We start from the raw sequence: 45,807 nt of genomic DNA, 5'->3' as shown, positions 1-45,807 counted from the left end.
GCCTTTTTCCGCCGCCCGCTGCTTCAGGCGGATCGCCGCGGACAGCCCAGCCGGGCCGCCGCCGACGATCACGACGTCATATTCCATCGACTCGCGCGGGCCGTACTGCTCAATGAGACTTGCGGGGGTCATTGATGCTCCTCTTACCGTTAGAATGCTTTTTTCGGGATCGTATTGTGGGCGATGGATTCTTGCACTGCAACCAGATCAGTAGAGATTAGCACGATCGTACTATTTCTGTGATACGGTATTGACCCTGACATCCAGTCGGGCCGCATCTGACAACCGCATTCGTAACTACAACCGAACAAGGAACGACAATGGGCCGTTCGATCAATCTGGAAGGCAAAGTCGCGCTGATCACCGGCGCTTCGAGCGGGTTGGGAAAGCGCTTCGCGCAAGTGTTGTCGCAGGCGGGCGCCAAAGTTGTGCTGGCGAGCCGACGAACCGAGCGTCTGAAGGAACTGCGCGCCGAGATCGAGGCGTCGGGCGGCGCCGCGCATGTCGTCTCGCTCGACGTGACCGACTATCAGAGCATCAAGGCGGCCGTCGCGCATGCGGAGACCGAGGCCGGCACGATCGACATTCTGGTCAACAATTCGGGCGTGTCGACCACGCAAAAGCTGTCCGAAGTCACGCCGGCCGACTTCGAATATGTGTTCGACACCAACACGCGCGGCGCCTTCTTTGTCGCGCAGGAAGTGGCCAAGCGCATGATCATGCGGGGCAACAATGCGCAGAAGCCGTCGTACCGGATCATCAACATCGCGTCCATGGCGGGTTTGCGCGTGTTGCCGCAAATCGGCCTGTATTCGATGAGCAAGGCGGCCGTCGTTCACATGACGAAAGCCATGGCGCTCGAATGGGGCAAGCACGGCATCAACGTGAATGCGATCTGCCCAGGCTATATCGACACGGAGATCAACCATCATCACTGGTCGACGGAGCAGGGGCAAAAGCTCGTGTCGATGCTGCCGCGTCACCGCGTCGGCAAGCCTGACGATCTGGATGGACTGCTGCTCCTGCTGGCGGCCGACGAATCGCAGTTCATCAACGGCTCGGTGATCGCCGCCGACGACGGCTTCGGCCTCGCCTGAGCCCCACCTGTTTAACCGGATTCAATCCCTTAAGAAGTAGGAAGAGCAGAAGAGTAATGAGCGATTTTCACGCAGTTTTTGAGATGTCCATGCCGATCCGCTGGGGCGACATGGACGCGTTCGGCCATGTCAACAACACGGTTTATTTCCGCTACATGGAGCAGGTGCGCATTTCGTGGTTCGAACAACTCGGCCTTGCCGGCAGCAACGCGGACGGGCAGGGGCCGGTGATCGTGAATGCCTCGATGGAGTTTCTCAAGCAACTGCATTATCCCGGCGATGTCATCGGGCGCATGAGCGTGGCGACGCCTGGCCGCAGCAGTTTCGATACCGGTTTCGAACTCGTGCGCGCGGACGATCCGACCACCGTTTATGCGCGCGGCGCCGCGCGCTGCGTGTGGATCGACTACGCGGCCGGCAAATCGGTGCCGGTGCCCGATGTGCTGCGCGCGACGATCGAGAGCGCGGCACTTGTGAAAACCGCCGAGCCGGCGGCGTAAGTTCGCGATTGGTTTTCGCTGCGGCCATGAAGCCGCGGCGGCTTCACTTCGCGCAATGCGGCTTTTGCTGTGCCGCAACGCAACGCAATCCAACGCCGCTGGCCGTGCCGCGCCGTCCCGCTTCCCGCAAGCAATCAATGCCCGAGGAGGCGTTGCAGCAGTTCGGTCGCGTTGCCCGTATCGTATTTACGCATGAGCCGCGCGCGATAGACATCCACGGTGCGTGGACTGATGTCCAGCACGCGCCCGATCTGCTTGCTGGTTTTTCCCGTCACCAGTTGCGCGGCGATTTCGCGCTCGCGCGGCGTCAGCTCGACGGCCACGCGCCGCGTCGCGCTCAAATCTTCGAAAGTCCAGACGCCTGCCGCGTGCGGGTCGGTGCGCTGCTGCGCGCGGCCCGTCACGTGGCACCAGAACAGTTCGCCGTTGGCGCGTTTCATGATGCGGTCGTCGGCATAACTGCCTTGCGCGGTCATGATGGGCGGAATGCGCGCGCCGATGCGCTCGAATTCGTCCGCCGACGGATACAGAATCTGGAACGACTGGTTGAGCAGCGCCTCGCGCGGGCAGCCGAAAATCGACGCGAGTTCGTCATTGCAGTCTTCGATCATGCGCTCACGCGACAGCACGAGCCCGATCGGAGCGAGATGAAAAGCGGTTTGATAATCCAGGGCGGGCATGACTGGCGGCAAGTACTTATGTATTTTTGCGTATTGTGCCGTATGGCGTGCCCAGCGTACCCTTTCAGGCACATGAAAACGCGGCGAGCCATTCGCAGCGGCGTTGGCGTGCAGCTTCGCACGAGTTGAACGCGGCGTCCGCCGGATGGCTAGAATGACATGTCGGGGCGCGCCCGAGCGCGTCACGCCCGCCGCAAAAACCGGTTTTGGTTTCCATAGAGGAAGGGACACACTGATGAACAAAGTCTATCCAGGCGCCGCCGAGGCGCTGAAAGACATCGTCAAGGACGGGCAGACGTTCGCCGTCGGCGGCTTCGGGCTGTGCGGCATCCCCGAGGCGCTGATCGCGGCGCTGCGCGACACGAAGGTGCGCGGCATTACCTGCATCAGCAACAATGCGGGTGTCGACGGTTTCGGCCTCGGTCTGCTGCTCGAAACGCGCCAGATCAGGAAGATGATCTCGTCGTATGTCGGCGAGAACAAGGAGTTCGAGCGCCAGTATCTGGCCGGCGAACTCGAACTCGAATTCACGCCGCAAGGCACGCTCGCCGAAAAGCTGCGCGCGGGCGGCTCGGGCATTCCGGCCTTTTTCACGAACACCGGCTACGGCACGCTGATCGCCGAAGGCAAGGAAACCCGCCAGTTCGGCGAGAACCACTACGTGCTCGAACATTCGCTCACGGCGGACGTCGCGCTCGTCAAGGCATGGAAGGCCGACAAGTCGGGCAACCTGATCTATCGCCGCACGGCGCGCAACTTCAACCCGATGTGCGCGATGGCCGGCAAGATCACCGTCGTGGAAGTCGAGGAGATTGTCGAGACGGGCGAACTCGATCCGGACGCGATCCATACGCCAGGCATCTTCGTTCAGCGCATCGTGCTCAATGCGCATCCGGAAAAACGCATCGAACAACGCGTCGTCCGCGCGAAAGGAGAGTGATCATGGCATGGACTCGTGACCAAATGGCCGCGCGCGCGGCGCAGGAACTGCAGGACGGCTTCTACGTGAACCTCGGCATCGGCCTGCCGACGCTGGTGGCGAACCACGTGCCGCCGGGCGTCGAAGTGTGGCTGCAATCGGAAAACGGCCTGCTCGGCATCGGGCCTTCGCCGACCGAAGAGGAGGTGGACGCGGACCTCATCAACGCGGGCAAGCAGACGGTGACCACGCTGCCGGGCTCGTCGATTTTCTCGTCGGCGGATTCGTTCGCCATGATTCGCGGCGGCCACATCAACCTCGCGATTCTCGGCGCCATGCAGATCAGCAAGAAGGGCGACCTGGCCAACTGGATGATTCCGGGCAAGATGATCAAGGGCATGGGCGGCGCGATGGACCTCGTGGCCGGCGTGAAGCGCGTGGTCGTGCTGATGGAGCACGTCGCGAAGGGCGACCAGCACAAGATTCTCGAAGAATGCACGCTGCCGTTGACCGGCGTCGGCGTGGTGGATCAGATCATCACCGACCTCGGCGTGATCGAAGTCACGGACGACGGCCTGAAGGTGACCGAACTGGCGCCGGGCGTGAGCGTCGACGAAATCAAGGCGAAGACGGGCGCGCCGCTCGATGTGAGCGCGGTGAGCTGAACAATGGTGTGAACGGGCTGTCCGGCTCGCGTTGACACGCGAGCTGAGGTGTCGAAAAAGCGGACGAGGCGAGAGTCTCGGCCGCTTTTCTTTTTTTGGCGCGACTTCATAGCGTCTATGCCGCGGCGTTGTATGTTCGCGCCGGCACACGCTGGTTCCTATGCCGTTCGGCTGATCCTTGCCGCGTGCCAAAGCGGTTTACAATCTTCGCGAGCGTTCACTCAAGATTCGACGCTTGGCCTGTTGCCGGCAATTCATGGCCGGCCCCGTTCGCAGCGCTTTTGCAAGGATTTCCCAGATGCCAGCAACGACAGCTTCCGCCGGCGAGCGGCCCGCGCCGCGCCAACGTTATGTGCAGTGTGCGAGCGCGGCCGGTCTGCATCGCATGGCCTATACCGAGTGGGGCGATCCGGACAATCCGCGCGTGCTGCTGTGCGTGCACGGCTTGACGCGCTCAGGGCGCGACTTCGACCGGCTCGCGGCGCAATTCGCCGGCACTTATCGCGTGGTCTGTCCTGACGTGGCGGGCCGCGGCTTGTCTTCGTGGCTCGGCAACCCCAACTTGTACGGTATTCCGCAATACGTCGCCGACATGGTCACGCTGATCGCGCGGCTGAATGTCGAAACCGTCGACTGGTTCGGCACCTCGATGGGCGGTCTGATCGGACTCGGCCTCGCCGGCCTTGCGGATACGCCGATCCGCAAGCTGTTGCTGAACGATGTCGGGCCGCATCTGGAAGCGGAGGCGGTTCAGCGTATCGGCGATTATCTCGGCAAGCCCGTGCGCTTCGACTCGTTGCGGCAAGGCGTCGATCACGCCGCGTTTCTCGCGCGAACCTTCGGGCCGCTCACACCGGACGAATGGCGCGAAATCAACACGCCGCTGTTGCGCGAGGAAAACGGTACATGGCTCTTTCGCTACGACCCTCGTATCGCGCAGCCTTTCGCCGCGACCACGGAAGAAACCGCGAAGCTGGGCGAGGCCGCGCTATGGCATTCGCTCGCGTCGTTTCAAGGGAAGGTGCTGGTGGTGCGGGGCGAACAGTCCGATCTGCTCTCGCGTGAGACGGTCGCTAATATGGTCGAGACCGGGCGCGCGATTTCCAGCGTGGAAATTGGCGGCGTGGGGCACGCGCCGGCATTTCTCTCGGCCGATCAGATCGGAATCGCGAGGCAGTTCTTTATCGGTTCCGATGGCGACGCGTCATAATATAAAGTTAAGCGCGACGCTTCAGCGCAATATGCGCAGTGCGTTTCCACTCACTCTTCTTCAGGATTTTTCATGGCAGTCATTCGTCATCATGTCGGCAAGCGCCTTTCGGAAACCGCCGTGCATAATGGCACCGTTTATCTCGCAGGCCAGATCGCCGAAGACGCGGACCAGGACATCACGGGCCAGACGCGCGAAGTGCTCGGCCACATCGACCGTCTGCTCGCGGAAGTCGACAGCGACAAATCGCATTTGCTGTCCGTGCAGATCTACATCGCGGACATGGTGCATTTTGCCGGCATGAACGCGGTGTGGGACGAGTGGGTCGCGCAGGGCGCGACGCCGCCGCGCGCAACCGTTCAGGCGCCGCTCGCGAACCCGAAGTGCCTCGTCGAGATCGTCGTGATCGCGGCTCAGCGCAGCTAGAACGCAACTCGCCCGCAGCCGGGCGAGCCCGAATAGTTGTTGTTGAAATTCCGTTGATCTGTCTGGGCCCGCGGGCCGCCGCACCATGAATACCGAAATCGTTACGAGCGCGCCGAATCCCCTTCCGTCTTTCGAGGAAGCGATGGCGTTCGTGCATCGGCACGCGGGCGAGGTGCGGTTGTCATCGGGTGAGTTGCTCGCGGACCATGCGGCGGGCACGGCGTCGATTATGGCCACGCTCAACGTCGATCCGCCGGCCGTGCTGGCGGCGGCGTTGTTTGCGTTGACGCCGCATTTGCAGGAACCCGAGCGCGTGATCGCCGACAACTTCGGCGAAGAAGTCGCGCAACTGGTCGGCGACGTGCGCAAGTTGCTGCGCCTCGGCACGGTGAGCTTGCGCGCCGCGCAGAATGCCATGCCCGAAGCGGGGCGCGACGCGCAGGCCGCGCGGCGCGCGCAGGTCGAGGCCTTGCGCAAGATGCTGCTCGCCTTCGCGCAGGATATTCGCGTCGTCCTGATCCGGCTCGCGTCGCGCCTTCAGTCGCTGCGTTACTACGCGGCGGCGAAGCTCACGCCGTCGCCGGATGTCGCGCGCGAGACGCTCGATATTTACGCGCCGCTCGCCAACCGCCTCGGCATCTGGCAACTGAAGTGGGAACTCGAAGACCTCGCGTTCCGCTTCGAAGAGCCGGTGACTTACAAGCGCATCGCGAAGCTGCTCGACGAGAAGCGCGTGGAGCGCGAGAGTTATGTGGCGCAGGCCATCGAGCGCCTTCAGCGCGAACTTGCCGCGGCTCATATCCGCGCAGACGTGAGCGGCCGGCCGAAGCACATCTATAGCATCTGGCGCAAAATGCGCGGCAAGGAACTGGACTTCGCCGAACTTTACGACGTTCGCGCGTTTCGCGTGATCGTGCCGGACATCAAGGATTGCTACACGGTGCTCGGCATCGTGCACAACTTGTGGCAACCGGTGCCGAAAGAGTTTGACGACTACATCTCGCGGCCCAAGCCGAACGGCTACAAGTCGCTGCACACGGTCGTGATCGGCGACGATGGCCGCGCATTCGAAGTGCAGATCCGCACGCAGGAAATGCATCAGTTCGCCGAATACGGCGTGGCCGCGCACTGGCGTTACAAGGAAGCCGGCACGCGCGGGTACGGCGGCCAGTTCGCGGCCAATGAGAAGTACGACGAGAAGATCGCGTGGCTGCGCCAATTGCTCGCGTGGAAAGACGACGTGTCGGAAGGCGAGCATGGCGAGAAGCGCGCGGCGCAGCCCTGGGAGCAATTACGCCAGGCCACGCTCGACGACGACCACATCTACGTGCTGACGCCGCAGGCGCGCGTGATCGCGTTGCCACATGGCGCGACGCCGGTGGACTTCGCGTATCACCTGCATAGCGAGCTGGGGCATCGCTGCCGCGGCGCGCGCGTCGACGGCGCAATGGTGCCGCTCAACACGCAGTTGCAGAACGGCCAGACGGTGGAAATCGTCGCGGTGAAGGAGGGCGGCCCGTCGCGCGACTGGCTCAATCCTCAGCTCGGCTATCTGCATAGTCCGCGCGCGCGTCAGAAGGTGCGCGCGTGGTTCAACGCGGTCGAGCTGCAGGAACACATTGCGAACGGCCGCGCGATGGTCGAAAAGACCTTGCAGCGCGAGGGCAAGACATCGGTCAATCTCGATCAGCTCGCTGCCAAGCTCGGCTTCAAGACGACCGACGATCTGTTCTCGGTCGTCGGCAAGGAAGAGTTCAGTCTGCGGCTGGTCGAGCAGGCGCTGCACGATGCGCCGCCGCCGGAGCCGGTCGTCGAGGCGCCCGAGCAATTCGAGAAGCGCAGCAGCGGCGCGAGCGTGGCGCGAGGTGCGTCGACGGGCGTGCTGGTGGTGGGCGTCGACGCTTTGCTCACGCAACTCGCGCGGTGCTGCCGCCCGGCGCCGCCCGATGATATTTCTGGCTTTGTGACGCGCGGCAAGGGCATGTCGATCCACCGCAGCGATTGCCCGACCTTCCTGCGCATGGCCGAGCGCGCGCCGGAGCGTGTGCTGCAAACGGCATGGTCGGCGGACGTCATGAGCGGTCGTGGGCAATCGGTGTATCCCGTCGATCTTTCTATCGAGGCCACCGACCGCCAGGGATTGCTGCGCGACATATCGGAAGTTTTCGCGCGCGAAAAAATGAATGTGATCGGCGTGAAGACGCAGACGCGCCGTAACGCGGCGTTCATGCAATTCACTGTGGAAGTGTCGAGCGCCGCGCAGATCCAGCGCGCTTGCACGCTGCTTGGCGAAGTGACGGGCGTGATGCGTGCGTCGCGTAGGGGCTAGTCGCGAGTTCGGCTCACGAGCATGACGCGTGTAGACGCGTAATTTAAAGTCGGTGCATAAAAGTACTTGCCAAGCAGTGTGGGGCTCCATATAATCTCGTTTCTTCAGGCTCGTAGCTCAGTTGGTTAGAGCACCACCTTGACATGGTGGGGGTCGTTGGTTCGAGTCCAATCGAGCCTACCAACGAAAGAGAAATTCCGGTGCTGCCGGGGTTTCGCAAACTGCAGTAAGCGCCTGTGGCGCAAAAGGCGAATACGGTTATGACACCGCGAACGTTGACCGAAACCACTTCGGAGCGACGCTAGTCGAGGACCACTTTCGCCAGTGTAGTTTGCAAAAATGTGAATGCGGCCCCTCGAAAGCGGGGCCGCATTTTTTTTGGTTTTTTGACCTGGTTGTATGTGCCGCCGCCGGTCGGCACCACGGAGAACACAATGGTTTCGATACGTCTGCCTGACGGTTCTGTTCGACAGTACGAGCATCCGGTGACCGTCGCCGAAGTGGCCGCGTCCATCGGCCCCGGCCTCGCGAAGGCTGCGCTCGGCGGCAAGATCGACGGCGAACTGGTCGATACGTCCGCGTTGATCGACCGCGACGCCGCGCTTGCCATCGTCACGGAAAAGGACGCAGACGGTCTCGATATCATCCGTCACTCGGCGGCGCACCTGCTCGCGTACGCGGTGAAAGACCTGTATCCCGAGGCGCAAGTCACGATCGGCCCGGTGATCGACAACGGCTTCTATTACGACTTCGCGTACAACCGTCCCTTCACGCCGGAAGATCTCGAAAAGATCGAAAAGCGCATGCAGGAACTCGCAAAAAAAGACGAGCCTGTCTCGCGCCGCGTGGTGTCGCGCGGTGAAGCGGTGGACTACTTCAAGAGCATCGGCGAAAAGTACAAGGCCGAGATCATCGAATCGATTCCGTCTGCCGACGAAATCAAGCTGTATTCGCACGGCGGTTTTACCGACCTGTGCCGCGGTCCGCACGTGCCGTCCACCGGCAAACTCAAAGTCTTCAAGCTGATGAAGGTGGCCGGCGCCTACTGGCGCGGCGATTCGAAGAACGAGCAGTTGCAGCGTATCTACGGCACGGCCTGGACGAAGAAGGAAGATCAGGAAGCGTATCTGCATATGCTCGAAGAGGCCGAGAAGCGCGATCACCGCAAGCTCGGCAAGCAACTCGACCTGTTCCACATGCAGGACGAATCGCCGGGCATGGTGTTCTGGCATCCGCGCGGCTGGACGCTGTGGCAGCAGGTCGAGCAATACATGCGCCGTCGCGTGAACGGGGCCGGCTACCTCGAAATCAAGACGCCGATGATCATGGACCGCTCGCTGTGGGAAGCGTCGGGCCACTGGCAGAACTATCGTGAAAACATGTTCACGACCGAATCGGAAAAGCGCGACTACGCGATCAAGCCGATGAACTGCCCGGGTCACGTGCAGGTGTTCAATCATGGTTTGCGCTCGTATCGCGACCTGCCGCTGCGTTACGCGGAGTTTGGATCGTGCCATCGCAACGAGTCGTCGGGCGCGCTGCATGGATTGATGCGCGTGCGCGGCTTCGTGCAGGACGACGCCCATATCTTCTGTACCGAAAGCCAGTTCATCAGCGAGTCGATCGCATTCAACACGCTGGCCATGAGCGTGTACAAGGACTTTGGATTCGACAACGTCGAGATCAAGCTGTCGTTGCGCCCGGACGCGCGTGCCGGCACGGACGAAACGTGGGACCGCGCGGAGCAGGGCCTGCGCGAAGCGCTGACGGCGTGCGGCGTAACGTGGGAAGAGCTGCCGGGGGAGGGCGCGTTCTACGGCCCGAAGGTGGAATATCACATCAAGGACGCGCTCGGCCGCTCCTGGCAATGCGGCACGTTGCAGCTCGATATGGTGCTGCCGGAGCGTCTCGGTGCCGAATATGTCGCAGAAGACAATAGCCGTCGCCGCCCGATCATGCTGCACCGGGCCATTGTCGGGTCAATGGAGCGCTTCCTGGGTATTCTCATCGAGCACCATGCTGGTGCAATGCCCTCCTGGCTTGCGCCGATGCAGGTGGTCGTGATGAATATTGCGGAAAGTCAGGCCGAATACGCACAGTCGCTGGCCCAATCGTTGCAAAAACAAGGGGTTAGAGTAGAGGCCGATTTGCGCAACGAGAAGATTAGCTATAAAATACGTGAGCACACGCTTGAGAAGGTGCCGTACCTGCTTGTGGTCGGCGACAAGGAGCGTGAAGCCCAAACGGTAGCCGTGCGTGCCCGTGGTGGTGTCGATCTTGGTGTGATGCCGGTCGACGCCTTCATTGAGCGTCTGCGCCAGGACGTGCAGTCGTTCAACTAAGCCACTTGGCAGCCCGGCTCGTTTTTTTAATTTTTAGAGGAAACGTAACATCGCTACTGATAAGTCTGCGCACCGCATCAACGGTGAAATTACGGCACCCGAGGTGCGTCTGGTCGGAGTCGAGAACGAACCGCTCGGCATCGTGAAACTCGCTGATGCGTTCCGCATGTCGGAACAGCAAGATGTCGATCTGGTTGAAATCGCGCCTCAAGCGGTCCCGCCAGTTTGTCGCCTGATGGACTACGGCAAGTTCAAGTACCAGGAAGCGAAGAAGCAACACGAGGCCAAGCTGAAGCAGAAGGTCATCCAGGTCAAGGAAGTCAAATTCCGCCCGGGCACTGACGACGGCGACTACAACGTCAAGCTGCGCAACCTCGTCCGCTTCCTCGAAGACGGCGACAAGACGAAAATCACGTTGCGTTTCCGTGGCCGCGAAATGGCTCACCAGGAAATCGGTATGCGCATGCTCGAACGCCTGCGCACGGACCTCGACGAAGTTGGTCAGGTCGAGCAAATGCCGAAAATGGAAGGGCGCCAGATGATCATGGTGCTCGCTCCGAAGAAAAAGAAGTAAGCGGTCAGAGCGGCTGCGCGCCATGTGGCGCGCGTTCTGGTTGCAAGAGGTTAACGATGCCGGGCCGGGTGTCCGGTGCGGTGTCAGCAGTTTCGGAGCGGCGTTATGCAAATGCGCGCCGTTTCCTGAAAAGCGGCTGCCGGCGGTATCGGCGGTCTGCATACCAAGTGGAATGGGTTTCGAAGGGCGGGTAGTGGCCATCTGGCCGACCGCACACCCATATCCATCTAATAATGGAGTTGTCATGCCGAAGATGAAGACCAAGAAGAGTGCTGCAAAGCGCTTCGTGGTGCGTCCGGGCGGTACCGTCAAGCGCGGTCAAGCCTTCAAGCGCCACATTCTTACCAAGAAGACCACCAAGAACAAACGCCATTTGCGCGGTTCGACGGCAGTTCATGATTCCGATCTGAACTCCGTGCGCGCAATGCTGCCGTTCGCTTAACCCTTAACCGAAACTCATAGGAGCGAAACATGCCTCGAGTAAAACGTGGGGTTACCGCACGGGCCCGTCACAAGAAGATCATCAAGCTGGCTAAGGGTTACCGCGGCCGTCGCAATAACGTCTATCGCATCGCCAAGCAGGCGGTCATGCGCGCAGGCCAGTACGCCTACCGCGATCGCCGCAACAAGAAGCGTGTGTTCCGCGCATTGTGGATCACGCGTATCAACGCGGCGGTGCGTCAGCACGACATGACGTACAGCGTGTTCATCAACGGCCTGAAGAAGGCTTCGATCGAACTCGACCGCAAGGTGCTGGCCGACATGGCTGTGTTCGACAAGGCTGCTTTTGCTGCGATCGTTCAGCAGGTGAAAGCCGCCGTTGCAGCCTGATTGCGCTTCTGGCAATTACAACTGCGTGGTTCGTTGCAGCGAACATCCGGTCGTCTCGGTGACGCTGCAACAAAAACGGGGCTCCTCACCGAGCCCCGTTTTTGTTGGTAGAACCAGTTTTGTTTCGATAGAACACTGACGTTGAAATGATGGGATCAATGGATCTGGACCAGATTGTCGCCGACGCGCAAAAAGCCTTCGCAGAAGCCTCCGACGTCACCACCCTCGAGAACGAGAAAGCCCGCTTTCTCGGTAAATCGGGTGCGCTGACCGACCTGTTGAAGGGCCTTGGCAAACTCGATCCCGAAACGCGCAAGACCGAAGGCGCACGGATCAACCTCGTCAAGCAACAAGTCGAAGCCGCATTGACGGCTCGCAGGCAGGCGCTGGCCGACGCGTTGCTGAATCAGCGCCTCGCCGCCGAAGCTGTCGACGTCACGCTGCCGGGGCGCGGCGCCAGCGCGGGCAGCCTGCACCCGGTGATGCGTACGTGGGAGCGAGTCGAACAGATTTTCGGCAGCATCGGATTCGACGTGGCCGACGGCCCGGAAATCGAAACCGACTGGTACAACTTCACCTCGCTGAACAGCCCGGAAAATCATCCGGCGCGTTCCATGCAAGACACTTTCTACGTCGACGGCAAAGATGCCGACGGCCGCCAACTGCTCCTGCGCACGCACACGAGCCCGATGCAGGTGCGTTACGCGCGGACCAACACGCCGCCCATCAAGGTGATCGTGCCGGGTCGCACCTACCGTGTGGACAGCGACGCGACTCACTCGCCGATGTTCAATCAGGTCGAAGGCCTGTGGATCGAAGAGAACATCAGCTTTGCCGACCTGAAGGGCGTCTATACGGACTTCCTCAAGAAGTTCTTCGAGCGCGACGATATTCAGGTTCGTTTCCGTCCGTCCTATTTCCCGTTTACCGAACCGTCGGCGGAAATCGACATGCTGTTCGAAACGGGCAAGAACGCCGGCAAGTGGCTCGAGATTTCGGGCTCGGGCCAAGTTCACCCCACGGTGATCCGCAACATGGGCCTCGACCCGGAGCGCTACATCGGCTTTGCTTTCGGCAGCGGGCTCGAGCGGCTGACCATGTTGCGCTATGGCGTGCAAGACCTGCGTCTGTTCTTCGAAAACGACCTGCGTTTCCTGCGTCAATTCGCCTGAACGAACGCGTATGGCGCGACAAGCATAGAGCGCGGCACAGCACGCAGTGCATGCCGCCACAGCGTCCCGGCAGTGACTCGCAGTGAAAGTCGCCCACTGCCTCACGTGGACCTAACCCGATCAGAACGTACACAGAACCATGCAATTCCCGGAATCCTGGCTGAGAACCTTTGTCGATCCGCAACTGACGACGGACGAGCTGTCGCACGCATTGACGATGGCGGGCCTCGAAGTCGAAGACCTGCGACCGGCCGCGCCGGCCACCTCGAAGATCGTGGTGGGCCAGGTGCTGGAAGTCGTCAAGCACCCGGATGCGGACAAGCTCAACGTCTGCCAGGTGAACGCCGGCACGGGTGCCACGCTGAGCATCGTATGCGGTGCGCCCAATGTCGCGCCTGGCATCAAGGTGCCGGTCGCGCTGGTCGGCGCGCAACTTCCGCCGGCCGAAGAGGGCGGTGCGCCTTTCGCGATCAAGCTCTCCAAGCTGCGCGGCGTGGAAAGCCAGGGCATGCTGTGCTCGGCGCGCGAACTGAAGCTCTCCGAAGATCATAGCGGCCTGCTCGTGCTGCCGGAAGATACGCCGATTGGCCAGGATATCCGCGAAACGCTGAATCTCGACGACATTATTTTCGAGATAAAGCTGACGCCGAACAAGGCGGATTGCCTGTCGGTGTTCGGCGTGGCGCGTGAAACGTCCGCGATCACCGGTGCGCCGTTGCGTCCGCTCGAGATCAAGCCGGTGCAAGTGAAGCTCGACGAGACGCTGCCTGTCAGAATCTCGGCGCCCGACCTCTGCGGCCGCTTCTCGGGTCGTGTCATCCGCGGTGTGAATGCGCGTGCGAAATCGCCGCAATGGATGGTCGAACGTCTGGAGCGTTCGGGTCAGCGCAGCATCTCGGCGCTCGTCGATATTTCCAACTATGTGATGCTCGAACTGGGACGTCCGTCGCACGTGTTCGATCTGGACAAGATCCACGGCGGCATGGACGTGCGCTGGGGCCGCAAGGGCGAAACGCTCAAGCTGCTGAACGGCAACACTGTTGAGCTCGACGAAACGGTGGGCGTGATCGCCGACGAGCGGCATATCGAGAGCCTCGCGGGCATCATGGGCGGCGACAGCACGGCCGTCACGCTCGACACGACGAACATCTATCTCGAAGCCGCATTCTGGTGGCCGGATAGCATTCGCGGCCGCTCGCGCAAGTACAACTTCTCGACCGACGCCGGTCATCGCTTCGAGCGCGGCGTCGATTACGCGACCACGGTCGAACATATCGAGCGCATCACGCAGCTCATCCTCGACATTTGCGGCGGCGAAGCCGGTCCTGTCGACGATCAGATCGTTAACTTGCCGCAGCGCGAACCCGTGAAAATGCGCGTGTCGCGCGCGAACCGCATCATCGGCGTCGCGATCGGCGCGGACGAAATCGCGCAGATCTTCACGCGCCTCGGCCTGCCGTTCGAGCGCGATGGCGACACGTTTTCGGTCGTGCCGCCGTCGTACCGTTTCGATATCGAAATCGAAGAAGACCTGATCGAAGAAGTCGCGCGCATTTACGGCTTCGAGAAGATTCCGGCGCGCCCGCCCGTCGCGAAAAGCGAAATGCGCGCGACCAACGAAACGCGCCGCTCGATCCACACCATCCGCCATGCGCTCGCCGCGCGCGATTACGCCGAGACCGTGAACTTCAGTTTCGTCGACGCCGAGTGGGAGCAGGACTTCGCCGGCAACGACAACCCGGTGCGTTTGCTGAATCCGATTGCGAGCCAGTTGTCGGTCATGCGCACAACGCTCTTCGGCAGTCTGATTCACCTGCTGCGCACGAATCTGAACCGCCGCGCGGCGGACCGCGTGCGTGTGTTCGAAGCCGGCCGTGTGTTCCTGCACGATCCGTCGATCAAGGCCGGCGAACTCGCGGTCGAAGGCTTCGCGCAGCCGAAGATGATCGGCGCTCTCGCCTACGGTCCCGCGCTCGAAGAGCAATGGGGCGCGCCCACGCGCACCGTCGACTATTTCGACGTGAAGAGCGATCTCGAAGCGCTGCTCGCGCCGGCGGTGGCGCGTTTCGTGAAAGCGGAACATCCGGCGCTGCATCCGGGACGCAGCGCGCGCATCGAATTGGATGGCCGCGCAATTGGCTGGATTGGTGAACTGCATCCGCGCTGGATGCAAAAATATGATTTACCGCATGCGCCGATTCTCTTTGAAGTCGAAGCGGAAGCATTAATGCAACGTATATTGCCCACGCCGTCGGAAGTGTCCAGATTTCCGCCGGTGCGTCGCGATATCGCCGTGGTTGTCGATCAGAAAATCGAGGTGCAAGCGCTGCTCGACGAGCTTCAGAAGGCTCAGTCCGAGGCCGCCTGCAAGACGGTTCAGAAGGTTGCGCTTTTCGACGAATTCCGTCCAAAATCAAATACTTCCGGTGGTCTGGCCGCTCACGAGAAAAGCCTTGCGTTCCGTGTGACCTTGCAAGATACTGGCGGGACCCTTCAGGACGAAACGGTCGATCTGGCCATTCAGACTCTGGTGGAACGTCTGGCTCGAGTATATGGCGCACGGTTGCGCGGATAACCCGCATTTAACAATTGCACGGCTGTTTCCGCATCCTTTGTTTTCTGCTTGGCGCGCCATTTGATAGATATGAATGAAATGAACTCGAGTGATTTCGAAGCCCTTCTTACGGCGCAACGCAGCGCCATGATTCGAGAAATTCCGACATCACCCGCCGCCGTTTCAACTGAAACGCCGACGCTCACCAAAGCAGAACTTGCCGAGTTGCTGTTCGACAATGTCGGACTCAACAAGCGGGAGGCGAAAGACATGGTGGAAGCGTTTTTCGAGGTGATCCGCGATGCGCTCGAAAGCGGCGACAGTGTGAAGCTGTCGGGCTTCGGCAACTTCCAGTTGCGTGACAAGCCGCAGCGCCCCGGCCGAAATCCGAAAACCGGCGAGGCAATTCCCATTGCCGCACGCCGTGTTGTAACGTTCCATGCAAGTCAAAAGCTGAAGGCCCTGGTCGAGAACGGCGCGGAAGCGAGCTTCCCGCGCTGATCGACCGGCGCGTTCCTGCGCAACCCATCATGACGGCTAACTGACGATGACAGCGACGATGGAAAAAGTCGTCTTGCCTCCGATTCCGGCGAAACGCTACTTCACAATTGGTGAGGTCAGCGAACTATGCGGCGTGAAGCCGCATGTGCTGCGCTACTGGGAGCAGGAGTTTACGCAGTTGAGGCCCGTCAAGCGGCGCGGCAATCGTCGGTACTATCAGCACCACGAGGTGCTGTTGATCCGGCGGATTCGAGAGTTGTTGTACGAGCAGGGCTTCACGATCAATGGCGCGCGCAACCGGCTCGATTCGCATGGTGGCGGCGCGCAGGGTGCGCCGGCTGAAGCGGCTGACCAGGTCGAAGGCGTGGCCCCGCCGGCGGCAACCACAGCCGTTGTCGATGTCGAGCAACTCCGCAAGGAACTGCTGCATGTGATCGATGTGTTGGGCCACTAGCTTTGTTGGCGCAGGCAGTTCTATTCGAATGAAGTGTCTGTTATAATTTCTTGCTGTTCGGGGCGTAGCGCAGCCTGGTAGCGTACCTGCATGGGGTGCAGGTGGTCGGAGGTTCAAATCCTCTCGCCCCGACCAAATTCAAACCCGCACGGCGTAAGGCTGTGCGGGTTTTTCATTTTCCGCCTCACTGTTCGTTCGTACAGTGGTTTTTTAGACAGAATATTAGACGTTTGTCTAAACCTCAGAGCGCTCACCTTGGCAGTTTTGGGTCGAGCGATGCCGTCTCTGGCGCGGTCCTTCGCGCGACGCCACATCGAATGCCATCGGCCCACATAGACCGATGGCAAATGACTGGACGTAGCCTATTTCTCTGGCGGATGCCGAATGTCGTCGGTCAGATAAAGGCGCAGGCTCTGCACACCTGCGTCGTCCAACGTTCGCGGCTTCAATTCGAAGTAGTCCAGATTGAGCGTCGCGACCACCAGTATGAATGCCGCAAGCAACGGCATCGAGTCAGCGATCTTGAGTCGACCAGCCGGGGCAATCCGTGCTGCAGTGATCATCACAATCAGAATATTCGTGAACGTCATCAGCAGCCACCGGTTGGTGTCCCAAGCTGCCAGGCCGAGCAGTAGCGGGGAAAGGCAGGCTCCCATAATGGCTATTGCGTAGAGCGCGCGCTGCCCAAAAGGCTGGGATAGTTGTCGCCCTGCGACAAATGCCAGAACGGCGATCGGCGGCAGGACGAATTCTCGTTGCGACGGACTGAAATAAAGATCCAGGCGCGCGCGATAGGAGTTCGTGAGCACATCCAGAAAGTCTGTTCGCACCAATGGATGCCCGCAAGCCGCACGCTGCGCTACCCAGTGGGCGAGCGTTGAATCAGAGGACGTCTGAAACCAGGCTAGTTGTACGGCGAATAGCAGAACTGCCGGAGCAAGCAAAATAACAAGCGGTTTCGTCCTGAATTCTCGCTCAACAAAGAGACATGCGAGACACAGCAGGGGGATCATTGCGAAGACGGCAAGCTCGTGCGTCAGGATCAGCACGGCAGCGATGATCGACGCAGGAATGTATCGACGGCTATTGATAAGCGCGATCGCGGTGAACGCCAGAAGATACATGAAGAACTCGGGGTATCCGAGCACGTTGAACATGAATCCGCCTGCATTCGATATGAAGAACAACGCGGCGAACAAGCCGAGTTGAGCGCGCATCGCCTGCCAGACGAGGGTGAGGACGGCCACGAAAAATATGGCCATCTGGATCGCTGCGGTGCCCCAGTAACTGAAGCGCGAACATCCGAAGGGATACATCAATGTGCCGAGAAATGACCGGCGAAAGATTCCGTCAAAAATACTCAGTTGAAAGTAGTTCGTGCTCCACGAATTGGGAAGCCTGAAGTCCTTCAAAAAAAGCGATAGCGATGGCGGCCAACGTCAGCAGCAACACGACTCGCTGCTGCATGCTGACCTTCGACGCCTTTCGTGTTTCCGCTGCTCCAACGTCGAGTCTTTGATCCATGCTATAGCGATCCTGCAGGCGATTTTTTGAGGATCGCCATAATAGCGCACTTCAAAAGCGGCAATCGCGTCACCAGACGTAGTTCGACGACAGCATACAATTCCCCTTGATCCCCGCCGGCACATCCGCACTATCCCCGTTGTACGCGACTGGCGCAAACAGGTAGTTCGCCGGACGGACAGCGCGCCGCGGGCGAGGCCGACGACGACGCCAGCGATCGCGCCAAGGCGAATCTGGGCTGACCTTTTTCTATTGGTTCTCGCTGCGGCCTAACGCCACAAACCGCTCCAGATGATGATCCTCATCCCCAAGCTGATGATCGATCATCACCAGGCGCTTCGCATAATGCGCGAGCGGCAATTCCCACGTCATGCCGATCCCGCCATGCAGTTGAATGCACTCCTGCGCGACGAGCGTCCCAATCCTGCCGATGCTGCACTTCGCCGCGGAGATCGCGCGTTCCCGCACCTTGCGTTCCGCGCCAAGTGCCGCCGCCGCATTGATCACCGCTGAGCGAGCCTGTTCGATCTCGAGCAGCATGTCGGCCATTCTGTGCTGCAGCGCCTGGAAGCTGCCGATCGCCACACCGAACTGTTTGCGCGTGCGCAAGTAGTCGAGCGTGTAGTCCTTCGCGACGTCCATCGCGCCCACTGCTTCCGCGCACAGCGCAAGCACGCCGCATGCAATCGCATATTCGAGTGTCGCGAATCCCGCGCCCTCGGTCCCGAGCAGCGCATCGCCGCCGAGCACGACTTGGTCGAACGTGACTTCGGCTGCGCGTGCGCCGTCGATCTTCGGATAGCCACGCACGCTCACGCCCGCCGCGTCGCGAGGTACGAGAAACAGCGTTACGCCTTCTTCGGAGTCGTCGGCGCCGCCTGTGCGCGCGGACACGAGGAAGAGGGCAGCGCGCTCGCCGTGTTGAACCACCGCTTTTGCGCCGGTCAGTTGCCACGCGTCGCCGTTGCGTTGCGCGCGCGTCGTCACGCGCGCGAGTTCATAGTGCGAGTCCGGCTCGCCATGGGCGAGCGCGGCCATGCGCGAGCCGTCGATCAACGTGCCCAGCCACGCTCGTTGCGCTTCGTCGCCGCTTCGTGCAATCGCCTGGCCGACCATGAGCGCATCGAGAAACGGCTCGACCACGAGCCCACGACCGAGGCTCTCGAACACGACCGCGATGTCTAATCCGCCGCCGCCAAGCCCGCCGTTTGCTTCGTCGAACAAGGCGCCGATCATGCCCAGTTCCGCGAAACGCTCCCACATGTCACTGCTGAAGCCGTGGGCCGAACGGGCGATCCGGTCGCGCGTCTCGAAGCCGTACTGTTCGCTCACGAAACGGTTGAGCGAATCCGCGAGCATGCGGCGATCTTCGGTGTGCTGAAAATTCATGACGTGCGCCTCTTACAGTCCGAGGATCATTTTGGAAATGATGTTCTTCTGAATCTCATTCGAGCCGCCGAAAATCGACAGCTTGCGATTATTGAAGTAGAGCGAAGCCGCGCTCGCCGCTTCGTCGGGACCCACGGGCGCGCCTTGATAATCGTCGCGCGGCGCTTCTTCGATGAACGGCAGCGCATACGGACCCATCGCGCGACGCATGAGCGACGAGATCTCCTGGCGAATCTCCGTACCGCGAATCTTCAGCATCGAACTTTCGGCGCCCGGCACGCCGCCGCCCGCGACTGCCGCAATCACACGCAGGTTGGTGGTCTTCATGTTCTCCAGATCGATCTCGACGCGCGCCATGCGCGCCGCGAACGATGGATCGTCGGCGAGCGGCCGGCCATTGCGCCGCTGGGTCGCCGCGACTTTGCGCAAGCGGTTGAAAGCCGCGACTGAGAAGCCGACGCCCGCAATGTTCGTGCGCTCATAGGTGAGCAGATATTTGGCGTACGTCCAGCCCTTGTTCTCTTCGCCGACGAGATTCGCGGCCGGCACGCGCACGTCGGTGAAAAAGACTTCGTTGACTTCATGCTCGCCATCGAGCGTGATGATCGGACGCACGTCGACGCCCGGCGTGTTCATGTCGATCAGAAGAAAGCTGATGCCTTCCTGCTTGCGCACGTCGGTCGCGGTGCGCACGAGACAGAAAATCATGTTGGCGTAGTGAGCGAGCGTGGTCCACGTTTTCTGGCCGTTGACGATGTAATGCTCGCCGTCCGCATCGACGCCGCGCGTCGCCGTGGTTTTCACCGAGGCGAGATCGGAGCCCGCGCCGGGTTCCGAATAGCCTTGGCACCACCAGTCGGAGCCATCGAGAATACGCGGCAGCCAATGGCGTTTCTGCGCTTCGCTGCCGTATCTGATCAGCACGGGGCCGAGCATGTTCACGCCGAACGGCACGACGCGCGGCGCGCCGGCAAGCGCACATTCATTCTCGAAGATGAACTTGCGCACCGCGTTCCAGCCCGGTCCGCCGTACTCCTGCGGCCAATGATTCGCGAGCCAGCCGCGCTCGTTGAGAATGGCGTGCCACGCGGCCATGTCGTCGCGTGTGAGGCGACGGCCGCCGTGCACTTTGTCGGCGAGTCGCCGCGGAAGTTTGTCGCGCAAAAACGCGAGCACTTCGGCGCGGAAAGTTTCTTCCTCGGGCGTGAAGTTCAGGTCCATGGCAGTTCTCTCGTGAACATAGAAGGATTGCGCCTGATGATAATCCGCGTTACGCGCCTTGATCGAGGCTCGCGAAATCCGCGCCGCGCTCCACCAGTTCGACCAGCAGCGGCGATGCCTGCCAGACGAGCGGATCTTCCTTCGCGAACTCGCGAATGTCGGCCAGAATGCGCGGCAGGCCCACCATGTCCGCGTATTTCATCGGACCGCCGCGATAGCGCGGAAAGCCATAGCCATACAGAAACGTCACGTCGACGTCGAGCGGCCGCAGCGCGATCCGTTCGTGCACGACGTTTGCGCCTTCGTTGATCATGGCGGCCATGTAGCGGCGGATGATTTCATCGTCGGTGAAGCTGCGTGGCGTGATGCCGGCGCGCGCGCGCTCGGCGTCGATGATCGCCTGCACTTCCGGGTCGGGTTGACCGTTGCGCGATCCTTCGGGGTACAGATAAAACCCGCGGCCGGTCTTCTGGCCGAACCAGCCGCGCTCGCACAGGCGGTCCGCGATCTGCACGTAGCGTGCGGCCGGATTGCGCGAGGCGGCGCGCCGCTTGCGTGCCGCCCAGCCGATGTCGCCGCCCGCGAGATCCACCACCTGGAACGGTCCCATCGGAAAGCCGAAGGCGCGCACGGCGGCGTCGATCTGATAGGGCGACGCGCCGTCTTCCATCATCGCGTCCGCGGCGCTGCGATACACGGCGAGAATGCGGTTGCCGATGAAGCCGTCGCACACGCCCGCGCGCACCGGTGTCTTGCGCAGCTTCTTCGCGAGTTCGAACGCGGTGGCGACCACGTCGGCGCTCACCGCTTTCGGCACGACCACTTCGAGCAGCTTCATGATGTTGGCCGGCGAGAAGAAGTGCAGGCCGATCACATCGGCGGGACGCGAAATGCTGGACGCAATCGCGCCGATGTCGAGATACGACGTGTTGGTGGCGAGCACGGCGCCCGCTTTGCACACGCGATCGAGTTCGGCAAACACGGCCTTTTTGACGGCCAGATCCTCGAACACGGCCTCGATCACGAGATCGGCGTTCGCGAGTGCTTCGTATGTCGTGCTGCCGCTGCAGCGCGCCATGAGTTGCGCCTTCCGGTCGGCGCTCATGCGGCCTTTGCCGACGAGGCCGTCATAAACTTTCTCGATGTGCGCGCGGCCTCTTGCAAGCGATGCTTCGTCGCGCTCGATCATCGTCACGGGAAGGCCTGCATCGAGCACGGCGACGGCGATGCCCGCGCCCATCGTGCCGCCGCCGACCACGCCGATCGAATCGAGCGCGCGCGGTTTGGCCTCGCGCGTTTCGGGCGCTTTCAGCACCTCGCGCTCGGCAAAAAACGCGTGAATCAGGCCCGCGCGTTGCGGACTGTCGAGGCATTGCAGAAACAGCTGGCGCTCGACACGCAAGCCATCTTCGAAAGGCTGCGTGATCGCGGCCTCGACGGCCTCGACAATTTTCAGCGGCGAGAAGAGTCCACGCGACTTCTTCGCGGTCTCGGCGCGCGCCGCGTCGAGCGCGGCGAGACTCGCGGCGCGATCGTTCAATGCGGTCGCGTCGCGCGTGCGGCGCACGGGTGCATGATTCGCGAGCAATTCGTGCACATAGGCCAGGCCTTCCGCGAGGATGTCGCCGCTCGCGCCGAGCCGGTCGATGAGCCTGAATGCGAGCGCTTCCTTCGCGCTCGCATGGCGGCCGCTCAGGATCAGGTCGAGCGCCGCCTGTGCGCCGATCAGGCGCGGCGCGCGCTGCGTGCCGCCCGCGCCGGGCAGCAGGCCGAGCTGCACTTCGGGCAGGCCGAGTTTCGCGCCCTCGACGGCGAGCCGGTAATGCGCCGCGAGCGCCACTTCGAGACCGCCGCCGAGCGCCGCGCCGTGAATCGCCGCGACGACCGGCTTGGTGCACGCCTCGATGCGGTTGCAGACGTCCGGCAGCGAGGGCGGCACCGGCGGCTTGCCGAACTCGCGAATATCCGCGCCGGCAATGAAATTGCGGCCCGCGCCGACAATCAGCACGGCTTCGACGGACGGTTCGGCATCGGCGGCTTCGATCGCGGCGAGCAGGCCGCGCCGCACATCCGCGGAAAGCGCGTTGACGGGCGCGTGGTCGATCGTCACGAGCAGCACCTTGCCGCGCAATTCGCGCGTCACGGCGTCGGCTGAAGGGGTGAGGGTCATGTGAAGTCGTCTCCTGGCAGATTGTCTGGGCGCGTGCGGCGTGCCGGCTCTCGCAAATGCTCCCGATTGTGGAGCGGTCAAGGTTCATTGACAATCACATGAACCGTTGACAGACTGTCAAAATAATTTGGACAAAGGCGCGGGCCGTGGACGTCAATTCGCTGACTTTGCTGGTGGAGATTCTTGATGGGGGCAATCTGAGCGAAGCCGCGCGGCGCCTGAAAATGAGCCGCGCGAATGTGAGCTACCACCTGAACCAACTGGAGCGCTCGATCGGCTTGCAACTCGTCCGGCGCACCACGCGCCGCGTGGAGCCCACGGAGATCGGTCTTCAACTCTACGAACACGGCCGCGCGATCCAGAACGCGCTGCTGGCCGCACGCGAGTCGGTGACGACGCTCGGCCAGAGCTTGCAAGGCCGCGTGCGTCTGAGCGTGCCGAGCGGTTACGGCCAGCTTGTCATGTCGGAATGGCTGATCGCGTTCAAGCGTCTTTATCCGGGCATCGTGCTCGACGTGCTGTTCGAAAATCGCGTCGAAGACCTGATGCGCGATGAAGTGGACATCGCCGTGCGCATCATGTCGGAGCCGCCGCAAAATCTCGTCGCGCGCGACATGGGGCCGGTCAGGTATGTGGCGTGCGCTTCGCGTGCCTTCGCCGAAAGTCACGGCATGCCGGTACGGCTCGACGATTTGCGCACCGCGCCGTTGATCACGGCGGCGGTCGTGGGCCGGCAATTGCGTGTGGCCGCCTATCTGCGCGACGAGCGGCACGAGGTGCTGCTCGAACCGACTATCATCTCCGAGAACTTTCTGTTTTTGCGGCAAGCGGTGCTGGCGGGCCTGGGCGTGGGCATCGTTCCCGACTATGTCGTGCACGACGATCTGAAACGCGGCGAGGTTCTGACTGCGCTCGACGAATGGCGGCTCAGCATCTTCGGCACGAACATGTACATGCTGTATATGCCGAACCGGCATCACACGCGCGCGGCGGCGACGTTCATCGACTTCATTCTTGAGCAGGCGCGCGCAAGTGGACGCGGCGGTGAAATAAATACGGAGCGCTAAGCGCCGTTCGGCAAGGCATTCGTCTTGCGGGCAATGCGGCGACGGCCGTCATCGCGGCGTGGATCAGCGTGGTGATTCGCCTGCGTGGCGGCCGCGCGCGCAAGCGCACACGCGTGGCGCACACGTGTGGGAATAACGCGGTTCATCGCGGGCAGTGGCGAGCGTCACGTCGCGTGCTACGATGCTTCGCTCATTGCGCAGCACGCCGGAGATCAATATGCGTAGAGAGATTGCCGCCCGTTTCGATGAAGAATTCGCGCCTCGCATTGCCGAGGCCATTGCCGCGTGCTTCGCTACCACGGTGCATACGGACGTGCTGCCGTATGGCGGCCCCGGACATCCCACGCGTCTGCACATTCACGCGGCGCCGCTCGAACACATCGCGCACTTCGCGCATCCATTGAATCTGTACCTGACGTGGGACAGCGACGAGATCGAGCGGCTCATGAAAGACGAGGGGCAGGCGCGCTTCGCGCGCTATCTGGCTGCGCTGCCTCGCAAGCTCGCGGCGTGGCGTCACGCGCGCGAACTCGATTTTCTTTCGCATACGCAGGCCGAGCCGGTTGCATTGATCGGCGGGCTCGACTTCGAGTCGTGAGCCCGCGCGCCGCTTAATCCAGCTTGAATTGCGTCACCGCGCTCGCGAGACTGACGGCTTGCGATTGCAGCGCGGCCGCCGCTGCCGTCGATTGCTCGACGAGCGCGGCATTCTGCTGGACCATTTCATCGAGCTGGTTGACCGCGCGGTTCACTTCCTGAATGCCGCGCGTCTGTTCATTCGCGGCCTGGGTAATTTCGGAGATGATCGTCGTCACGTTGGCGACGTTGGTCACGATCTCCGTCATCGTTTCGCCGGCCTGACGCACCTGGCCCGAGCCCGACGTCACGCTCGCGACAGTGGATTCGATCAGCGCCTTGATCTCCTTCGCGGCCTGCGCGCTACGTTGCGCGAGGCTGCGCACTTCGCCGGCCACGACCGCGAAACCGCGGCCCTGTTCGCCGGCGCGCGCCGCTTCCACCGCCGCGTTTAACGCGAGAATGTTGGTCTGGAAAGCAATCCCGTCGATCACGCCGATGATGTCCGAAATCTTGACCGACGCGTGTTCGATCTCGCCCATCGTGGTGATCACTTCTGAGATCACTTCGCCGCCGCGCGAAGCGACCTGCGACGCGGACACGGCGGTCGTGTCGGCCTGCTTCGCGGCGCTCGCCGATTGCGTGACGGTCGAGGTGATTTCCTCCATCGACGCAGCGGTTTGCTCCAGGCTCGCCGCCGCCGATTCCGTGCGGCCCGACAGATCCACGTTGCCCGCCGCGATTTCATTGGCGGCCACTCGCACCGATTCGCTGGCATCGCGAATCTGGCGCATCACATGGCTCAGCTTGTCGATGAAGGTGTTGAACGAGCGCGCGATCTGCGCGACTTCGTCGTTGCCCACGGCGGGCAGGCGTCGCGTCAGATCGCCTTCGCCCGAACCGATATCGTCCATCGCGTCGCGCACTTTCGACAGACGCTGGAACGACACCGCAGTGACCGCCGCGACAATCGCCGCGGCAATGCCGGCAATCACCAGCATCGCGATCACGGAGGCGGTCAGCAGCGAGCGCATGCCGGCGGTCGCTTCGGCTTTGTCCAGCGCGACGACCACGTACCAGTCGGTGCCGGGAATCGATTGCGCGCGCAACAGCTTGGCGCTGCCGTCCACATCCATTTGCAACGGACGGTCGGCGCTGAACAGCGCGGCGAGTTTGTCGCCCGCGAGGCCAGGCACGAGGTCCGACGCCGGCTTCAACGTGAGCTTCGCATCCGGGTGCGCGACGATCTGGCCGCTCGAGTTGATCAGCATGCCGAAGCTCGCGGGCGTCGGATGAATCGACCTGACGTTGGCGATCACGCTGTCCATCGCGAGGTCGCCGGACACCACGCCTTTAACCGCGCCGTCGCGCACCACGGGCGCGGCGAATGCGACCACCAGCTTGCCCGTGCCGACATCGACGTAAGGCGGCGTCGCCACCGGTTTGCCTGCCGCCACCGCCTGTTTGTACCAGGGGCGGCCGGTCGGATCGTAGTCGGCGGGAATGCCTGTCGAATCGGAAAACTTCGCGGTCTTGTCCGCGTAGCCGACATAGACATTCGTGAACTTGCCGGCGGCCGCGACCTGTTTGAGCGCCGGCGCGGGATCGGCTTGCAGCACGGCGTCCTGCAGCGAATTGATCATCTGGCTGTTGGCCGCGACCCAGTCGCCGATACCGGCGGCATGGCCGCTTTCGACGGCGATGAGGCTGCTGTCGATGGCATCGGCGTTATACGAATTCGCGACGACATAATTGAGTGCCGCGTTGGTCGCAAGCGCAACGACAACGATAGCGACGCACAATGCAACGATCCGCGCTCGAATGGAGGAGAACATGGAGGAGTCTTTTTAAGTGGGCAATGAGGCCATGGTCGATGAGGCGGGCGCCTCTTCCGCGGTATACGGCTCAGAATGATGAAGACTTGAGCATTGCCGTCGCCGATGTTGATATGTAGCGCTCGTTGAAACGATCGGCCGCGCAATACGTATGACGATTGCTCCGGCATGCAGCCCGAACAACTTGCAGACCATAAAAAACGGCCGCTGTATTGCAGCGGCCGTTTTTTCAGCGTGCTTCGTGTTGTTGACTGTGGCCGGCGATCAGGCGCCCAATGCCGGATCGCTCATGCTGCTGTTGCCGGTCTCCACGTGGCCCGCAAAACGCCGCGCGAACAGCGGGTCGGTATCGACGGTAATGGCGAGGTCGTACCAGCCGTGCGCATTGCGAAGATCGAGATAGAGTTCGTCCGTATCACCGCCGCGCACCACGCGTTTGATCGCGTGCTTCGGATCGTACGCATTGACGATCGTGAATTTGCAATGCGCGCTGCCCACGTTTTCAAGGCGCAATTGCAGATTGCCATTCGCGACGTCATAGCTGTCGAGCACCTCGGGACGCGCAATATCAGACCCGTTCCACCCGATGCGGGCAATCGGGCGGCCAGCGAAGCGGCGCAGGAATCCATTCGGACCGTGCACGGTGAAATCGTAGCTGCCGTCGGCGTTCAGCGGAAACTGGTCCTGCAAGCGCTTGCCGGGTTCCACGGTGTACGTGCGCGGCGCGTCGAGGCCGTTGGCGCTATAGACGAGAAACACCGCGCCCGCGCTGCCCGTGTTGACAAAGCGCATCGTCAGCGTCTTATCCGCGCCGTCGCCCTGCACGCGCACGAACAGTTCGTACGGCAGCGCACGCGCCGGACGCACGCCCGCTTCCTGACGCGGCATCGTCTGGATGGCCGGCGGCACCGGCACATAATTCGGATGACGGTTCTGGTCGGGCGGTACATAACCGCTCGTGCCCGGCAAGGTCGGGACGGCGTCGTTCGGATTGCTGAAGTTGAATGCCGATGTCAGATCGCCGCAAACGGCCCGGCGCCACGGCGAAATATTCGGCTCGCCGAGATTGTGCTGCTCGCCGAAGCGCTGTTCGATAAAGCGGATCACCGACGTATGGTCGAACACTTCCGAGCACACGTAGCCGCCTTTCGACCACGGCGAGACGACGAGCATCGGCACGCGCGGACCGAGCCCGTAGGGCGCGCTGGCGTGCTTCGCATCGCCGGGATAGATTTCGTTGACGGTGTCGACAGTCGAAAGTCCGTTCGCGCTCGACGCGGGCGCGCACGGCGGCACCATGTGATCGAAGAAGCCGTCGTTCTCGTCGTAATTAATAAGGAGTACGGTCTTGCTCCACACTTCCGGGTTCGACGTGAGTATCTGCAAGACCTGATCGATGTACCACGCGCCGTAGTTCGCGGGCCAGTTCGGATGCTCGGAATAGGCTTCCGGCGCGACGATCCACGAGACTTGCGGGAGCGCGTTGTTCTGCACGTCGCGCTTGAGAATGTCGAAGTAGCCGTCGCCTTTTGCCGCGTTCGTGCCGGTGCGCGCGTTGTCATACAGCGGGTTGCCCGGCTGTGCGTTGCGGTACTGGTTGAAGTAAAGCAGCGAGTTGTCGCCGTAATTGCCGATGTACGCGTTCTGCGTCCAGCCCCACGAACCGTTGGCGTCGAGTCCGGTGCCGATGTCCTGATAGATCTTCCACGTAATGCCCGCGTTTTGCAGCACTTCGGGGTAGGTGGACCAGCCGTAGCCGAGTTCCGAATTGTCGATCACGGGACCGCCGCCGGTGCCGTCGTTACCCGCGTCGCCGGTCCACATGTAGTAGCGGTTCGGGTCGGTTGCTCCCATCATCGAGCAGTGATACGCGTCGCAGATGGTGAATGCGTCGGCGAGCTGATAGTGGAACGGAATGTCCTCGCGTGTGAGGTAGGCCATCGTGGTCGCGGTTTTGGCGGGCACCCACTGATCGTAGCGGCCGCCGTTCCATGCGGCGTGCGTGGAGTTCCAGTCGTGCGCGAGGTCTTGCAGGAATTGCAGGCCGAGGTTCGGCGCGCTCGGGTGGAACGGCAATACATAACCGGCATCGGCGGCGATCGGCTGATACCACACGGGCTTGCCGTTCGGCAAATTGATCGCGCGCGTGTCGCCGAAGCCGCGCACGCCTCTGAGCGTGCCGAAGTAGTGGTCGAACGAGCGGTTTTCCTGCATCAGCACGACGATGTGCTCGACATCGCGAATCGTGCCGGTCTGGTTGTTGGCGGGAATGGCGAGGGCGTTGCGAATGCCTTGCGGCAGCATGCTCAACGCGGTGACGGAACCGGCCGCATGGGCGGCGGAGCGCAGAAAATCACGGCGATTTTTTGATGTCATGGTATGGGCTTTCGATCTTCATTAGAGGAACGATGCACACGATGCGCCGGCCTGAGCCGCGCGTCGCGTGACGCGCGGAACTCAATCAACAGTATGCATGACGGGTGTGGCGAGCGGTGCCAACGCGGCCGCGGGGACAGCCGGGTCGGCGCTTGATGCGGGTAGTGCTGGGCTTTGAATCGTGACGGCGGCAGGCGAGGGGACAGCGGTTACGGAAGACGGGTTCGCGGATAACACCGCGGCGGCGTTGCTGTTTTGAGCTGACCCAGCGGCTGGGCTGACATTGCCCGCGTGCGGCGCGTCGGCGTCGTCGTTGCCGCATGCGCTGATCAATGCGCACAGCGGCAGCGCCACCAGCATCAGTGCCAAACGTTTGCGACGCAAGGCAAGAAAAGGCTTCGACATACAAGACATGACGATGTCTCCGGCACGAGGAAAATACGCGCGGGCATCGACATGCCCAGGTCAGCGATACGCAAGAATAGTCGCTGACCTGTGTAAGTTTTGTGAAGTATTGGAAATTTGAGGATTTGACGAGAATTGGGGAAATGCGCTCCGGCTAGGAGTGCCGCGCGACGAATGCCGCAATCGCTTCGTTCAGATTTTCAGGCGCATCGCGATGCGGCGAGTGTCCGCAAGCGTCCAGTTTGACGAGTTGCGTGTGCGGCACGTGCAGTGCAATCGTATCGATTTGCGCCATCGTGCCGTAGTTGTCGTCATGGCCTTGCACGGCGAGCAGCGGCTTTTTTATCGACGCGAGCTGCGCCGCAATCGACCAGTCGCGGAACGCGGGATCGAGCCAGATATCGTTCCAGCCATAGAAGGCGGAATCCACGTCCGCGTGATAGCGGCTGAGCTTGCTGCGCAGGTCGGTGCTTTCATAAAGCTGCTTCGTTTGCGCAATGCTTTGCACCGAGATGTCTTCGACAAATACATGCGGCGCGATGGCCACCGCGCCCGCCAACGCCTCGGGATGCAGCGCCGCGTACAGTAGTGCAATCGAGCCGCCGTCGCTATGGCCGATCACCCACATGCGCTCGCGCGCGCGTGTGTCGATGCAAAGCGCGTCGAGCAACGCGGGCAGAACGTCGCGCGCCTGCTTCGTCATGAAGTCCACCGGCCATTTCTCGTGATGCGGGCGCGGTGTCGAGCGTCCGTAGCCGGGACGCGAGTAGACGAGCCCACGCATGCCGAGCCGCTCGCACAACGACTGCGGCCAGTCGCGCCACATCGCGATCGAGCTGAGTCCTTCATGCAGAAACACGGCGATGGGCGCATTGCTTTTCACACCGCTTGCCGCCTCGTCCGCCGCCTCGTTCACCCAACGATATTCGATGCGCAACGGTCCGTGCGACGCCGTAGCAGGCACATCGGCAAACTCGCTGGGCGGGATTTCAATGGCGGGGTTCTGCATGTCTCACCTTATGACTGCTCGCGCAGCTTGAAGCGTTGGATTTTGCCGGTGGCGGTCTTCGGCAGGTCGTCGACGAAAACGATGTCTCGCGGATATTTGTGTGGCGCAAGCCGGTCCTTCACGAACGCCTTCAATTCGTCCGCCAGTATCTCAGAGGGCGCGAATTCATGCTTCAACACGACGAATGCCCGCGTCTTCACGAGGCCGCCGTGATCGACGCCGACCACCGCGGCTTCGAGTACCGCGTCGTGTTGCACCAGCGCCATTTCCACTTCGACGGGCGACACATATTGACCGCTGACTTTCAGCATGTCGTCGCTACGGCCCGCATACACATAGCAGCCGTTCGGCAGGCGCGAGTACTTGTCGCCGCTGCGAATCCATTCGCCGAGAAACGTGGCGCGCGTTTTTTCGCGGTTGCTCCAGTACATCAGCGCGGCGCTCGGGCCTTTGATATAGAGGTCGCCCACTTCGCCGTCGCCGACGGCGTGACCGCTCTCGTCGCGCAATTCGACTTCGTAGCCGGGCACGGGACGCCCCGTCGTGCCATATTCGACTGCGCCCGCGCGATTCGACAGGAAGATGTGCAGCATTTCCGTTGAGCCGATCCCGTCTAGAATTTCGCAGCCGAAGTGCCGCGTAAAGCGCTCGCCGATTTCACGCGGCAATGCTTCTCCCGCCGATGCGCACACGCGCATCGCCACGGTTTCGCGCGCGGGCAGATTCGGCGACACCAGCATGCTCGCGTACAACGTCGGCACGCCGTAGAACACAGTGGGACGGTGACGCGTGAGGCGCGCGAACACGGCGTCGGACGTGGGACGCTCGGCCATCAGCACAGCGCTCGCGCCGACCGAGAGCGGAAAGGTCAGCGCATTGCCGAGACCGTATGCAAAGAACAGCTTGGCCGCGGAAAACACTACATCGCTTTCGACAATGCCGAGCACCGGCTTCGCGTACAACTCCGCGGTCCAGTACAGGTTCGCATGCGTGTGCACGGTGCCTTTCGGCTTGCCGGTCGAGCCCGAGGAATACAGCCAGAACGCGATGTCGTCGCAACCCGTTGCAGCGGGTTTGGAAAGCGGCGTGGCGGCATCGACGAGTGCCTCGAACACGGGCGACGTTCGCGGCTCATCCACGGGCACTTGTGACGCGCGAGTCGATACGATGAGCTGGCAACCGTCGTGCTCGGCGGTTTCCATGGCTTGCCGAACGTTGGGCACCAACGCGCCCGATGCAACCACGGCGCGCGCATGACTGTGCGTGAGCATGTACACATAGTCCGCGGGCGTGAGCAGCGTGTTCGCGACCACCGGCACCACGCCCGCGTACAGCGCGCCGAGGAACGCGATCGGCAACTCGACGGTGTCGAGCATGACGAGCAATACGCGTTCTTCCGGATGCACGCCCAAACTGCGCAACGCGCTGGCGAAGCGTCGCGCGCGCTCTTCGAGTTCGCCGTAGCTCGTGTGCCCGCTGTCGTCGATATAGGCGGTTTTGGCAGCGCGTGTCGCGTTCAGTTCAAAAAGGCGAGCCGCGAAATTGAAGCGTGCGGGCGGCGGCTCGACCTTCGCGGCGGGCTGACTTGCAGCCGGTTCGAACAGGGCTTCCATGTGTCTCCTCCATCTTGTGGGGGCGGTCCGGCTTTTATGTGCTCATGATCCGCTGAATGCTTGCGTGCGCTGCTCCGCCGGATCGCTACGAGATGGGCAAATGCGTGGCTTGCGTGAGCGCGTCGATTGCTGCTGCCGATGCCTGGATCGCCGAGCGCCGGTGATAAAAGCCCAGCGCCCGCAGACCGCCGAGTTCTTCGCCGCCGCCTGCGCGACCCGGGCCGCCGTGCAGCGACATCGGCATCACATTGCCGTGACCGGTTTGACTCTGCTGCACGGCAGGCGAGATCGCATGCACACGGCCGTGCGAATCGGCGAGTTCCAGTGCGAGCTTGCCGAGGTGGGCGTCGTCGTTGGAATAGATCGACGCGACGAGCGATCCCTGGCCGCGTCGCGCGAGGGCAACCGCGTGCGCTTCGGGCAGCTCATCGGCGTGAGTGCCGACACGATAGGGCGCCACGCTCGCCACAGGGCCGAACACTTCGACCTCGTGCAACAGCGTTGCGTTGTCCGGGTCGTTCACGACAAACAAGTGCGGCGCGAGGCAAGCGGCAATCGTTGCGTCCGCATCGACAAGCGGCGTGGCCGAGCCGTCGTATGCGAGCACCGCTTCCTCGCGCAGGGCGGCGATGCCCGCCAGCACGTTCTCGTATTGCGCGCGGCTCACGAGCGAGCCCATGCGGACCGCGTCGTTGCGCGGATTGCCGACGCTGATGTTCGCGAGCTTCGCTTTCAGCGCCTCGATCACGGCTTCGAGTGCCACTTCGGGCACGAACGCGCGCCGGATCGCCGTGCACTTTTGCCCGGATTTAACGGTGATTTCGCGCACGACTTCCTTGATGAACAAGTCGAACGCGGGCGTGCCGGGCAACGCGTCCGCGCAGAGAATCGCGCTGTTCAAACTGTCCGCCTCGACGTTCAGCCGCGCACCGCGCGCGACGAATGCCGGGTGCGCGCGCAGCGTCGCCGCAGTTTCCGCGGAGCCAGTGAAGGACACGACATCGAAAGCCTGGATCTGATCGAGCAGGCCCGCCGAGCTGCCGCATATCACGGAGAGCGCGCCGCGCGGCAGGATGCCCGCGTCGATCACGTCGGCCACCATGCGTTGCGTGAGCCACGCCGTCGCGGTAGCCGGCTTGACGATGACGGGCACGCCCGACAGCAACGCGGGCGCCGCTTTTTCCCACAAGCCCCACGAAGGGAAGTTGAACGCGTTGATAAAGAGCGCGGCGCCGCGCGTGGGCGTCAGCACGTGCTGCACGCTGAACGATTGATCCTTGCTCAACGCGCTCGTCTTGCCGTCGCGCAGCGCCTGCACGTCGCCGAGCGACGCACCGAGTTTCGCGTAATACGACAGCGTGAATATGCCACCGTCGATATCGACCGCCGAATCGTTGCGCGTGGTGCCAGAGTTCGCGAGAGCGATGGCGTAGTAGTCGTCGCGCTTCGCTTGCAGCACCTTGACGACGTCGGCGAGACACGCGGCGCGTTGCGCGTAGGTCAGCGCGCGCAGCGCGGCGCCGGCTTCGTCGCGAGCAAAGCGGAAAACGTGCGCGAGATCGAGGCCTTCGCTCGACACGCGCACGAGCGCTTCGCCTGTGATGGTATCGGTCAGCGTGACGCCTTCGCCGGCGCCTGCGATCCATTCGCCCGCCACATGGTTTTTCAGGAGTTCGGTCATCGCGGGTCTCGTGCAGCGGTGAATTCGATCGCGCCTTGCGGCAGGAGATACAGCACCAGCGCCTCGCCGTTCGCCACGGTCGGACGATGCGCGGAGCCCGGTTCATAGACGCACCAGCCGGCGGGGTGGCCGTCGAACGTCGCGCCTTCGGTCAGCGGCATGATCAGATCGATCTCGCCATGCGGATGGACATGATGCGGGCCGGCCATGTCCTTCATGTCGACCACGTCGACGGAAAAGCCGTGCGTGTCGGGCAGCGCCTTGAAGATCCGGCCATAGCGGATGCCTCCGCCTTCGCGATTGCAGAGCCAGCCTTCGGCGACTCCGGCGCGGCAGGCGTCGGCGAGTTCGCGAAAGGTTTCGCCGCTGGCGGGAAAGGTATCGTTCAGCCAGACAGCGAGCCCGGCGTTCAATGGCCGGTCTGCGAGTTGCACGGTGACGCCGGCAATCAGGCGTTGGAAATCGGATGGGGACATGCGAGCCTCCGGACTGTGCGCACGCACCTTAATGCAGGTGACGCGCGACGCGGTCTCCGTGATGCCGCCAAAAAATCGCGGCAGTCTTGGTATATGGATCAAGGTTCGGCGAAAATTAACCGTTCACCGAATCTCTGTCAAGCACTATAGTACATGTAACGAAGTTTTGAGGTACAAAACATGAACCAGAATGACACTCCGCACGCGTCTACCGATGAAGAAACGCCGCCGGTCGAGCCGGCCGAACGCGGCGGCGAGCGCGCGGCAGACAGGACCGCCGAACGCGAGGAGCGCGATCCGTTTCTCACCGCGATGGGCGAGCGCGTGCGCCTTCTGCGTGCGCGCCGCGGCATGACGCGCAAGACACTGGCCGCCGAGACGGGCTTGTCCGAGCGGCATCTCGCGAATCTGGAGTCGGGTGTGGGCAATGCGTCGGTGCTGGTGCTGCGGCAGATCGCGGCCACCTTGAGCTGCCCGTTGGCGGAAGTGATCGGCGATGAAACCACGGCGTCGGCGGAATGGCTGCTGATTCGCGAACTGCTGCAAGGCCGCGACCAGGCGGCGTTGCAGCGCGCCCGCGTGGCGCTCGCCGAGATGTTCGCGCAGGCGCCGCGCGATCCGCATCGCAAGGACCGGATCGCGCTGATCGGGCTGCGTGGCGCGGGCAAATCGACGCTCGGCCGGATGCTCGCGCAGGAGCGCAAGGTGCCGTTCGTCGAGCTGACGCGCGTGATTGAGCAACTGGCCGGTTGCCCGCCGTCGGAGATTCATTCGCTGTATGGCGCGAGCGCTTATCGGCGGTACGAGCACCGCGCGCTCGAGGCGGTGATCAAGGAGCACGAGCGCGCGGTGATTGCGTCGCCGGGCGGCCTCGTGTCGGAATCCGGCACGTTCAACGCGCTGCTGTCGCACTGCTTCACGGTCTGGCTGCAGGCCGCGCCGGAGGAGCACATGCGCCGCGTTGTCGCGCAGGGCGATCTGCGGCCCATGTCCGGCAACAAGGAGTCGATGGACGACCTGAAGCGCATCCTCGCGGGGCGCAGCGAGCTATATGGCCGCGCCGACATGACCTTCGACACGAGCGAGAAAACCCTCGCGGACGCCTACTTGCAACTGCGCGACCGCCTCGCGGCAAGGCTGGCGGCCGAGTCACCCGACGAAGCGCGGCCGGACTGAGATGCAGTAAAGCGCCAGGGTTAACACGCAAACATGCATTAAAGTGCTTTACATGGGTGTCTCAGTGCACTATTGTTCGATCAACAAGTTGCATTGAACAGTCAGGAGACGCCCATGTCCACAGCAGATATCGCTATCGCGCCGGTCGATTACCGCACCGATCCCTCGCAGTACAAGCACTGGAAGCTCACTTTCAACGGCGCGGTCGCGACGCTCGGCATCGACATTGCGGAAGACGGCGGCATTCGCGGAGGCTACAAGCTCAAGCTGAATTCGTATGACCTGGGCGTCGATATCGAACTGCACGATGCCATCCAGCGTATCCGTTTCGAGCATCCCGAAGTGCGGACCGTGGTGGTGACGAGCCTGAAGGATCGCGTGTTCTGCTCGGGCGCGAACATTTTCATGCTCGGTCTTTCGTCGCATGCGTGGAAGGTCAACTTCTGCAAGTTCACCAACGAAACGCGCAACGGCCTCGAAGACTCGTCGCGTCATTCGGGCCTGAAGTTTCTTGCCGCGGTGAACGGCGCATGCGCGGGCGGCGGTTACGAACTCGCGCTCGCCTGCGACGAAATCTATCTGGTCGACGACCGCTCATCGTCCGTCTCGTTGCCGGAAGTGCCGCTGCTCGGCGTGCTGCCCGGCACCGGCGGACTCACGCGCGTCACGGACAAGCGCAAGGTGCGCCACGATCGCGCGGACATCTTCTGCACGGTGGTGGAAGGCGTGCGCGGCGAGCGCGCGAAAGCGTGGCGTCTCGTGGATGAAGTCGTGAAGCCGAATCAGTTCGAGCATGCCATTCAGGCGCGCGCGCTCGAACTCGCTGAAGCAAGCGATCGTCCGGCGGACGCGCAAGGCGTGATGCTCACGCGTATCGAGCGCACGGACCGCGAAGACGGCCTCGCTTATCAAACGCTCGACGTCACGATCGATCGCGCGAAACGCATCGCGACGTTCACCGCGAAAGCACCGCACACGCAACAACCCGCTGATGTCGCCGCGATCGTCGCCGCGGGCGCGAACTGGTGGCCGCTGCAATTCGCGCGTGAACTCGACGACGCGATTCTGTCGATGCGCACCAACGAACTGCAGATCGGCACGTGGGTGTTTCGCACCGAAGGCGACGCGCGCAATCTGCTCGCCGCGGACGCCACGCTGATGCAGCACAAGGACCATTGGTTCGTGCGCGAAACGATTGGCTTGCTGCGCCGCACGCTCGCGCGCATCGACGTGTCATCGCGTTCGCTGTTCGCGTTGATCGAGCCGGGCTCGTGCTTCGCCGGTACCTTCGCCGAACTCGCTTTCGCCGCGGATCGCACGTATATGGCCGCGCTGCCGGGCAATGAGGAAGAGGAGCCAGCCATCACGCTGTCGGAAGTCAACTTCGGTCTTTATCCGATGGTCACGCATCAGTCGCGGCTCGCGCGCCGCTTCTATGAAGAGACCGAACCGCTCGACGCCGTGCGCGCGTTGATCGGTCAAGCGGTGAAGCCGGTCGAAGCGGAACGGCTCGGTCTTGTCACGGCGTCGCCGGACGACATCGACTGGACCGATGAAATCCGCATCGCACTCGAAGAACGCGCGGCGATGTCGCCCGACGCGCTGACCGGACTCGAAGCGAATCTGCGTTTTAACGGGCCCGAAACAATGGAGACGCGCATTTTCGGCCGTCTGACCGCGTGGCAGAACTGGATCTTCAACCGGCCGAATGCAGTGGGCGAGAAGGGCGCGCTCAAGGTGTACGGCAAGGGCAGCAAGGCGCAATTCGACGTCTCACGTGTTTGACGCGCGAGTCCCGCCTGACGGCCTGCTTTCCCGATACGCGCCTCTCACTTTCAGCATTGCAAGGAACCGACCATGTCAACGATCAACTACAGCGAAAAGATTCCGAACAACGTCAACCTCGCCGACGACCGCGCGCTGCAACGCGCGCTCGAACAATGGCAGCCGAACTTTCTGTCGTGGTGGGGCGATATGGGACCGGAGGGCTCGCATGGCTACGACGTCTATCTGCGCACGGCGGTGAGCGTGGACGCGGGCGGCTGGGCGCACTTCGATCACGTGAAGATGCCGGACTATCGCTGGGGTATCTTTCTGACGCCGGGTGAGCAGGACCGCAAGATTCACTTCGGCGAGCACAAGGGCGAAGCCGCGTGGCAGGACGTGCCCGGCGAGCATCGCGCGAACCTGCGGCGCATCATCGTGACGCAAGGCGATACGGAGCCGGCCTCGGTCGAACAGCAGCGTCATCTGGGCTTGACCGCGCCTTCCATGTACGACCTGCGCAACCTGTTCCAGGTGAACGTGGAAGAAGGGCGTCACTTGTGGGCGATGGTGTATCTGTTGCATCGCTACTTCGGACGCGACGGTCGTGAGGAAGCCGAAGCATTGCTCGGGCGTCGTTCGGGCGACGAGGACAATCCGCGCATTCTCGGCGCGTTCAACGAGAAGACGCCGGACTGGCTCGCGTTCTACATGTTCACGTACTTCACCGACCGCGACGGCAAGTTCCAGCTTTCGGCACTCGCCGAATCGGGCTTCGATCCGCTTGCGCGCACCACCAAGTTCATGCTGACCGAAGAAGCGCATCATATGTTCGTCGGCGAATCGGGCGTGTCCCGCGTGATCCAGCGCACCGCGCAGGTCATGAACGAACTCGGCACAGATGACGTCGCGAAGATTCGCGCGGCGGGCGTGATCGACTTGCCGACCATCCAGCGCTATCTGAACTTCCATTACTCGGTGACGATCGATCTGTTCGGCGCGGATCATTCGTCGAACGCGGCGACGTTCTATAGCTCGGGCCTGAAAGGCCGTTACGAAGAGAGCAAGCGCGACGACGATCATCAGTTGAACGGGCAGAGCTACAAGTTGCTCGACGTGCAGGACGGCAAGCTCGTGGAGCGCGAAGTGCCGATGCTCAACGCCATGAACGAAGTGCTGCGCGACGACTACATCAAGGACTCGGTGGCGGGCGTGGGACGCTGGAACAAAGTGCTTGAAAAGGCCGGCATCGATTTCCGCATGACGGTGCCGCATAAAGCGTTCAATCGTCAGATCGGCACCTTTGCCGGCACGCGCGTGTCGCCCGACGGCCGCGTGGTCAGCGAAACCGAGTGGGCCGCGAACGAGGCGAAGTGGCTCGCGACGCCGGAAGATCGCGCGTACGTCGCTTCGCTGATGGGCCGCGTGACGGAGCCCGGCAAGTTTGCCAACTGGATCGCGCCGCCCGCGATGGGCGTGAACCGGCAGCCGGTCGATTTCGAATACGTGCGCTTCAACTAGCACGCACGCGTTGCACAGCACTACAAGGTGGAGGAAGTCATGAACGGCCCAGTGTCGATCGAGGTTCTCAGGCAGCATCTGATCGATCCGGAAATCTGCATTCGCTGCAACACATGCGAAGAGACCTGTCCGATCGACGCGATCACGCACAATGAAAACAATTACGTCGTGAAGGCCGATGTCTGCAACGGCTGCATGGCGTGCGTGCCGCCGTGTCCCACAGGCGCGATCGACAACTGGCGCACCGTGCTGAAAGCCGACGCCTATCCGGTCGAAGAGCAGTTCACGTGGGACGTGTTGCCCGAGCAGAACACCATGGCCGTGCCCGCGCCCGACGAGGCGTCCGCTGCAAAGACAGGCGACGACACAGCGGCGCACGCGAGCGGCATCGAAGTGGATACCGTGCGCGGCTCGGTCGTGCCGCCGTGGTCCGCCGCGAAGCCATACGTGAATCTCTACACGCACAAGACGCCGACCACCGCGACCGTGGTCGGCAACTACCGGCTCACCGACGCATCCACTGAAAGCGACATCCATCATATTGTGCTGGATTTCGGGTCGATGCCGTTTCCGGTGCTGGAAGGGCAGTCGATCGGCATTCTGCCGCCGGGCGCCACTGTGGATGGCCGCGCGCATCACGCGCGCCAGTATTCTATTGCGAGTCCGCGTGACGGCGAACGGCCCGGCTACAACAATGTTTCGCTGACCGTGAAGCGCGTCGCGCAACAGCATGGCGATTCGATCGACGGAATCTGTTCGAACTATCTGTGCGATCTGAAGAAGGGCGACGTGGTCACCGTGATCGGCCCGTTCGGCAGCACTTTCCTGATGCCGAATCATCCGAATTCGCATCTGCTGATGATCTGCACCGGCACCGGCTCCGCGCCGATGCGCGCGATGACCGAGTATCGCCGGCGTCGCCGGCTGAAGGGCGCGACCGGCAAGCTGATGCTGTTCTTCGGCGCGCGCACCAAGGAAGAGTTGCCTTACTTCGGGCCACTAACTAATTTGCCGAAGGATTTCATCGACACCAATCTGGCGTTTTCGCGCACGCCGGGACAGCCGAAGCGTTATGTGCAGGACGCCATGCGCGATCGCGCGGTGGACGTCGCGCAGATGATGAAAGACGACAGCACGCATATCTACGTGTGCGGCCTGAAGGGCATGGAAGACGGCGTGCTGCAAGCGCTCAAGGACATCGGCGAGCAGCATCAGCTGGATTGGGAAGCGCTGTGGGCAAAGCTAAAGCGCGAAGGGCGCCTGCATCTGGAGACTTACTGAACCTATCTGGCCGGGTCGGAGCCTTCTTCACGCTGCGCCGGCGACACCGCGCCGCACGCGCGAATCACCAGTTGCACGACTTCCTCGGTCGTCGCGTTGAACGATTTTTGCGTCAGCGCGCGCTTGCCTTTGAGCGCGCGAATCTGCGCGTCGAAGTCGGCGTAATGCTGGGTCGTTGCCCAGATCATGTACATCAGCGTGCGTGCATTCACCGGCGCGAGCAGGCCTCGCGCGATCCAGTCGTCGATCACCTTCACGCGACTATCGAGCCATGGCTTCACGCGCTCGGTGAGAATGTCTTCCATATGTTCCGCGCCGTGGATGATCTCGCTCGCCCACACTTTCGAGCCGAGCGGACGGCGCCGTGACAAGTCCATTTTCGCGCGCACATATCCGCCGATCGCCTCGACCGGATCGTCGCTGCATTCGAAGGTATCGGACGCGCGATGCCAGTCTTCGAACAGGTCTTCGAGCACGCGGCGATAGAGTGCGAGCTTGGTCGGGAAGTAATAATGCACGTTCGCCTTGGGCAAACCCGCGCGTTCCGCGATCATCGCCGTGCTCGCGCCGTCGAGCCCGCGCTCGGCAAAAACCGCCTCCGCGCAGGCCAGAAGATGCGCTTCGTTCGACTCGCGTATGTGCGCCTTGCGCCGCCGCAAAGGCGTGCGCGTTTCCTCGTTTTCGGTAATGCTCGCGGCCACGTCGTCGTCTCTCATGTTCGCCTTCGGCGGCATGTGCGCCGCGTCGCGCTTCATTCTAGTCGTTTGACACCGGGCGGATACGCGTATTTCTATCGACATGTCCACGCGTGCTGCAATGCAATGGCACGCTTCTCGCTCTGTCTTTCGCCGCACGAAATGCATTGATTTAGCGATTTTGATCGTCTACAACCTGTCCAACTGGACAGGATTGAGAGCGCCCGAAGCGTCAGGGTTTGCCCTTGGTGATGGAGGGCGAACCGCTGCGTCGAACGCGCACCGCCGCTGTGCGGCCACGCCCCGAAAGCCGCCGCGCGTGCACCAGTTTCATGTCGGTTCACCGAAAGGAGCGAGACGAATGAACGCGGTATCCGAAGCGCTGAAGCCCGCCACGTCGATCAAGGTCGACGGCAAGCGGTTGTGGGACAGCCTCATGACGATGGCGAAAATCGGCGCGACGCCCAAAGGCGGTGTCTGCCGTCTCGCGCTGACCGATCTCGACAAGCAGGGACGCGATCTGATAGTGAGTTGGGCGAAGGACGCGGGCTGCACGGTGAGCGTCGATCAGATGGGCAACGTATTCATGCGGCGCGCCGGGCGCAACGCCGGCGCCTTGCCTGTGATGACCGGATCGCATGCGGATTCGCAGCCGACCGGCGGCCGCTTCGACGGCATCTACGGTGTGCTGGGCGGTCTTGAAGTGATTCGGAGTATGAACGATCACGGCATCGAGACCGAGCATCCCGTCGAGGTGGTGATCTGGACCAACGAGGAAGGCTCGCGTTTCGCGCCGGCCATGGTCGCCTCGGGCGTGTTCGCGGGCGTGTTCACACTCGAATACGGTCTGTCGCGCAAGGACGTGGATGGCAAGACCATCGGCGAGGAACTCAAGCGCATCGGCTATGCGGGCGATGTTCGTTGCGGCGGCCGTCCATTGCACGCGGCGTTCGAACTGCACATCGAACAGGGGCCGATTCTCGAAGCCGAGCAGAAAACCATTGGCGTCGTCACGGATGCGCAAGGTCAGCGCTGGTACGAAATCACGTTGACCGGGCAGGAGGCGCACGCGGGTCCGACGCCGATGCCGCGGCGGCGCGATGCGTTGCTCGGCGCCGCGCGCGTGGTCGATCTCGTGAATCGCATCGGGCTCGACAACGCGCCGCTCGCTTGCGCGACGGTCGGCATGATGCAGGTCTATCCGAATTCGCGCAACGTGATTCCGGGCCGCGTGTTTTTCACCGTCGATTTCCGTCATCCGAGCGATGACGTGCTCGCGAAGATGGACGCCGCGTTGCGTGAAGGCGTGGCGAAGATCGCGGGCGGCATCGGCCTCGAAACGGAACTGGAGCAGATCTTCTACTACGCGCCCGTTGCGTTTAACGAAGCCTGTGTGAAGTCCGTGCGCGCCGCGGCCGAGCGCTTCGGCTATTCGCATCGCAACATGGTCTCCGGTGCCGGACACGATGCCTGCTATCTCGCGCAGGTCGCGCCGACATCGATGGTGTTCGTGCCGTGCGTGGACGGCATCAGTCACAACGAAATCGAGGACGCCACCTTCGAATGGATCGAAGCGGGCGCGAATGTCTTGCTGCACGCGATGCTGGAACGCGCGAGCGAGCCGGTTTCATAGCCTCGTGTTGACAGGCTTTAGCGCTTTACCGCAGTGTCGATAAAACATGCCGTCCGGGCTTCGTTCACCGCAGCCGGCCGGAACGGCTGCGTCCTCACACCGAAGAAGGAACGTGTATGGCCATCAAGCAAACCGGCGACATTGCCGCGCAGCGCCTGTCGCCCGAACAGCTTTCGTGCGAGTTCTCGGACATCGCGCCGTTGCTCGACGCGAGCGCCGCAGCGGCCGCTGCGAGCCGTTGCCACTACTGCTACGACGCGCCGTGCGTGAACGCGTGCCCGACGCAGATCGACATTCCCGGCTTCATCCGTAAGATCGGCAACGGCAACCTGAAGGGCGCGGCCGTGGATATTCTGTCGGCCAATCCGCTGGGCGGCATGTGCGCGCGAGTCTGTCCGACCGAGATTCTTTGCGAAGGCGCTTGCGTGCGCAACCATCAGGATGCGAAGCCGGTGGCGATCGGCGCACTGCAACGCCACGCAACCGATTGGGCGATGGAGCGCGGCGAAGCGCTCTTCAGTCGTGCGCGGGAAACCGGGCGGCATGTCGCGGTGGTCGGCGCGGGACCGGCGGGACTCGCGTGCGCGCACAAGCTCGCACTCGCGGGCCACGCTGTGACGATCTACGACGCGCGTGAAAAAGCCGGTGGTCTCAACGAATACGGCATTGCCGCCTATAAAACGGTCGACGACTTTGCGCAGCGTGAAGTGGCGTGGTTGTGCTCGGTCGGCGGCATAACGATCAGGCACGGCGTTTCACTGGGCCGCGACCTCGAACTCGACACGCTGCGCAAGCAACACGATGCGGTGTTTCTCGCGATCGGCTTGACGGGTGTGCGCGCACTCGCGATGGAAGGCGAGACGATGAGCGGCGTGATGAACGCGGTGGACTTCATCGAACAGGTTCGCCGTGCGCGCGACTTCGGCACGGTGCCGGTGGGCCGGCGCGTGGTCGTGATCGGCGGCGGCAATACCGCAGTGGATGCCGCCGTGCAAAGCCGCAAGCTTGGCGCGACCTCGGTGGCGATGGTGTATCGGCGCGGCGTGGAATCGATGAGCGCGACAGGGGCCGAGCGCGAGTTCGCGCAGACCAGCGGCGTCACGCTGATCACGCACGCCATGCCGGTGCGTTTGATCGGCGAGGAGGGCGTGGTCAGCGGCGTCGAGTTTGAACGCACGCTGAGCGAGGGCGGCCTGGAGCGCTTCGTGATCGAGGCCGACATGGTGTTGAAGGCCATCGGTCAGACGCTGGTGCCGGTGGGCATCGAGCGCGACGTGTTGACGCTCGACGGTAGCCGCATTGCCGTGGATGGCGACGGTCAAACGTCGCTCGCCGGCGTGTGGGCCGGTGGCGATTGCGCGGCGAGAGCAGGCATCGACCTGACGGTGCAAGCGGTGCAGGACGGCAAGCGCGCGGCGTTAGCCATCGACGCGACGTTCGCCCGCACGGCTGCGAAAGCCGCCTGACGCTGGCTGCATTCAGTTGGCCGTATCAGCCACGGCCCACGCAAGAAAAACAGTCGTCCCCAAGGAGCCGAACATGGCCGATCTGCGCTGTACGATTGCCGGCATTACTTCGCCGAACCCCTTCTGGCTCGCGTCTGCGCCGCCCACCGACAAGGCTTATAACGTGAACCGCGCGTTCGAAGCGGGCTGGGGCGGGGTCGTGTGGAAGACACTCGGCCTCGACCCGCATGTGGTCAACGTGAGTTCGCGCTACGGCGCGGTGCAATGGAATGGTCAACGTATCGCGGGGCTGAACAATATCGAGTTGATTACCGACCGGCCGCTCGACGTGAATCTGCGCGAGATCGCCCAGGTCAAACGCGACTGGCCCGAGCGCGCGATGATCGTCTCGTTGATGGTGCCGTGCAACGAGCAGGACTGGAAGTGGATCTTGCCGCTCGTCGAAGACACCGGCGCCGATGCGGTCGAATTGAATTTCGGCTGCCCGCACGGCATGAGCGAGCGCGGCATGGGCTCGGCGGTCGGCCAGGTGCCCGAGTACATCGAGATGGTCACGCGGTGGGTGAAGGAAGGCACGAAGCTGCCGTGTCTCGTGAAGCTCACGCCGAATATCACCGACATCCGCCTCGGCTCGCGCGCGGCCTGCAAGGGCGGGGCGGACGGCGTTTCGCTGATCAACACGATCAACTCCATCGTCGCCGTGGATCTCGACGCCATGGCGCCGCTGCCGATGGTGGACGGCAAGGGCACGCACGGCGGTTATTGCGGACCGGCAGTGAAGCCGATTGCACTGAACATGGTCGCCGAAATCGCTCGCGACGAGGAAACGCCAAACCTGCCGATCTCCGGCATCGGCGGCATTTCGACGTGGCGCGATGCGGCTGAGTTCATGGTGCTGGGCGCGGGCAGCGTGCAGGTTTGCACGGCGGCGATGCACTACGGCTTTCGCATCGTGACCGATCTCGCCGACGGCCTGTCGAACTGGATGGACGAAAAGGGCTACGCCACGCTCGACGACATTCGCGGCCGCGCGGTGCCGAATGTGACCGACTGGAAGTACCTGAATCTCACCTACAGCATCAAGGCGCGCATCGACCAGGATAAGTGCATTCAGTGCGGCCTGTGTCATATCGCGTGCGAGGACACCGCGCATCAGGCGATCATGAAAGAAAAAGATGGCGTTCGCCATTTTGAAGTGGTGGACTCCGAATGTGTGGGCTGCAACCTGTGCATGCACGTCTGTCCGGTCGAGCAGTGCATCACGATGGAGCGCGTGGACAACGGCGAGTACGCGAACTGGACCACGCACCCGAACAACCCGGCGCGTGTGAATGCAGCAGAGGGACAAACACCGCAAACACCGCAAACGCCGCAAGCGGAGCCAGCGGCTCAAACACCCGCCGAAACCGCGCACGCCGCAAAAGCAGCCTGAAACAAGGGGTATTTATCGTAGACGAAGCGCCAGCCATGAAGCGTGTTTCCCTTTAGCGCCCGACGCACCACGAGAAGCCGCGCGGGCGGCAACGATCCTGTGGAGATCTTTCGATGAAGCAGACCGCGCAACCCGCCGACCCGCACAGCGCGGCCGGCGCGCAAGGCAGCAGTCTTTACAACGACGACCTCGCGCCGACCGGCCCCGCGCAGCGCACGTGGCGCTGGTATCACTTCGCGGCGCTGTGGGTCGGCATGGTGATGAACATCGCGTCATACATGCTGGCTGCCGGACTCACCGAGGAAGGCATGTCGCCGTGGCAGGCAGTGGCGACCGTGTTGCTCGGCAACCTGATCGTGCTCGTGCCGATGCTGCTGATCGGTCACGCGGGCGCGAAGCACGGCATTCCGTATGCGGTGCTGGTGCGCTCGTCGTTCGGCACGCAGGGCGCGAAATTGCCGGCGATGCTGCGTGCCATCGTGGCATGCGGATGGTACGGCATTCAGACGTGGCTTGGCGGCAGTGCGATCTATACGCTGTTGAACATTCTCACCGGCAATGCGCTGCACGGCGCGGCCTTGCCGTTTCTCGACATCTCCGTGGCACAGCTCGCGTGCTTCCTCGTGTTCTGGGCGCTGCAGATTTACTTCATCGTGCACGGCACGGATTCGATCCGCTGGCTCGAAAGCTGGTCCGCGCCGATCAAGATCGTGATGTGTATCGCGCTCGTGTGGTGGGCCACGTCGAAGGCGGGCGGCCTCGGCTCGATGCTCTCGGCGCCGTCGCAGTTCGTGCCGGGCGGTAAGAAAGAAGGCCTGTTCTGGGCCACTTTCTGGCCCGGCCTCACCGCGATGGTCGGCTTCTGGGCGACACTCGCGTTGAATATTCCCGACTTCACGCGCTTTGCAAAAACGCAGCGTGACCAGATGGTCGGTCAGTCGATCGGATTGCCGGTGCCGATGGCCTTGCTCTCGGTGATCTCGGTCGTGGTGACGTCGGCGACCGTGGTGATCTACGGCAAGGCGATCTGGGACCCGATCGATCTGACGAGCCGCATGACGGGCATTGGCGTGGGCCTCGCGCTCATCATCCTCACGCTCGACACGATGTGCTGCAATCTCGCGGCTAATCTCGTCGGTCCTGCTTATGATTTTTCGAGCCTGTGGCCGAAGGGCATTTCGTATCGCATGGGCGGCATGATTACCGCGACCATCGCAATCGTGATGATGCCGTGGAAGATTCT

At 62.4% G+C, this 45,807-nt stretch carries 40 protein-coding genes and 2 tRNA genes (1 of these 42 only partly in view); 27 read left to right on the top strand and 15 right to left on the bottom strand.

Translation table 11 applies throughout. The annotated features are described in order from the left end of the window. Positions 1-132, bottom strand: a 132-nt coding sequence (locus tag VOM14_RS10285; RefSeq protein ID WP_327628614.1) for an FAD-dependent oxidoreductase, incomplete at its 3' end; no start/stop codon positions are given. A 188-nt stretch (positions 133-320) separates the two neighbouring features. Between VOM14_RS10285 and VOM14_RS10280 the strand changes: the two genes are divergently transcribed. Further along, positions 321-1,097: an SDR family oxidoreductase gene (locus VOM14_RS10280; protein ID WP_013339934.1), complete on the top strand. Its 777-nt coding sequence runs from the start codon at positions 321-323 to the stop codon at positions 1,095-1,097. Positions 1,098-1,153: 56 nt separating this feature from the next. Then, positions 1,154-1,597, top strand: coding sequence for an acyl-CoA thioesterase (locus VOM14_RS10275; protein ID WP_327628581.1), 444 nt, complete (start codon positions 1,154-1,156; stop codon positions 1,595-1,597). A 134-nt stretch (positions 1,598-1,731) separates the two neighbouring features. Here the strand turns inward: VOM14_RS10275 and VOM14_RS10270 are convergent, their stop codons facing one another. Then, a complete protein-coding gene (locus VOM14_RS10270) occupies positions 1,732-2,277 on the bottom strand; it encodes a LuxR C-terminal-related transcriptional regulator (protein ID WP_327628580.1) in 546 nt (181 codons plus the stop codon). A gap of 235 nt (positions 2,278-2,512) precedes the next feature. Between VOM14_RS10270 and VOM14_RS10265 the strand changes: the two genes are divergently transcribed. The 15 genes from VOM14_RS10265 (at position 2,513) to VOM14_RS10195 (ending at position 16,389) form a co-directional block, all read left to right on the top strand. Continuing rightward, on the top strand, positions 2,513-3,217 hold the full coding sequence (locus tag VOM14_RS10265; protein WP_327628579.1) for a CoA transferase subunit A: 705 nt from the start codon (positions 2,513-2,515) through the stop codon (positions 3,215-3,217). Between the two features lie 2 nt (positions 3,218-3,219). Beyond that, a complete protein-coding gene (locus tag VOM14_RS10260; RefSeq protein WP_327628578.1) occupies positions 3,220-3,861 on the top strand; it encodes a CoA transferase subunit B in 642 nt (213 codons plus the stop codon). Between the two features lie 298 nt (positions 3,862-4,159). Next, the gene (locus tag VOM14_RS10255) at positions 4,160-5,071 is read left to right on the top strand and encodes an alpha/beta fold hydrolase (protein ID WP_327628577.1); all 912 of its coding nucleotides are present in this window, start codon (positions 4,160-4,162) and stop codon (positions 5,069-5,071) included. Positions 5,072-5,143: 72 nt separating this feature from the next. After that, positions 5,144-5,497 (top strand): RidA family protein, encoded by a 354-nt coding sequence (locus VOM14_RS10250; RefSeq protein WP_327628576.1) that lies wholly within the window; start codon positions 5,144-5,146, stop codon positions 5,495-5,497. 85 nt (positions 5,498-5,582) lie between these two features. Continuing rightward, a complete protein-coding gene (locus VOM14_RS10245; protein ID WP_327628575.1) occupies positions 5,583-7,826 on the top strand; it encodes a RelA/SpoT family protein in 2,244 nt (747 codons plus the stop codon). Between the two features lie 106 nt (positions 7,827-7,932). After that, a tRNA-Val gene (locus VOM14_RS10240) sits at positions 7,933-8,009 on the top strand. Between the two features lie 251 nt (positions 8,010-8,260). Then, positions 8,261-10,168: a threonine--tRNA ligase gene (gene thrS, locus VOM14_RS10235; RefSeq protein ID WP_327628574.1), complete on the top strand. Its 1,908-nt coding sequence runs from the start codon at positions 8,261-8,263 to the stop codon at positions 10,166-10,168. 49 nt (positions 10,169-10,217) lie between these two features. Continuing rightward, positions 10,218-10,742 (top strand): translation initiation factor IF-3, encoded by a 525-nt coding sequence (gene infC / locus VOM14_RS10230; protein WP_075643713.1) that lies wholly within the window; start codon positions 10,218-10,220, stop codon positions 10,740-10,742. A 244-nt stretch (positions 10,743-10,986) separates the two neighbouring features. Then, positions 10,987-11,184, top strand: coding sequence for a 50S ribosomal protein L35 (gene rpmI, locus VOM14_RS10225; protein ID WP_006052501.1), 198 nt, complete (start codon positions 10,987-10,989; stop codon positions 11,182-11,184). A 29-nt stretch (positions 11,185-11,213) separates the two neighbouring features. Then, positions 11,214-11,573 carry a 50S ribosomal protein L20 gene (gene rplT, locus VOM14_RS10220; protein ID WP_006052502.1) on the top strand — a complete coding sequence of 120 codons (360 nt, stop codon included), beginning with the start codon at positions 11,214-11,216 and terminating at the stop codon, positions 11,571-11,573. Positions 11,574-11,731: 158 nt separating this feature from the next. Continuing rightward, positions 11,732-12,745, top strand: coding sequence for a phenylalanine--tRNA ligase subunit alpha (gene pheS / locus VOM14_RS10215; RefSeq protein ID WP_327628573.1), 1,014 nt, complete (start codon positions 11,732-11,734; stop codon positions 12,743-12,745). Between the two features lie 139 nt (positions 12,746-12,884). Beyond that, complete coding sequence (gene pheT, locus VOM14_RS10210; RefSeq protein ID WP_327628572.1) at positions 12,885-15,320, top strand: phenylalanine--tRNA ligase subunit beta; 2,436 nt, start codon at positions 12,885-12,887, stop codon at positions 15,318-15,320. A 69-nt stretch (positions 15,321-15,389) separates the two neighbouring features. Next, positions 15,390-15,800 (top strand): integration host factor subunit alpha, encoded by a 411-nt coding sequence (locus VOM14_RS10205; RefSeq protein WP_327628571.1) that lies wholly within the window; start codon positions 15,390-15,392, stop codon positions 15,798-15,800. 46 nt (positions 15,801-15,846) lie between these two features. Further along, positions 15,847-16,254 carry a MerR family transcriptional regulator gene (locus tag VOM14_RS10200; protein ID WP_327628570.1) on the top strand — a complete coding sequence of 136 codons (408 nt, stop codon included), beginning with the start codon at positions 15,847-15,849 and terminating at the stop codon, positions 16,252-16,254. A 58-nt stretch (positions 16,255-16,312) separates the two neighbouring features. After that, positions 16,313-16,389, top strand: a tRNA-Pro gene (locus VOM14_RS10195). Between the two features lie 227 nt (positions 16,390-16,616). Here the strand turns inward: VOM14_RS10195 and VOM14_RS10190 are convergent. From VOM14_RS10190 to VOM14_RS10170, 5 genes are all read right to left on the bottom strand, one after another. Further along, positions 16,617-17,570: a hypothetical protein gene (locus VOM14_RS10190; protein WP_327628569.1), complete on the bottom strand. Its 954-nt coding sequence runs from the start codon at positions 17,568-17,570 to the stop codon at positions 16,617-16,619. A gap of 34 nt (positions 17,571-17,604) precedes the next feature. Then, the gene (locus VOM14_RS10185) at positions 17,605-17,778 is read right to left on the bottom strand and encodes a hypothetical protein (protein ID WP_327628568.1); all 174 of its coding nucleotides are present in this window, start codon (positions 17,776-17,778) and stop codon (positions 17,605-17,607) included. A gap of 249 nt (positions 17,779-18,027) precedes the next feature. Next, positions 18,028-19,167, bottom strand: coding sequence for an acyl-CoA dehydrogenase family protein (locus tag VOM14_RS10180; RefSeq protein ID WP_327628567.1), 1,140 nt, complete (start codon positions 19,165-19,167; stop codon positions 18,028-18,030). Positions 19,168-19,179: 12 nt separating this feature from the next. Continuing rightward, positions 19,180-20,388 (bottom strand): acyl-CoA dehydrogenase family protein, encoded by a 1,209-nt coding sequence (locus VOM14_RS10175; protein WP_327628566.1) that lies wholly within the window; start codon positions 20,386-20,388, stop codon positions 19,180-19,182. A 49-nt stretch (positions 20,389-20,437) separates the two neighbouring features. Then, positions 20,438-22,558, bottom strand: coding sequence for a 3-hydroxyacyl-CoA dehydrogenase NAD-binding domain-containing protein (locus VOM14_RS10170; RefSeq protein ID WP_327628565.1), 2,121 nt, complete (start codon positions 22,556-22,558; stop codon positions 20,438-20,440). A gap of 146 nt (positions 22,559-22,704) precedes the next feature. On the opposite strand from VOM14_RS10170, the gene VOM14_RS10165 reads away from it, so the two are divergent. After that, the gene (locus tag VOM14_RS10165) at positions 22,705-23,625 is read left to right on the top strand and encodes a LysR family transcriptional regulator (RefSeq protein ID WP_327628564.1); all 921 of its coding nucleotides are present in this window, start codon (positions 22,705-22,707) and stop codon (positions 23,623-23,625) included. A 217-nt stretch (positions 23,626-23,842) separates the two neighbouring features. Continuing rightward, positions 23,843-24,223, top strand: a complete 381-nt coding sequence (locus VOM14_RS10160; RefSeq protein ID WP_327628563.1) for a DUF5594 family protein — start codon at positions 23,843-23,845, stop codon at positions 24,221-24,223. Positions 24,224-24,236: 13 nt separating this feature from the next. On the opposite strand, the gene VOM14_RS10155 is transcribed toward VOM14_RS10160, so the two are convergent. From VOM14_RS10155 to VOM14_RS10125, 7 genes are all read right to left on the bottom strand, one after another. Beyond that, a complete protein-coding gene (locus VOM14_RS10155) occupies positions 24,237-26,036 on the bottom strand; it encodes a methyl-accepting chemotaxis protein (RefSeq protein WP_327628562.1) in 1,800 nt (599 codons plus the stop codon). A gap of 264 nt (positions 26,037-26,300) precedes the next feature. After that, positions 26,301-28,412 (bottom strand): phosphocholine-specific phospholipase C, encoded by a 2,112-nt coding sequence (locus tag VOM14_RS10150; protein ID WP_327628561.1) that lies wholly within the window; start codon positions 28,410-28,412, stop codon positions 26,301-26,303. An 81-nt stretch (positions 28,413-28,493) separates the two neighbouring features. Next, positions 28,494-28,826, bottom strand: coding sequence for a hypothetical protein (locus VOM14_RS10145; protein ID WP_327628560.1), 333 nt, complete (start codon positions 28,824-28,826; stop codon positions 28,494-28,496). 145 nt (positions 28,827-28,971) lie between these two features. Beyond that, complete coding sequence (locus VOM14_RS10140; protein WP_327628559.1) at positions 28,972-29,826, bottom strand: alpha/beta fold hydrolase; 855 nt, start codon at positions 29,824-29,826, stop codon at positions 28,972-28,974. An 8-nt stretch (positions 29,827-29,834) separates the two neighbouring features. After that, the gene (locus VOM14_RS10135) at positions 29,835-31,439 is read right to left on the bottom strand and encodes a benzoate-CoA ligase family protein (protein ID WP_327628558.1); all 1,605 of its coding nucleotides are present in this window, start codon (positions 31,437-31,439) and stop codon (positions 29,835-29,837) included. An 85-nt stretch (positions 31,440-31,524) separates the two neighbouring features. Next, a complete protein-coding gene (locus VOM14_RS10130; protein WP_327628557.1) occupies positions 31,525-33,120 on the bottom strand; it encodes a 3,4-dehydroadipyl-CoA semialdehyde dehydrogenase in 1,596 nt (531 codons plus the stop codon). After that, positions 33,117-33,596 carry a DUF4863 family protein gene (locus VOM14_RS10125; protein ID WP_327628556.1) on the bottom strand — a complete coding sequence of 160 codons (480 nt, stop codon included), beginning with the start codon at positions 33,594-33,596 and terminating at the stop codon, positions 33,117-33,119. Before VOM14_RS10125 ends, VOM14_RS10130 begins: the two co-directional genes overlap by 4 nt. Before the next feature lie 180 nt (positions 33,597-33,776). Between VOM14_RS10125 and VOM14_RS10120 the strand changes: the two genes are divergently transcribed. From VOM14_RS10120 to boxA, 4 genes are all read left to right on the top strand, one after another. Beyond that, the gene (locus VOM14_RS10120; RefSeq protein WP_327628555.1) at positions 33,777-34,772 is read left to right on the top strand and encodes a helix-turn-helix transcriptional regulator; all 996 of its coding nucleotides are present in this window, start codon (positions 33,777-33,779) and stop codon (positions 34,770-34,772) included. Between the two features lie 114 nt (positions 34,773-34,886). Continuing rightward, positions 34,887-36,557, top strand: a complete 1,671-nt coding sequence (gene boxC / locus VOM14_RS10115) for a 2,3-epoxybenzoyl-CoA dihydrolase (RefSeq protein WP_327628554.1) — start codon at positions 34,887-34,889, stop codon at positions 36,555-36,557. Positions 36,558-36,629: 72 nt separating this feature from the next. Further along, positions 36,630-38,057 carry a benzoyl-CoA 2,3-epoxidase subunit BoxB gene (gene boxB / locus VOM14_RS10110; protein WP_327628553.1) on the top strand — a complete coding sequence of 476 codons (1,428 nt, stop codon included), beginning with the start codon at positions 36,630-36,632 and terminating at the stop codon, positions 38,055-38,057. A gap of 39 nt (positions 38,058-38,096) precedes the next feature. Beyond that, positions 38,097-39,338, top strand: coding sequence for a benzoyl-CoA 2,3-epoxidase subunit BoxA (boxA, locus tag VOM14_RS10105; RefSeq protein WP_327628552.1), 1,242 nt, complete (start codon positions 38,097-38,099; stop codon positions 39,336-39,338). Between the two features lie 2 nt (positions 39,339-39,340). On the opposite strand, the gene VOM14_RS10100 is transcribed toward boxA, so the two are convergent. Further along, positions 39,341-40,093 (bottom strand): TetR/AcrR family transcriptional regulator, encoded by a 753-nt coding sequence (locus tag VOM14_RS10100; RefSeq protein ID WP_327628551.1) that lies wholly within the window; start codon positions 40,091-40,093, stop codon positions 39,341-39,343. 301 nt (positions 40,094-40,394) lie between these two features. Here VOM14_RS10100 and VOM14_RS10095 point away from each other — a divergent pair, with 301 nt between their 5' ends. The 4 genes from VOM14_RS10095 to VOM14_RS10080 all read left to right on the top strand — a co-directional run. Beyond that, a complete protein-coding gene (locus VOM14_RS10095; protein ID WP_327628550.1) occupies positions 40,395-41,666 on the top strand; it encodes a Zn-dependent hydrolase in 1,272 nt (423 codons plus the stop codon). A 116-nt stretch (positions 41,667-41,782) separates the two neighbouring features. Next, a complete protein-coding gene (locus VOM14_RS10090) occupies positions 41,783-43,132 on the top strand; it encodes an NAD(P)-dependent oxidoreductase (protein WP_327628549.1) in 1,350 nt (449 codons plus the stop codon). A gap of 73 nt (positions 43,133-43,205) precedes the next feature. Further along, positions 43,206-44,564: an NAD-dependent dihydropyrimidine dehydrogenase subunit PreA gene (gene preA / locus VOM14_RS10085; protein WP_327628548.1), complete on the top strand. Its 1,359-nt coding sequence runs from the start codon at positions 43,206-43,208 to the stop codon at positions 44,562-44,564. 113 nt (positions 44,565-44,677) lie between these two features. After that, positions 44,678-45,807, top strand: the 5' portion of a protein-coding gene (locus tag VOM14_RS10080) for an NCS1 family nucleobase:cation symporter-1 (RefSeq protein ID WP_327628547.1). It continues 382 nt past the right edge of the window; the window shows 1,130 of its 1,512 coding nt (coding positions 1-1,130); the start codon lies at positions 44,678-44,680; its stop codon lies off the right edge, out of view.

It is taken from the genome of Paraburkholderia sp. MPAMCS5 (assembly GCF_036016995.1).
Classification (GTDB): domain Bacteria; phylum Pseudomonadota; class Gammaproteobacteria; order Burkholderiales; family Burkholderiaceae; genus Paraburkholderia.
This window is presented reverse-complemented; position numbering and strand designations above follow the sequence as displayed.

What these genes read in the sequence shown, in the direction of transcription:
- VOM14_RS10275 (WP_327628581.1), top strand. Translation starts at nt 1,154, where the DNA reads ATGAGCGATTTTCACGCAGTTTTTGAGATGTCCATGCCGATCCGCTGG.
- boxC (WP_327628554.1), top strand. Translation starts at nt 34,887, where the DNA reads ATGTCCACAGCAGATATCGCTATCGCGCCGGTCGATTACCGCACCGAT.
- VOM14_RS10175 (WP_327628566.1), bottom strand. Translation starts at nt 20,388, where the DNA reads ATGGACCTGAACTTCACGCCCGAGGAAGAAACTTTCCGCGCCGAAGTG.
- VOM14_RS10125 (WP_327628556.1), bottom strand. Translation starts at nt 33,596, where the DNA reads ATGTCCCCATCCGATTTCCAACGCCTGATTGCCGGCGTCACCGTGCAA.
- VOM14_RS10140 (WP_327628559.1), bottom strand. Translation starts at nt 29,826, where the DNA reads ATGCAGAACCCCGCCATTGAAATCCCGCCCAGCGAGTTTGCCGATGTG.
- VOM14_RS10100 (WP_327628551.1), bottom strand. Translation starts at nt 40,093, where the DNA reads ATGAAGCGCGACGCGGCGCACATGCCGCCGAAGGCGAACATGAGAGAC.
- VOM14_RS10120 (WP_327628555.1), top strand. Translation starts at nt 33,777, where the DNA reads ATGAACCAGAATGACACTCCGCACGCGTCTACCGATGAAGAAACGCCG.
- boxA (WP_327628552.1), top strand. Translation starts at nt 38,097, where the DNA reads ATGAACGGCCCAGTGTCGATCGAGGTTCTCAGGCAGCATCTGATCGAT.
- VOM14_RS10185 (WP_327628568.1), bottom strand. Translation starts at nt 17,778, where the DNA reads ATGGATCAAAGACTCGACGTTGGAGCAGCGGAAACACGAAAGGCGTCG.
- thrS (WP_327628574.1), top strand. Translation starts at nt 8,261, where the DNA reads ATGGTTTCGATACGTCTGCCTGACGGTTCTGTTCGACAGTACGAGCAT.
- VOM14_RS10155 (WP_327628562.1), bottom strand. Translation starts at nt 26,036, where the DNA reads ATGTTCTCCTCCATTCGAGCGCGGATCGTTGCATTGTGCGTCGCTATC.
- VOM14_RS10260 (WP_327628578.1), top strand. Translation starts at nt 3,220, where the DNA reads ATGGCATGGACTCGTGACCAAATGGCCGCGCGCGCGGCGCAGGAACTG.
- VOM14_RS10090 (WP_327628549.1), top strand. Translation starts at nt 41,783, where the DNA reads ATGGCCATCAAGCAAACCGGCGACATTGCCGCGCAGCGCCTGTCGCCC.
- pheS (WP_327628573.1), top strand. Translation starts at nt 11,732, where the DNA reads ATGGATCTGGACCAGATTGTCGCCGACGCGCAAAAAGCCTTCGCAGAA.
- rplT (WP_006052502.1), top strand. Translation starts at nt 11,214, where the DNA reads ATGCCTCGAGTAAAACGTGGGGTTACCGCACGGGCCCGTCACAAGAAG.
- VOM14_RS10200 (WP_327628570.1), top strand. Translation starts at nt 15,847, where the DNA reads ATGACAGCGACGATGGAAAAAGTCGTCTTGCCTCCGATTCCGGCGAAA.
- pheT (WP_327628572.1), top strand. Translation starts at nt 12,885, where the DNA reads ATGCAATTCCCGGAATCCTGGCTGAGAACCTTTGTCGATCCGCAACTG.
- VOM14_RS10170 (WP_327628565.1), bottom strand. Translation starts at nt 22,558, where the DNA reads ATGACCCTCACCCCTTCAGCCGACGCCGTGACGCGCGAATTGCGCGGC.
- preA (WP_327628548.1), top strand. Translation starts at nt 43,206, where the DNA reads ATGGCCGATCTGCGCTGTACGATTGCCGGCATTACTTCGCCGAACCCC.
- VOM14_RS10245 (WP_327628575.1), top strand. Translation starts at nt 5,583, where the DNA reads ATGAATACCGAAATCGTTACGAGCGCGCCGAATCCCCTTCCGTCTTTC.
- VOM14_RS10180 (WP_327628567.1), bottom strand. Translation starts at nt 19,167, where the DNA reads ATGAATTTTCAGCACACCGAAGATCGCCGCATGCTCGCGGATTCGCTC.
- VOM14_RS10255 (WP_327628577.1), top strand. Translation starts at nt 4,160, where the DNA reads ATGCCAGCAACGACAGCTTCCGCCGGCGAGCGGCCCGCGCCGCGCCAA.
- VOM14_RS10095 (WP_327628550.1), top strand. Translation starts at nt 40,395, where the DNA reads ATGAACGCGGTATCCGAAGCGCTGAAGCCCGCCACGTCGATCAAGGTC.
- VOM14_RS10280 (WP_013339934.1), top strand. Translation starts at nt 321, where the DNA reads ATGGGCCGTTCGATCAATCTGGAAGGCAAAGTCGCGCTGATCACCGGC.
- VOM14_RS10250 (WP_327628576.1), top strand. Translation starts at nt 5,144, where the DNA reads ATGGCAGTCATTCGTCATCATGTCGGCAAGCGCCTTTCGGAAACCGCC.
- VOM14_RS10190 (WP_327628569.1), bottom strand. Translation starts at nt 17,570, where the DNA reads ATGTATCCCTTCGGATGTTCGCGCTTCAGTTACTGGGGCACCGCAGCG.
- VOM14_RS10265 (WP_327628579.1), top strand. Translation starts at nt 2,513, where the DNA reads ATGAACAAAGTCTATCCAGGCGCCGCCGAGGCGCTGAAAGACATCGTC.
- boxB (WP_327628553.1), top strand. Translation starts at nt 36,630, where the DNA reads ATGTCAACGATCAACTACAGCGAAAAGATTCCGAACAACGTCAACCTC.
- rpmI (WP_006052501.1), top strand. Translation starts at nt 10,987, where the DNA reads ATGCCGAAGATGAAGACCAAGAAGAGTGCTGCAAAGCGCTTCGTGGTG.
- VOM14_RS10205 (WP_327628571.1), top strand. Translation starts at nt 15,390, where the DNA reads ATGAATGAAATGAACTCGAGTGATTTCGAAGCCCTTCTTACGGCGCAA.
- VOM14_RS10145 (WP_327628560.1), bottom strand. Translation starts at nt 28,826, where the DNA reads ATGTCTTGTATGTCGAAGCCTTTTCTTGCCTTGCGTCGCAAACGTTTG.
- VOM14_RS10160 (WP_327628563.1), top strand. Translation starts at nt 23,843, where the DNA reads ATGCGTAGAGAGATTGCCGCCCGTTTCGATGAAGAATTCGCGCCTCGC.
- VOM14_RS10130 (WP_327628557.1), bottom strand. Translation starts at nt 33,120, where the DNA reads ATGACCGAACTCCTGAAAAACCATGTGGCGGGCGAATGGATCGCAGGC.
- VOM14_RS10270 (WP_327628580.1), bottom strand. Translation starts at nt 2,277, where the DNA reads ATGCCCGCCCTGGATTATCAAACCGCTTTTCATCTCGCTCCGATCGGG.
- VOM14_RS10150 (WP_327628561.1), bottom strand. Translation starts at nt 28,412, where the DNA reads ATGACATCAAAAAATCGCCGTGATTTTCTGCGCTCCGCCGCCCATGCG.
- VOM14_RS10135 (WP_327628558.1), bottom strand. Translation starts at nt 31,439, where the DNA reads ATGGAAGCCCTGTTCGAACCGGCTGCAAGTCAGCCCGCCGCGAAGGTC.